This window comes from Streptomyces lancefieldiae (assembly GCF_031845825.1).
Lineage (GTDB): Bacteria > Actinomycetota > Actinomycetes > Streptomycetales > Streptomycetaceae > Streptomyces > Streptomyces lancefieldiae.
Map to the genome: position 1 here is coordinate 109453 of NZ_JAVRFH010000006.1, position 57671 is coordinate 167123.

A 57671-nucleotide genomic window follows, 5' to 3' on the forward strand; every position below is an offset into this window, starting at 1 on the left:
ACGGCCCAGGAGAGCGGCGGCGAGTAGGCCTCGGGGTCGAAGATCCTCCCCCGCCCGCCGCGCCGCGCGGGGTCGACGAACACGGCGTCGTACCCGCCCGTGTCCACCTCCGTGACGTCCGCCTCGCGCACCTCGATCAGCTCACCGAGCCCCAGCGCGTCGGCGTTGGCACGGGCCGCCGCGGCGGTCGCCGGGTCCCGGTCCACGGCCAGCACCCGGATCCCGGCGCGCGCCAGCGCGATCGCGTCGCCGCCGATCCCGCAGCACAGGTCGGCGACGGAGGTCACGCCGAGGGCCGTCAGCCGCTCGGCCCGGTACGCGGCCACGCTCGCCCGCGTCGACTGCTCGACCCCGTTGGGCGTGAAGAACATCCGCCCGGCGTCCCGCGCCCCGAACTTCACCGCCGCCCGCTGCCGCAGCCGCGCCTGCCCGAGCGCCGCCGACACCAGCTCGGCGGGATGGGTGCGGCGCAGCCGGGTGGCGACGGCCAGCTCCCGCGCGGGATCGGTTTCGCGCACCTCGTCGAGGAGGGCGCGGCCTTCGGCGGTGAGCAGGGCGAGGAGGGCGTCGAGGTCGTTCACGCGGTCATTGTGGGCCAGTCGGTGGATGGTGCGCCTCCGGCGGGTGTCGCACGGGATCCGGCGGCCGGGGACTGCGAGGATCCGGCACCATGCGAGTAGTACTACAAAATGACAAAAGTCGGTCGTTCCGTCACGGAAATCGATCAATCAGGTCGTTTCGGGTGACCTCCCGCCCCCTGGCGCGCGGCGTCCTCGCCGTCCTCGCCGCCGCCGCCCTCGCCTCCGGCTGTGCACCGGACGCCTCCGGCGCGCGGGGCGCCCCCGGCCCGCAGCCCCTGGAGGCACCACCGGCCCGCGCGCTCGACTCCTACGCGTCCGAGCTGCGCGCGGCACACGCCGCCCGGGCCGCCGCCGCCAGGCGCTGGCGGCTGAAGGAGGTCCCCCTGGCGGCACCGCCGCCCCCCGCGACGAAGCCGGAGATCACCGCGCGCGAGGGCTTCGAGGTGGAAGGCCAGGAGGACCTCCCGCCGGTCTTCACCACCGTCCCGACCGAGAAGAGGATCGTCTTCCTCACCATCGACGACGGCGCCGAGAAGGACCCGGCGTTCCTGCGCATGATGAGCGAGCTGAGGATCCCGTACACGGTCTTCCTCACCGACCAGGAGATCAAGGACGACTACGGCTACTTCACGAACATGCAGGCGCGCGGGATCACCCTCAACAACCACACGCTGAGCCACCCCTACCTCCCCGGCCTCTCCTACGAGGAGCAGGAGCGGGAGATCTGCGGCATGCAGGACGTGATCGAGGAGCACTACGGCACGCGCCCCACCCTCTTCCGCCCGCCCTTCGGCAACTACAACCGGGACACCCTGCGCGCCGCGAAGGCCTGCGGCATCGAGTACGCGCCGATCTGGAGCGAGGAGGTCTACGTCGACCACTGGGAGTACCGCGAGTGGGACCAGGAGCTGCACCCGGGGGACATCGTCCTCACCCACTTCCGGGGGCGCGACGAGTGGGGAGGCGCGATGACCGACATGGTCCGCCGGTTCCTGGACAGGGTCACCGCCGAGGGGTACGCGGTGGCCCGGCTGGAGGACTACCTGTGAGGCGGGGGCGGTTCCGGCCGGCCGGGGCCGCCCTGGCCGCCGTACCGCTCGCCGTACTGCTCGCCGGGTGCGCCCAGCTCGCCGGCCCCGCCCACCACCCCGCGGCCCAGGAACCCGTCCAGGGCAGCGGCCAGGGGCAGGGCCTGCCGCCCGTCGTGGACCACGTCCGCACCACCGACCGGGTCGTCTTCCTCACCTACGACGACGGCGCCGAGCGCGACCCCCGCTTCACCGGCCTCGTCCGCGAACGGCGGATCCCGGTCACCCTGTTCCTCACCGACACCGTCGCCGGGCCGGCGTACGGCCACTTCGCCCGGCTGCGCTCGGTCGGCGCGAGCCTGCAGAACCACACCCTCGACCACCGCTCCCTGCGCGGTCTGCCCTACGCCGGTCAGCGCGCCGAGATCTGCGGCCAGCAGGGCAAGCTCACGTCCCGTTTCGGCGTCCGCCCCCACCTCTTCCGCCCGCCCCACGGCACGTACGACACCACGACGTTGCGCGCCGCCGCCGACTGCGGCAGCGCGGCGCTCGTCCTGTGGCGGGCGACCCTCGACGCCGACGGTGAACTCACCTACACCCGCGGCGACCACCGCCTGCACCCCGGCGACATCGTGGCCGTCGACCCCGACCGGCCGACGGGCATCGGTCTGAGCACGCGCACGGCACGTCTGCTGGAGGAGATCGAGGAGCAGGGGCTGAGGGTGGGACGCCTGGAGGACTACCTCTGAGCCCTTGATGCCGGCGGCGTCCATCAGCCCGTCCGGCGCTCGCGGACGCGGCCGTTCAGGCCGAAGGCGGGGGCCCGGGGGCGGCGGCCCCCAGCGCCGCCCACACCCACGCCGGGTGCACCACGGAACGCGCGGCCACCCGAAAACTCCGCCGACGCGCCGCCGGGATTGGCACTCCGCTTGACCGAGTGCTAATCGCGGTCATAGTCTCGGCTCTGGCACTCCCCACTGGAGAGTGCCAACACAGCGACGGGCAGGTCCGGCACCCGCGACGACGGATCGACCTGGTCGCCACCTCAGACAGTTAACCCCGTGAGATCTCCGAAGGGGGAGGTCGGATCGTGACGACCGCCAGCTCCAAGGTTGCCATCAAGCCGCTCGAGGACCGCATTGTGGTCCAGCCGCTCGACGCCGAGCAGACCACGGCTTCGGGCCTGGTCATTCCGGACACCGCCAAGGAGAAGCCCCAGGAGGGCGTCGTCCTGGCCGTGGGCCCGGGCCGCTTCGAGGACGGCAACCGTCTTCCGCTCGACGTCTCCGTCGGTGACGTCGTGCTCTACAGCAAGTACGGCGGCACCGAGGTGAAGTACAACGGCGAGGAGTACCTCGTCCTCTCGGCCCGCGACGTGCTCGCGATCATCGAGAAGTAAGTCGGGCAGTAGTCGACTCACCTCGACGCACACAGCTCAGCAACTGCGCCCCTGGCCCCCGCGACCTAAGAAGCCGGGCGCGAGGGGCGCAGTCAGTTTTCCCCTAGATTTCCGAGAGGGCTCACGCTCCCATGGCGAAGATCCTGAAGTTCGACGAGGACGCCCGTCGCGCCCTCGAGCGCGGCGTCAACAAGCTCGCCGACACGGTGAAGGTGACGATCGGCCCCAAGGGCCGCAACGTCGTCATCGACAAGAAGTTCGGCGCCCCGACCATCACCAACGACGGTGTCACGATCGCCCGCGAGGTCGAGATCGAGGACCCGTACGAGAACCTCGGCGCCCAGCTGGTGAAGGAGGTGGCGACCAAGACCAACGACATCGCTGGTGACGGCACCACCACCGCCACCGTCCTGGCCCAGGCGCTGGTCCGCGAGGGCCTGAAGAACGTCGCCGCCGGTGCCTCCCCGGCGCTGCTGAAGAAGGGCATCGACGCGGCCGTCGCCGCCGTGTCCGAGGACCTCCTCGCCACCGCGCGCCCGATCGACGAGAAGTCCGACATCGCCGCCGTGGCCGCGCTGTCCGCCCAGGACCAGCAGGTCGGCGAGCTGATCGCCGAGGCCATGGACAAGGTCGGCAAGGACGGTGTCATCACCGTCGAGGAGTCCAACACCTTCGGTCTGGAGCTGGACTTCACCGAGGGCATGGCCTTCGACAAGGGCTACCTGTCGCCGTACTTCGTGACGGACCAGGAGCGCATGGAAGCCGTCCTGGAGGACCCGTACATCCTCATCAACCAGGGCAAGATCTCCTCCATCGCGGACCTGCTGCCGCTGCTGGAGAAGGTCATCCAGGCGGGTGCCTCCAAGCCGCTGCTGATCATCGCCGAGGACCTCGAGGGCGAGGCCCTCTCCACCCTCGTCGTCAACAAGATCCGCGGCACCTTCAACGCCGTCGCGGTGAAGGCCCCGGGCTTCGGCGACCGCCGCAAGGCGATGCTGCAGGACATGGCCGTCCTCACCGGCGCCACGGTCATCTCCGAGGAGGTCGGCCTCAAGCTCGACCAGGTCGGCCTGGACGTGCTCGGCACCGCCCGCCGCATCACCGTCACCAAGGACGACACCACGATCGTCGACGGTGCCGGCAAGCGTGACGAGGTCGAGGGCCGCATCGCGCAGATCAAGGCCGAGATCGAGAACACGGACTCCGACTGGGACCGCGAGAAGCTCCAGGAGCGCCTCGCGAAGCTGGCCGGCGGCGTGTGCGTGATCAAGGTCGGCGCCGCCACCGAGGTGGAGCTGAAGGAGCGCAAGCACCGTCTGGAGGACGCCATCTCCGCGACCCGCGCCGCGGTCGAGGAGGGCATCGTCTCCGGTGGTGGCTCCGCCCTGGTCCACGCCGTCAAGGTCCTGGAGGGCAACCTCGGCAAGACCGGCGACGAGGCCACCGGTGTCGCGGTCGTCCGCAAGGCCGCCGTCGAGCCGCTGCGCTGGATCGCCGAGAACGCCGGCCTCGAGGGCTACGTCATCGTCTCCAAGGTGGCGGAGCTGGAGAAGGGCAACGGCTACAACGCCGCCACCGGCGAGTACGGCGACCTGGTCAAGGCCGGCGTCATCGACCCGGTGAAGGTCACCCGTTCCGCCCTGGAGAACGCCGCCTCCATCGCCTCCCTCCTCCTCACGACCGAGACCCTGGTCGTCGAGAAGAAGGAAGAGGAAGAGCCGGCCGCCGCGGGCCACGGCCACGGCCACGCCCACTGAGCGCAGCGCATCAGCTGAACGGTGCCCAGCCCCCGCAGGGGGCTGGGCACCGTTCGTTTTCCGGGGCACCGGCTTTGCGCCCGCCCCGTCGGTCAGGTGGTGCTCGGCAGGGCGTGCGCGAGGAGGGTCTCCGCCGCCGTCCGCGCGTGCCGGCCGTACTCGGCGTCGTCCAGCACCATGGCTCGACTGGCCGCCCCGTCCGCGAGGGTGACCAGCTGTTCGGCGAGCGCGGCGGGCTCGCGACAGCCGAGCTCCGTCACCAGCGCGGTGACCAGCCGTACCATCCGCAGTTTCTGTTCGCGGGCGTAGGCGTGGACCGCGCTCCCCGGGTCGGGGAACTCCGCCGCGGCATCGATGAACGGACACCCGCGCACCGGGGCCGCGTCCGGCACGGGCTGGACGAACAGCCCGAGGATGCGCTCCCGCGGGGGGATGTCCTCGCGGGTCAGCACGCTTTCCAGCGTGGCCCCCGACGAGGCGAGGTCCTGGAGGTGAGCGACCACCAGGTCGTCCTTGGTCCGGAAATGCGCGTAGAGCGTCCGCTTGGACACCGGTGCTTCCTCCGCGACCTGCTCCATCCCGGTCGCGTTGATCCCCTGGGTCGCGAACAGCCGGGCGGCGGCGGCCAGGATGCGCTCCCGTCCGCCACGTCCTCGCCCCTGGGATGCCGTAGTCGTCGTACTCACGCATTGAGTATACGTCCGCGTTTACTTCGAGGGTGAGGGCCTGCTAGTCTCCGACCGTCCGACTATGTAAACGGAACCGTTTACATTCGCTGTCGTCGAGGAGCCCTTCATGAGCCTGCTGGTCCCCACCGAGCTGAGTGGCTGTGCGGAGAAGCTGATACGTGGCCGTCACGCGACCCGCGCGTTCCGTCCGGAAGCGGTGCCCGAGGACACGCTGCGCGCGATCTTCTCGCTGGCCGGCGCCGCACCGTCCAACTCCAACGCGCAACCCTGGCGGGCCGAGGTGGTCAGCGGCGCCTCACGTGAGCGCCTGGCGGACGCCCTGCAGGCGGCCCACGCCGAGAAGCGCGTCTCCGTCGACTTTCCGTACTCCGAGGACATGTACGCGCAGGAGCACCAGGCGCGCCGGGCAGCGTTCGGAGCCCAGCTCTACGGAACGCTCGGCATCGGTCCTGACGATCACGCGGCGCGGGCGGCCTACGACGCGGAGAGCCTGCGCTTCTACGGCGCGCCGCACGCCGCGTTCCTGTTCGTCACCGGTGACGGCGGGGCCCGGCTGGCCGCTGACGTCGGTGCCTACCTGCAGACACTGCTCCTGGCGATGACCGCGTACGGCGTGGCGAGTTGTCCGCAGGGGCTGCTGAGCTTCTACGCCGACACGGTCCGCGCCGAACTCGGCGTCGCCGGGGGACGGCTGCTCGTGGGCGTCTCCTTCGGTTACGCCGACGAGGCGGCGCCGGTGAACCACGTCACGACCGAACGGGCCGCGCTCGAAGCGGTCACGGCCTTCCACGGTTAGTCGCGCCACAGACGCGCGCCACTGTGCCGCGCCGCCTAGGGCGGGCTGACCGCCCGAACCGTGATCAAGGAAGTGGTGTCTCTGCCCGTCCCACCGTGAATACTGTCCCGAACCGTCGACACGCTGGGATGAACATGACCACCACCAGACTTCTGGGCCCCGCCCTCGTCACCGCGCTCCTGGCCTCGGTCACCGCCTGCGGGGCGTCGTCCGCGCCGGACGACGCCCCGGCGGACGCCGCACCCGCCTCGGCGAGCGCCGGGACACCTCGTGCGGCGAACCACCGGCCGGTCACCGCCGGCATGCCCGACGTCATCGGCGGCAACGCGGGGCGCGCGCAGGAGCAGATGGGCTCCGAGACCGACATCACCTTCGAGGACGCGAGCGGACAGGGCCGTCCCGTGGACGACCCGGCCGAGTGGAAGATCTGCGCGTCCCGGCCGGGGCCGAACCAGCAGATCACCGACTACCCGGTGGTCTTCGGCGTGGTGAAGGTCGCGGAGAACTGCGAGGACGCGCCGCCGGAGTGAGGCGTCCGGCACTCCGGCGGGCCCCCTACTGCGGCCCGTACTTCCGCCCCGTCCGCGAGGAGATCCCGCCCAGCATCCCCCGCGGCACCAGCTTCGCCGCGCCCATCAGGGCCTTGTAGCGGGGGTCGGGGACCGACAGGGACTTGCCGCGGGACAGGTCGGCGAGGGCCGCCGCGACCAGTTTGTCCGCGTCGAGCCACATCCAGTTCGGGATGTTGTCCGTGCCCATCCCGGCCCGCTGGTGGAACTCCGTACGCACGAAGCCGGGGCACAGGGCCATCAGGCGTACGCCGCTGCCGGCCAGGTCCTTCGCCACGCCCTGCGTGAACTGCACGACCCACGCCTTGGAGGCGCCGTACGTGCCGCGCGGGACGAACGCCGCGACCGAGGCCACGTTGACCACGCCGCCGCGCCCCCGCGCCCGCATCGCCTCCGCCGCCGCCGCGGTCAGCCGCAGTACCGCCTCGCAGTGCACCTTGAGCATCGTCAGCTCGTCGGCCATCGAGACCTCGAGGAAACGGCCCTTGTTGCCGAAGCCGGCGTTGTTGATCAGCAGGTCGACGGGGTTCCTGCGGTCGTCGAGCCGGGCGGCCACCGCCTCGATGCCCGCGTCCGTCGCCAGGTCGGCCGTCAGTACCTCGGCCTCGATGCCGTGCCGGTCGTGCAGCTCGGTCGCCTGCTCGCGCAGCCGCTTGGTGTCGCGGGCCACCAGCACCAGGTCGTGCCCTTCCGCCGCCAGCCGCCGTGCGAACGCGGCGCCGATGCCCGCCGTCGATCCCGTAATCAATGCCGTTGTCATGGCGCAAGGTTATGGGTCCGGACTGGCTGCGTCCGCTTTACTCACCAGGACGACGGCGCGCAAAGGCGAGGGCAGGAAGGGTGACTGATGGTGAGTCAGCTGCCGTACTGCTCCACGTACTTACGTGCCGCGGCCAGCGACTCCGGGTGCAGCGCCTCGCCCGCCGCGAGCAGCCGGGGGAGCAGCTCCCGCTGGGTCGTCGCCGCCCGGAACTGCAACGCCACCGTCACCTCGTGGTCGGGCCGGTGCACGATCCGTACCGGGTCACCCGCCCGCACCTCACCGGGCTCGACCACCCGCAGATAGGCCCCCGGCGCGCCCTTCTCCGTGAAGCGCTTCACCCACTGCTTCTCACCCAGATGGCCCTGGAAGGTGCGGCAGGGAATCCGGCCGGCCGTCACCTCCAGCACCAGCTCCCCGCCGACCCGCCAGCGCTCGCCGATCCGGGCGCCCGAGACGTCCAGGCCCGTGGTGGTGAGGTTCTCGCCGAAGGAGCCGTTCGGCAGCGGGCGGCCCAGGACGCGCTCCCAGTCGTCGAGGTCCTCGCGCGCCACCGCGTACACCGCCTGGTCGTCGCCGCCGTGGTGGCGCGTGTCGCACACCGTGTCCCCGGCCAGCCCGCTCGCCCCGACCCCCTTCGGCCCCGGCGCCGCGACCCGTACGGGTCCGTCGGCCGGCTGCTTGTCGATACCGGTGATGCCTTCGGGGTGGTCCGTGTACGGGACGGCACGCGCGCGGCCCAGATTGACTGACAAGAGCTTCATGGCGGCACGGTAGGACAGGCATCATCAAAGGGGCGACGCATTATTCGGCGTCCGGTCAAAGAGTCGCTTATCCTCGGGGATGTGATCGAGGCTCGTCATCTCCGGGTGCTGCGCGCCGTGGCATCGACCGGTTCCTTCTCCGCCGCGGGGCGCGAGCTGGGCTGCACCCAGCCCGCCGTCAGCCAGCAGATGAAGGCGCTGGAGGCCTCCGTCGGCACGCCCCTGCTCGTGCGCACCGGGCGCGAGATGCGGCTGACCCAGGCCGGTGAGTCGCTGGTGCGGCACGCCGCCGGGATCCTCGCCGGGCTCACCGCGGCCGAGGAGGAGGTCGCGGCCATCGCCGGGCTGCGCGCCGGGCGCGTGCGGCTGGTCTCCTTTCCCAGCGGGAGCTCCACCCTCGTGCCGACGGCCCTGGCCGCGCTGCGCGCCGCGCATCCCGGCACCCGGGTCTTCCTGGAGGAGGCCGAGCCGCCGAAGTCCGTGGAGCTGCTGCGGGAGGGCGAGTGCGACGTGGCGCTCGCCTTCCGTTACGAAGGCGCGGCCGGCGCGGAGGAGTGGGACGACCTGGTCGTACGGCCACTGCTGACCGACCGCCTCGTGGCCCTGGTGCCCGAACGGCACCGGCTCGCGCGCACGGCGCCCCACGGGTCCCTGGCCATCGGGGAGCTCGCGCAGGAGCCCTGGATCGCGGGTTGCCCGCGCTGTCGCGGTCAGCTCGTCGAGGTGTGCGAGGGAGCGGGCTTCACGCCCCGCATCGACTTCGCGACCGACGATTATCCGGCGGTCGTCGGCCTGGTCGGAGCAGGCCTGGGCGTGGCCGTCCTGCCCCAGCTCGCCGTCGAGTCGGTACGGCCTCGGGGTGTTCGCACGGTGGCACTGGAACCGGCGGTGCGGCGGGAGATCGTCGCCCTCACTCTGCCCGATCTGGCCCAGGTGCCGGCGGTGTCGGCGACGCTGGACGAGTTGGCCCGGGCGGGGGCGCGTCAGTCGGCCACGCGCTGAGCGGCAGCCCGGGGGGCCGCGCCGTGGTCCGCGCCGTGGCCCGTGTCGGCGCCTGGTGAGCCTGGTAAGAGAGAAACGTTCCTTCAGTCCTTCAATCCTTCAGCCCGTCAGTGGTGGGCCGCCGCCTCCCCGCCGGCTGACGCCGATGCCGCCACCAGGCGGTGGCGTGCCCGTCCCATGAGCTCTTCGCGCTCGTCCTCGGTCAGCCCGCCCCACACGCCGTACGGCTCACGCACCGCCAGCGCGTGCGCCGCGCACTCGGCGCGGACCGGGCACCTCATGCAGACCTCCTTGGCCGAGTTCTCGCGGGCGCTCCGTGCCGCACCACGCTCGCCCTCCGGATGGAAGAAGAGCGAGCTGTCCACCCCACGGCACGCAGCCAGGAGCTGCCAGTCCCACAGGTCCGCGTTCGGTCCGGGAAGGCGGGAGAAATCTGCCATAGCGTGACCCCTTGTAGCCGATCTGGGTGGATATGGTGTGCGACCGTACAACTACGATCTAAGGAGATGAAAATATGACCCATTGCGAATCTAGTCGCAGACACCAGCGAAGTGGAAGAAAAGCGGCTAAATGGGGCACGGCTTGTGAGGAATCGGGGCGGGTCCGACGCGCGCGTCTGCTGCGTGGTCGACCCCTCACGTAGAGTGCCGAAGACGACACACAGCCCCGTAACTCTTTCGAGTGACCGTCGTTGAGAGTGCGGAGGCGGTTGAAGGAACAAGTGCTCGGGCGGGCGTCCGGGACGGTCGACCGCACAGGTGACGATTTCGTACCAGCCTGGAGGCTCAACGTGACGCGCATCAGCTGCGGAGGACGGTCATGACTTCCGTCCTCGTCTGCGACGACTCCCCGCTTGCCCGAGAGGCGCTCCGCCGCGCGGTCGCGACCGTGCCCGGCGTCGAGCGCGTGACGACGGCCGCCAACGGCGAGGAAGTCCTCCGCCGCTGGGGTGCCGACCGCTCGGACCTGATCCTGATGGACGTGCGCATGCCCGGCCTGGGCGGCGTCGAGACCGTCCGGCGGCTGCTGTCCGCCGACCCCGGCGCGCGCATCATCATGCTCACCGTCGCCGAGGACCTGGACGGTGTGGCCCTCGCCGTCGCCGCCGGTGCCCGTGGTTATCTGCACAAGGACGCCTCGCGCGCCGAACTGCGCGCCACGGTGACGCAGGCCCTCGCCGACCCGACCTGGCGGCTCGCCCCGCGCCGGCTGCGCTCCGCCGAGATGGGCGCCGCGCCCACGCTCACCGCGCGTGAGATCCAGGTCCTGGAGGGCATGAGCCACGGCCGTTCCAACGCGGAGATCGGCCGCGAGCTGTTCCTCTCCGAGGACACCGTCAAGACCCACGCCCGGCGGCTCTTCAAGAAGCTCGGCGCCTCGGACCGGGCGCACGCGGTGGCGCTCGGCTTCCGGTGGGGCCTGGTCCGCTAGGGGGTGCCGTTCGGATCAGGCCGGCTCCGGGTGGCGGCGCCTCGCAGGCAGGCCGAGCGGGGTCTGGTGCGTGCAGCCGCACGGCGGAGGAGGGCGCCAGGGCTCGGCCCTGGCAACCGACGACAACGCGGCAGACGGGCGTGCCGGACCCCGCGGCCCCGGCAGGATCCAAACGACACCCCCTGCGGGGACACCCCGTGCGATGCAGGCCCACAGGGCCCGTCGGGGATGCGGCGATCCCCGCTTATCGCGAGGTGAGCGGGGGTGACAAGGCGACCCGCCGGGCGCCCGCTGCTCGTTTCGCCGCGGATGACGCATCCTTGAGGTGTGGAGTTCCTCGGGGACGAGTCGGTCGAGCGGAAGGGGAGGGCGCAGGGGATGAGTGCCGGCGCACCTGCTCATAACGCTTCGGTGCACAACAACGGGCGCGGAGCCACGGATCGGACGGCCGCAAGGCACCATGGACCGATGCGTGACGACGAGGCGGCCCCTGAACAAGGGACGGTCGGTGGGCTCGTCCACCGCGCCGTCGACGGGGACGAGCAGGCCACGCACGACCTGCTCGCCCATGTTCATCCCTTGGCGCTGCGCTACTGCCGCACGCGTCTGTCCCGCCTGCCCGGCGACGCCCGGCACTTCGTCGAGGACCTCGCCCAGGAGGTCTGCGTGGCGGTGCTGCTCGCGCTGCCCCGCTACAAGGACACCGGCCGCCCCTTCGAGGCGTTCGTCTTCGCCATCGCCGCCCACAAGGTCGCCGACCTCCAGCGCGCGGCGATGCGGCACCCGGGCTCGACGGCCGTCCCGTCCGACGAGATGCCCGAGCGGCCGGACGACTCGCTGGGTCCCGAGGAGCGGGCGCTGCTGAGCAGCGACGCCGCCTGGGCCAAGAAACTGCTGGCCAACCTGCCGGAGAACCAGCGGGAGCTGCTCCTGCTGCGGATCGCGGTGGGGCTCACGGCCGAGGAGACGGGGCAGATGTTGGGAATGTCACCCGGGGCCGTGCGGGTCGCGCAGCACCGGGCACTGAGCCGGTTGCGGGCCCTGGCGGAGCAGTAGCGCCCGAGGGTGAACGGCCGGTGACCGGTGCCCGTACGAAGCTACGAAGGCCGTGGGCGCCCATGATCGTGGAATGAGACACGTCCACTTCCCGTTAGCATGGACATCCGCACCGATCAAGGCCATTTGGGGAAGGTGTCATGACTGCCAACGTCGACGGAGTGCCCGAGAAGTTCGCGACGCTCGGGCTGACCTACGACGACGTGCTGCTGCTGCCGGGCGCATCCGAGGTGCTCCCCAACGCGGTCGACACTTCGTCCCGCATCTCGCGCAACGTCCGGGTGAACATCCCGCTGCTCTCGGCGGCGATGGACAAGGTGACCGAGTCCCGCATGGCGATCGCGATGGCCCGCCAGGGCGGTGTCGGCGTGCTGCACCGCAATCTCTCCATCGAGGACCAGGTCAACCAGGTCGACCTCGTCAAGCGGTCCGAGTCCGGCATGGTCACCGACCCCATCACCGTGCACCCCGAGGCCACGCTGGCCGAGGCGGACGCCCTGTGCGCCAAGTTCCGCATCAGCGGCGTCCCGGTCACCGACCCGGCCGGCAAGCTGCTCGGCATCGTCACCAACCGGGACATGGCCTTCGAGTCCGACCGCACGCGCCAGGTGCGCGAGGTCATGACCCCGATGCCGCTGGTCACCGGCAAGGTCGGCATCTCCGGCGTGGACGCCATGGAGCTGCTGCGCCGCCACAAGATCGAGAAGCTTCCGCTGGTCGACGACGCGGGCGTCCTCAAGGGCCTCATCACCGTCAAGGACTTCGTCAAGGCCGAGCAGTACCCCCACGCCGCCAAGGACTCCGAGGGCCGGCTGCTGGTCGGCGCCGCCGTCGGCGCCAGCCCCGAGGCGCTGGAGCGCGCCCAGGCCCTGGCCGCGGCGGGCGTGGACTTCCTGGTCGTCGACACCTCGCACGGCCACAACAGCAACGCCCTGAGCTGGATGGCGAAGATCAAGTCCAGCCTCGGCGCCGGCGTGGACGTGATCGGCGGCAACATCGCCACCCGGGACGGCGCCCAGGCCCTGATCGACGCCGGCGTCGACGGCATCAAGGTCGGCATCGGCCCCGGCTCGATCTGTACGACCCGCGTCGTCGCCGGCATCGGAGTCCCGCAGGTCACGGCCATCTACGAGGCGTCCCTCGCGGCCCGCGCGGCCGGCGTCCCGCTGATCGGTGACGGTGGCCTGCAGTACTCGGGCGACATCGGCAAGGCGCTGGCCGCCGGTGCCGACACGGTGATGCTGGGCAGCCTGCTCGCGGGCTGCGAGGAGTCGCCGGGCGAGCTGCAGTTCATCAACGGCAAGCAGTTCAAGTCGTACCGCGGCATGGGCTCGCTCGGTGCCATGCAGTCCCGCGGCCAGGGCAGGTCGTACTCGAAGGACCGCTACTTCCAGGCCGAGGTGGCGTCCGACGACAAGCTCGTGCCCGAGGGCATCGAGGGCCAGGTGCCCTACCGCGGCCCGCTGGCCAACGTGCTGCACCAGCTCGTCGGCGGCCTGCGCCAGACCATGGGGTACGTGGGAGCCGCCACCATCCAGGAGATGGAGTCGAAGGGCCGGTTCGTGCGGATCACCTCCGCCGGCCTCAAGGAGAGCCACCCGCACGACATCCAGATGACGGTCGAGGCACCGAACTACAGCCGCAGCAAGTAGGCAGCAAGCCTTCCAGGGCGGCCCCGCGAGCATCCGGGGCCGCCCTCGGTGTGCCCGTCGGGGATACTGGAAGGCGCTGCAACGCATCAGGGAAAGGCCACAGACGTGACTGAGATCGAGATCGGGCGCGGCAAGCGCGGCCGCCGGGCGTACGCCTTCGACGACATCGCCGTCGTCCCCAGCCGCCGTACGCGGGACCCGAAGGAGGTCTCGATCGCCTGGCAGATCGACGCCTACCGCTTCGAGCTGCCGTTCCTGGCAGCTCCCATGGACTCGGTCGTCTCCCCGGCCACCGCCATCCGCATCGGCGAGCTGGGCGGCCTGGGCGTGCTGAACCTCGAGGGCCTGTGGACCCGGTACGAGGACCCGCAGCCGCTGCTCGACGAGATCGCCGAGCTGGACCCGGACACCGCGACCCGCCGCCTCCAGGAGATCTACGCGGCTCCCGTCAAGGAGGAGCTGATCGGGCAGCGCATCAAGGAGGTGCGCGACTCGGGCGTGGTCACCGCCGCCGCTCTCTCCCCGCAGCGCACCGCCCAGTTCTCCAAGGCGGTCGTGGACGCGGGCGTGGACATCTTCGTCATCCGCGGTACGACGGTCTCGGCGGAGCACGTCTCCGGCGCGCACGAGCCGCTGAACCTGAAGCAGTTCATCTACGAGCTCGACGTCCCGGTGATCGTCGGCGGCTGCGCCACGTACACCGCCGCCCTGCACCTGATGCGCACGGGCGCGGCGGGCGTCCTCGTCGGCTTCGGCGGCGGCGCGGCCCACACCACGCGCAACGTGCTGGGCATCCAGGTGCCCATGGCGACGGCGGTCGCGGACGTGGCGGCGGCCCGCCGTGACTACATGGACGAGTCCGGCGGCCGGTACGTGCACGTCATCGCCGACGGCGGCGTCGGCTGGTCCGGCGACCTGCCCAAGGCGATCGCCTGCGGCGCCGACTCCGTGATGATGGGCTCCCCGCTGGCCCGCGCGACGGACGCGCCGGGCAAGGGCAACCACTGGGGCATGGAGGCCGTCAACGAGGAGCTGCCGCGCGGCAAGAAGGTCGACCTCGGCACGGTCGGCACCATCGAGGAGATCCTCACCGGCCCGTCCCACACCCCCGACGGCTCGATGAACTTCTTCGGCGCGCTGCGTCGGGCGATGGCGACCACCGGGTACAGCGAGCTCAAGGAGTTCCAGCGCGTCGAGGTGACGGTGGCGGACTCGCAGCACCGGCGGTAGTCACCCGTACGGAGTACCGAGAAGTGCCGAGGGGCCCGGAGCGACTGCTCCGGGCCCCTCGGCGTGTCCGGGCCCCGTTCAGAGCCGGTGCGCCGCTCCCGTGGGCGTGGCTCCCCGGGTGTCCAGCAGGAGCTGGGCCTTCACCGACAGGCCCTGGAGGTCGTACGTGCGGTGCTGCTGGAGCAGGATCGTCAGGTCGGCGTCGGCGGCGGCCTCGTAGAGGGAGTCGGCGCGGGGGACGGGGTGGCCCAGGACGTTCCAGGACGGGACGTGCGGGTCGTGGTAGCTGATGGCGGCGCCCATCGACATCAGGCGGGACGCGATCTCCTCGGCCGGTGCCGCCTGCTGGTCGGCGAGGTCCGCCTTGTAGGTGACGCCGAGGAGCAGGACGCGGGCGCCGCGCGCGGACTTGCCGTGCTCGTTGAGGAGGGCGGCGGCGCGTTGGACGACGTAGCGGGGCATCTGGGAGTTGACCCGCTGGGCCAGTTCCACCATGCGCAGGCTGTGGGGGGCCTGGCCGGTCAGGTCCTGGGGGACGGAGTGGCCGCCGACGCCGGGGCCGGGGCGGAAGGCGTGGAAGCCGAACGGCTTGGTCTCCGCGCAGCGCAGGACGTCCCACAGGTCGACGCCCAGGTCGTTGCAGAGGACGGCCATCTCGTTGACGAGGGCGATGTTGACGTGCCGGAAGTTGGTCTCCAGGAGCTGGACCGTCTCCGCCTCACGGGGGCCTCGTGCGCGTACCACCTTGTCGGTGAGGCGGCCGTAGAAGGTGGCTGCCGACTCGGTGCAGGCGGGGGTGAGGCCGCCGATGACCTTCGGGGTGTTGGCCGGGGTGAAGTCGCGGTTGCCGGGGTCGGCGCGGCTGGGGGAGTAGGCGAGGTGGAAGTCGCGGCCGGCGCGCAGCCCGGAGCCCCGCTCCAGCAGCGGGCGCAGGAGCTCCTCCGTGGTCCCGGGCCGCACGGGCGACTCCAGGATGACCGTGGTGTGCGGGCGCATGTGGGCGGCCAGGGTGCGTGCGGCGGCCTCCACCTGGGTGAGGTCCAGGCCGCCGTCCGGGCCCGGCGGGGTCGGGGCGCAGATGACCGCGGTGCGTACCCGGCCCAGTTCGGCCGGTCCCGCGGGCGTGCGGAAGCCGGCCGACAGCATGCGGCGCAGCTCGGCGGGGGTGAGCGGGTCGGCCTCGGGGCCGGTGCGGTAGCCGAGGGTGGAGACGCCGGCGGCGACGGCGGCCTGGGCCAGGGGCAGGCCGTACGGGCCGAGTCCGATGACGGCGAGATCTGCGGGCATGGAGTGGGCCGTCCTTCCCAATAACCGAAGCGGGACAGGCGCGCAAGCCCGGTGGACAGGATGGGCGAGCACAACGTCAGACTAGGAGTAAATATGACCGATTTGTGGGATTGATCGGGCGAGTTTCGGTGAGTGTCGACCGGGCCCCGCGGGAGTTGTCCACAGGTTGGGGGCGGGCGGCGGCCGATGTCGGGCGATCCGGTCAGAATCTGGGCATGGTGGGTACCAGGAACCGGGCTTCGCCCCGACGGGTGCGGCCGACGCGACCCACAGCGGGAGGCAGCAGTGAGGACAGCGACACTGGGGCCGGCGCAGCGCGCCGAGTCGCTCGCGGCCATGGCCGAGCGCGAGCTGGACGTACTGGTGGTGGGCGCGGGCGTGGTGGGCGCGGGCACCGCCCTGGACGCCGTGACCCGGGGCCTGTCCACCGGCCTGGTCGAGGCGCGGGACTGGGCGTCGGGCACCTCCAGCAGGTCCAGCAAGCTGATCCACGGCGGCCTGCGCTACCTGGAGATGCTCGACTTCGCACTCGTACGGGAGGCGCTGAAGGAGCGCGGCCTGCTGCTGGAGCGGCTCGCGCCGCACCTGGTGAAGCCGGTGCCGTTCCTGTACCCGTTGCAGCACAAGGGGTGGGAGCGGCTCTACGCCGGGTCGGGCGTCGCGCTCTACGACGCCATGTCCATGGCCCGCGGACACGGCCGGGGCCTGCCGATGCACCGGCACCTGAGCCGCCGTCACGCCCTTCGGGTGGCGCCCGCCTTGAAGAAGGACGCGCTGGTCGGCGCGCTCCAGTACTACGACGCCCAGATGGACGACGCCCGGTTCGTGACGACGCTGGTGCGCACGGCGGCGGCGTACGGCGCCCAGGTCGCCAACCGCGCGCGCGTGACCGCGTTCCTGCGCGAGGGCGAGCGCGTGGTCGGCGCGCGGGTGCAGGACGTCGAGGCGGGCGGCGAGTACGAGGTCCGCGCCAAGCAGATCGTGAACGCGACCGGGGTGTGGACCGACGACACCCAGTCCCTGGTGGGCGAGCGCGGCCAGTTCCACGTCCGGGCGTCCAAGGGCATCCACCTGGTCGTGCCCAAGGACCGCATCCACTCCACCACCGGGCTGATCCTGCGCACCGAGAAGTCCGTGCTGTTCGTCATCCCCTGGGGCCGGCACTGGATCATCGGCACCACGGACACCGACTGGGACCTGGACAAGGCCCACCCGGCCGCGTCCAGCGCGGACATCGACTACCTGCTGGAGCACGTCAACTCGGTGCTGTCCGTGCCGCTCACGCGCGACGACGTCGAGGGCGTGTACGCCGGTCTGCGCCCGCTGCTGGCCGGCGAGTCGGACGCCACCAGCAAGCTGTCGCGGGAGCACACCGTCGCGCACCCGGTGCCCGGCCTGGTCGTCGTGGCGGGCGGCAAGTACACGACGTACCGGGTGATGGCCAAGGACGCCGTGGACGAGGCGGTGCACGGACTCGACCTGCGGGTCGCCGACTGCGTCACCGAGGAGACGCCGCTGCTCGGCGCCGAGGGGTACCGGGCGCTGTGGAACGCGCGGGCGCGGGTCGCCGCACGCACCGGCCTGCACGTCGTCCGCGTGGAGCACCTGCTGAACCGGTACGGCGCGATGGCCGAGGAGGTGCTGGAGCTCATCGCCGCCGACCCCTCCCTCGGCGAACCGCTGCACGCCGCCGACGACTACCTGCGCGCCGAGGTCGTCTACGCCGCCTCGCACGAGGGCGCGCGGCACCTGGACGACGTACTGACCCGGCGCACCCGCATCTCCATCGAGACCTTCGACCGGGGCACGCGCAGCGCCCGCGAGGCCGCCGGGCTGATGGCACCGGTGCTGGGCTGGGACACGGACCAGGTCGAACGGGAGATCCAGCACTACGAGAAGAGGGTGGAGGCCGAACGGGAGTCGCAGCGCCAGCCGGACGACCTGACGGCGGACGCGGCCCGGCTGGGAGCACCGGACATCGTGCCACGGTAGGGGCTGCCGGGGCGGGGGTGACGTGAGGTCATCCTCCGCCACCGCCCGCCCCCGCCTCCGATGGGCCCGAGAGGCACCCTGGGCGTCGAGCACTTGTCGGGTGAGGGACAATGAAGGCTCTGTCAGGGCGGGTTGCATGAGGGGACGCATGTCGGAGGCGGAGCGGGCGGGGACATCCCGTACGGACAAGAGCGCACGTCTCCTCGCCGGGCGCTACCGGCTGGGAGACGTGCTCGGCCGCGGCGGCATGGGGACGGTGTGGCGGGCCGAGGACGAGACCCTGGGACGCACGGTCGCCGTCAAGGAGCTGCGGTTCCCGGGGAACATCGACGAGGAGGAGAAGCGGCGCCTGATCACGCGGACGCTGCGCGAGGCCAAGGCGATCGCGCGGATCCGCAACAACAGCGCCGTCACGGTCTACGACGTCGTCGAGGAGGACGACCGCCCGTGGATCGTGATGGAACTCGTCGAGGGCAAGTCGCTCGCCGAGGCCATCCGGGAGGACGGCCTGCTGGAGCCGAGGCGCGCGGCCGAGGTCGGTCTCGCCGTCCTGGACGTCCTGCGCTCCGCGCACCGCGAGGGCATCCTGCACCGTGACGTGAAGCCGTCCAACGTACTGATCGCCGAGGACGGCCGGGTCGTGCTCACCGACTTCGGCATCGCCCAGGTCGAGGGCGACCCCTCCATCACCTCCACCGGCATGCTCGTCGGCGCCCCCTCCTACATCTCCCCGGAGCGCGCCCGCGGCCACAAGCCCGGCCCGGCGGCCGACCTGTGGTCGCTCGGCGGACTGCTCTACGCGGCCGTGGAGGGCACCCCGCCGTACGACAAGGGCTCCGCGATCGCGACGCTCACCGCGGTGATGACGGAGAACCTGGAGGAGCCGAAGAACGCCGGCCCGCTGCGGGACGTCATCTACGGGCTGCTCACCAAGGACCCCGCCCAGCGGCTCGACGACGCGGGCGCCCGCGCGATGCTGAACAAGGTCATCCACGCCCCCGAGGCCGAGCCGGTCGAGGCCACCAAGGTCGTGCCGCTGCCCGCGCAGCCGGACGAGCGGTCGCGCCGGGGCGGCGGTTCGGCGGGCGCCGGCGGCAAGCGGGCCGCCGAGGAGGCCGGGGACCGGCTGCGCGGGGCGCTGCGGTCCGTGCGCAAGGCCGCCGTCGGGGCCGGCGCCGCCGGTGCCGCGGCCGCCTCCCGGGCCAAGCCGGGCGGTGCCGACCGGACCGCGTCGGGGTCCGCGGGGCCGACCGCCGCCTCGGGCTCCGCCGGGACGGCCGCCGCGTCGCGGGGGCCGGGGGCTGCCGGCTCGGGCACGCCAGGGGCCGCCGGGCCGGGGTCCGCGGCGGCCGCCGGGACAGGAGCGGGCTCGGGTCCGGGTGCGTCGAACGCGCCTGCGGGCGCGCGGAGTTCCGGGTGGCCCGTCGTGCCGCCGCCGGACCTGCCGCCCCGCCAGGTGCCCAGGGCGCCGCTCACCGACGTGGTGCCGCGCCGGACGCTGGTGATCATCGCCGTGATCGCGGCGCTCGCCGTGCTCGGTACGGTGCTGGCCCTCACACTCGGCGGCGACGACGAGAACGGGGCCAAGGGCGGAAACGGTGACAAGGTCACCGCCTCGGCCACCGCGAGCGGCGACACCGAGCAGAACGGGGAGAGCGGAACCGGTACCGACGGCTCCGCCTCGGGCCCGGCGACGGACGGGGCCTCGACCGGCGCCGCCCCGGGCGCCGGAGCGAGCGCGTCCGGCGACGCCGGGAAGCCCGACGACGAGGAGGAGGTGGCCGGCACCCACAAGGGGAGCCAGGGCTACCGCATCGGACTGCCCGAGGGTTGGAAGTTCCGGTCCTCGGGCTCCACGGGAGACCGGTTCACCGGCCCCCAGGGGCAGAAGCTCCTCGTCGCCTGGACGTCCACGCCCAAGGACGACCCCGTCGCGGACTGGAAGAACCAGGAGCGGTCCATGATCCGCTCTCAGTACAAGAAGATCCGCATCGAGAAGGTGGGCTACCGCGGCTGGAACGCGGCCGACTGGGAGTTCACCTACACGGACGGCGGTACCAAGTACCGCACCGTGGACCGGGGCTTCGTGGTCAACGACCACCAGGGCTACGCCCTCATGTACACCGCGAAGGCCGCCGACTGGGACAGCGACCTGCGCCGGGACACCTGGCGGACCCTGGCGAAGACCTTCGAACCCAAGTCCTGAACGGGCGGGGCCCGGGTTTGAGCGGTCCGATATCTGGCATCCCCTCTTTGCGGGTTGCCCGCGGCACGTATCGTGAGTGCTTGCGGACCGTACGCAGCCGGAACGGCCCGCCGGGCGAACGGACTTGACCGACGGGCTGCCGGGGGTGCGACGTGGACGACTATGCGGGACGGGTACTCGCCGACCGCTACCGCCTGCCCCTGCCGCCGTCCGACGAGTACGAACTCACCGAGACCCGGGCCTTCGACACCTACAGCGGTCAGGAAGTCCTGGTCAGGCAGGTTCCGTTGCCGGAGGTCGTCGAGGCGGAGGTGCTCGACGCGGACGGTCTGCCCGACGGCTTCACGGCCCGGGACGGCGACGACCGGTACCCCGGCCGGCGGTCGTCGGCCGAGCGCGGCGGCATGCGGCGGCCCGCCGACCCCGTGGTGCGCCGTGCCGTCGAGGCCGCGCAGGCCGCGGCCGCCGTCCCCGACCATCCGCGCCTGGACCAGGTCTTCGACGTGTTCGCCGAGGGCGGTTCGCTGTGGGTCGTGAGCGAACTGGTGGCCGCCAGGCCGCTGGCCGCCCTGCTCGCCGAGGAACCGCTGACGCCGTACCGGGCGGCCGAGGTGGCCTCCGACATCCTTCTGGCGCTGCGGGTGCTGCACACCTATGGCTGGGTGCACCGGAACATCACCGCGCGCACGGTGCTCGTCTGCGACGACGGGCGTGTGATGCTGACCGGCCTGGCGGTCGGGGCGGCGGAGGAGGCGCTGTGCGGGTACGACCCGGTCCCCGCCCCTGAGGGCGAGGTCGACGGGGGCGCGGCGGGCCATGGCGGGCCGGGTGTGCAGAGCGGTGGGTTCGGCCCCGGTGGGCTCGGCCCCGGTGGTGCCGGGCCGGAGGGTGCCGGGACCGGGTCCGGGGCCGGGGGCGTGGGCCCAGGGGGGGCGGGCGGCGGCCCAGGGGGCCGTGGTGGCGGCGGTGGTGGCCGGGGTGGCCCTGGTGGCGCAGGGCCCGGTACGAGGGCGCCCCTTCCCGGAGGTTCCGACCTCGAGGCCGGTGCCATGGGCTCCGCCGGTGCGCTGGGTCCTGGTGGTGCCATGGGCTCCGCCGGTGCGGTGGGTCCTGGTGGTGCAGCGGGTCCTGGTGATGCGGCGGGTTCTGGTGGTGTGGCGGGTTCTGGTGGTGCGTCGGGTTCAGGGGGTGCCTCGGTTCCCGATGGTGCGATGGGCTCAGGGGGTGCGCCGGGTTCTGGTGGTGCGGTGGGCTTCGGTGGCGTCATGGGTTCCGGTGGTGCCGCGGGTTCCGTTGGTGCGATGGGTTCTGACGGTGCGGCGGGTTCCGACGGTGCGGCGGGTTCCGGTGGTGCGCCGGGCTCCGACGGTGCGGCGGGTTCCGGTGGTGCGGCGGGTTCCGGTGGCGTCATGGGCCCCCACGGTGCCCCCGGATCCAGTGGGCGGCGCGATCCCGAGGCCGACAGGCGGGCTGCCATCGAGGCGCGGGGCGTCGGCGGGCTGCCGGTGCCCGGGGCCCCGGGACCGGGCGGGACTCCCGCCGGGCGCGCCCCCGCGTCGCTCGACGCGGACGGCGACGTCCGCGCGGCGCGTGCCGGGGCGATCGCCGCGTACCGCGCGGGTGCCCGGGCGGCGGCCCGCGTCCAGGAGGCGCAGAACGGCCGCGCGGCCCTGCCCGGCGCACGCCCCGCGCCCGACAACGCCCCGGCGCAGGCCCCCCGCCCCGGCGGTCACGCCACCGAGCCGGGCGCCGCACAGACCTTCCCCACCGCCGGCCAGAGCCGGCCTCCCGCCCCCCTGCCCTCCGACGCGACCGGCCGTGGCACGGCACCTGGCGCCGCCCCGCCCGGGCAGATCGCCGACCCCTACGGCGTACGCGCCGCCTCCTGGCACGGCGCCACCCCCCGCACCCCCGACCCGGCCCCCGCTCCGCCGACCGGACGCGCCCTGCCCGCCGCCCCGCAGCAGGAGGCCGCCGCTCCGTCCGGGCACTGGGACGACGCGCTCGCCCGCACCCCCGCCCGGCACGGTCCGGCCACCGCACTCGCCGCCGAGCGGGCGCGGCAGGCCAGGATGGCCGTGGTCGGTCCCGTGACCGAACGCTGGGCGCCGGAACAGGCCGGTCCGGTGCACGAGAACTGGCAGCTGGCCGCGCCCATCGGCCCCGCGACCGACCTGTGGGCGCTGGGCGCGCTGCTCTTCCGCGCCGTACAGGGCCACGCGCCCTACCCGGAGGAGTCGACCGCCGAGCTGGTGCAGATCGTGTGCGCGGAGCCGCCGGCGTTCGCCGAGGAGTGCGGGCCGCTGCGGCCCGTCGTGGAGTCGCTGCTGCGCCAGGACCCCCTCGAACGCCTCGACTTCGAGGAACTGCGGGGCTGGCTGCGCTCGCTGGTGCGCTCGGCGCCCGAACCGGACGCCGGTCTGCACGTCGTCGCGGCCCCGCCCGCCGACACCAGCCGACTGCCGATCGTGCGCCGCCGGGGCGAACTGGTGCGCAGGCGGCGCGCCGGGCTGCCCGCGCACCACGGGCGGCACAAGCGGGACACCACTCGCTCCCCGCGCAGCCTGGGCCGGACGCTGCTCCTGCTGATACTGCTCGCCCTGGCCGGAGCGGTCGCGTACGCCATGTTCTTCATGCCCAAGAGCGACACGAGCGGCTCCGGCACCCCTGACCGTACGGGTGCCGTCGGCGAGGCGAGCCAGGCGCCGCCCGCGGGGTCCCCGGACGTCAGCAGCGAGCCCCGGCCGGAGCAGACGTCCCCGAAGGGCGACCCCAGTGCTTCCGGGACGGAGGCCGGTGCCGCCGGGACGCAGACCACCGGCGCCGACGGGTTCACCTTGCGCAAGGACCCGGAGGGCTTCAGCGTCGCCGTCGCCGAAGGCTGGAACCGCACGCCCCGCAACGGCAGCGGCCAGGTCGTCTACAGCAAGGGCGACTTCGAGCTCATCGTCGTACCAGGCCGGGACCGCACCGGTGAGTTCGGTGACGACCCGATGGTCTACCAGCGCGACAGCGAACCCGAGTTGCGTCCCTACCGCGCCTCCAGCTGGGCCACCTCCAGCGGGCTGAAGACCATCGAGGTCGGCGGACGGACCATGGCCGAGGGGCAGTTCACCTGGACCGGCGCCGACGGCGACGAGTTGTACGTGCGCAACATCGCGATGCTGATCGACGGTCGCTACCACGTGGTGCAGGTCCGCGGCCCGGAGGCGGAGCGGGACCAGGTGTCCCGGCTGTACGAACAGGCGTCGGCGACCTACAAGTACACGGGCTGACCCGCGTCCTGAGGGCAGGTCAGCGCGATGGTTGACTCCTGTCGCAGAAAGCGACAACCGTCACAGAGCGGTTTCCGTGCGACCCCAGCCGTTCCCCGGACGGGGGCCGGTCCCTAGTCTGACCCTGACAAGACCATTGCGGGGCAACGTGAATCAGATGCAGGGCCGGCTCCTCGCGGGCCGTTACCGGCTCGGGGAAGCCATCGGCAGCGGCGGTATGGGCCGGGTGTGGCGAGCTCACGACGAGGTGCTGAACAGGGCCGTCGCCATCAAGGAGTTGACCGCCGCGCTCTACGTCTCCGAGAGCGACCAGGCCATACTGCTGGCGCGCACCCGGAGCGAGGCGCGCGCGGCCGCGCGGATCAACCACTCGGCCGTCGTCACCGTGCACGACGTACTCGAACACGACGGCCGGCCATGGATCGTGATGGAGCTGGTCGAGGGCCGCTCACTGGCCGACGCGGTCAAGGAGGAGGAGCGCGTCGAGCCCCGGGAGGCGGCCCGGGTCGGCCTGTGGGTGCTGCGCGCCCTGTGCGCCGCGCACGCCGCCGGTGTCCTGCACCGCGACGTCAAGCCCGGCAACGTCCTGCTCGGCGACGACGGGCGCGTGCTGCTCACCGACTTCGGCATCGCGCAGATCGAGGGCGACAGCACCATCACGCGCACCGGTGAGGTCGTCGGCTCCGTCGACTACCTGGCACCCGAGCGCGTCCGCGGCCACGACCCCGGGCCCGCCTCCGACCTGTGGGCGCTCGGCGCGACGCTGTACACGGCGGTGGAGGGCAGGTCGCCGTTCCGCCGTACCTCGCCGCTGACCACCATGCAGGCGGTCGTCGAGGAGGAGGCCACCAAGCCCCGGTACGCCGGCCCGCTCGCACCCGTCATCACCGCCCTGCTGCGCAAGGATCCGGCCACCCGGCCCGACGCCACCGAGACCGAGCACATGCTCGCCCAGGCGGCGGAGGGGCGGCGGCCGAACGCGGCCCAGGCGTATGTGCCGACGCAGTACGCGGGGGCGCGGGGACACGGCGACACGGCCCACCCGGGGAGACCCGGGGCGGCGGAGCGGGCGGGCGGGCACGCCCCGACGCACTACCCGTCGGCGACCGGGCCCACGGCCGTCGGCTCTACGGCCGTAGGCCCTCCGCCCGTGGGGCACCACTCGGCCCCAGGGCCGATGGCCACCGGTCCGACGGCCGTGGGGCACCACCCGGCCGCAGGGCCGATGACGACCGGTCCGACGGCCGTGGGGCACCACCCGGCCGCAGGGCCGATGACGACCGGTCCGACGGCCACGGGGTACGCGGCGGCGGGCCCCGTGCCGACCGGTCCGACGGCCACGGGGCACGCGCCGAACGGTCCGACGGGCACCGCCCCCGTACGGTCCCGGCGCCGCCGGCTGCGCACCCTCGCCCTGGTCGTCGTGGTCGCCGCCGTCGTCGGCGCGGGCACCGCCGTGATGATGCACCAGCGGGACGACGGCGGCTCGGCCGCCGGTCCGGGCGCCACCGACCCACCGTCACCTTCCGCCTCCCTCTCCGCCTCCGCCTCCGCATCCCCCTCGCCCTCCGCCTCCGCCACGACCGGCGAGGGCCCCTCCGGGTCCGTCCCGGCCGGCTGGGTCCGGCAGGACGACCCGGTGGGTTTCAGCCTCTCCCTGCCCGAGGGCTGGCAGCGGAAGGTGTACAGCGACACCGGCGAGCTCCGGCAGGTCGACTACACCCCGGACGGCGGCGAGCACTTCATCCGCATCGCCGTCGACACCGCCCCCGACTACAACGACCCCTACACCCACCAGCTCGACCTGGAGGAACAACTCCAGCGGCTGGTCGGCTACCAGCGCGTCACCCTGGAGCGGACCACGTACCGGGACCGCGACAGCGCCCGCTGGGAGTACACCTGGACGGCCCTGGCGAAGGACGGCCCCTTCCCCGGCCCGCGCCGCGCCGTCGAGGAGATGTACATGTCCCGGGACGGCGTCGAGTACGCCATCTACATGTCGGGACCCGCGAACGACTGGCCGACCACGCAGCGGCAGTTCGAAGCCGTGCTGCGGAGCTGGGAGGAGAAGCCCGCCTGACCCGCGGCGCGCGGCGGCCGGGAGCCGACGCGGGGACCCTCCCGTCCCCGTCGGTTGTCGGCCACCCGTGTCCCGATGGCCCGGAGCCGGTCCGTCCGGTGGGGCATGATGGGACGCATGGTGACCGAGCGGGCGGGCGGGCGTGTCATCGCAGGCCGTTACCGGCTCCATGAGCGGCTCGGCCGCGGCGGCATGGGCATCGTGTGGCGGGCGACCGACCAACTCCTCGGCCGGCAGGTGGCCGTGAAGGCGCTCCCCGTCGACGAGACCCTCTCCGCGGCCGAGGCCGGGCGGCGCCGGGAGCGGACCCTGCGCGAGGCCCGCGCGGTCGCGCAGCTGAGTCACCCGCACGTCATCGTCGTGCACGACGTCGTCGAGGACGACGAACGCGCGTACATGGTCATGGAACTGGTCGACGGCGGCTCGCTCGCCGACCGCGTCCTCAGCCACGGCCCGGTCGACGCAGCCGAGGCCGCCCGCATCGGCATCGCCCTGCTCGACGCCCTGCGCACCGCCCACGCGGCCGGGATGCTGCACCGGGACGTGAAGCCTTCGAACGTGCTGGTCGCCGGGGACGGCCGGGTCGTCCTCACCGACTTCGGCGTCGCCCAGGTCGCGGGCGCCACCACGCTCACCGAGACCGGCTCCTTCGTCGGCTCCCCCGAGTACACCGCCCCGGAGCGGATGTCCGGTGCCGGGACCGGGCCGGAGTCCGACCTGTGGTCGTTGGGCGTGCTGCTGTGCGCGATCCTGAGCGGCACCTCCCCCTTCCACCGCGACTCGCTGGGCGGCATCCTGCACGCCGTGGTCACCGAGGAGATCCACCCGCCCGCACAGGCCGGGCCGATCCTGCCCGTCGTACGGGGCCTGCTCGAACGCGACCCGCAGCGACGGCTGGACGCCGGCGAGGCGGAGCAGATGCTGCGCGCCTTCCTGGCCACCGGCCGGACACCCGCGCCGGCCCGCACCGGAGAGCCCCGGCACGTGACGAAGGGCGTGCTCATGGCGGTGCTGCTCGTGGTCGCGGCGGCGGGCGCGGGTATCTCGGCGGCGGCGCTGCTCGCGGAGGAGGGCGGTGACGGGGGCGGTACGCCGCCGAGTTCGGCGCCCGTGACCTCGACGGAGCCGACGACACCGCCCGCCTCCGTCACCGCGTCCGTCACCGCGTCCCCCTCCGTGGCTCCGCGTCGCTTTCCGCATCCCCCTCCGTGGCTCCGCCCGACTCCGCGTCCCCCGCAACGCACGTGAACAGGAGATGAGCGGCACCCCGCGTCACGGGTCTGTGACCACCGGGCACCGGCGGTGGAAGGCGGACGGCCGACGCGCGTCCACGACGTGGCCGTGGAGGGCCCGACGGACCGCCCTGGATCGTCACGGAGTGGATCCCCGGCGAGTCCCTGCGCGAGCGCTCCGGCGCGGTCCGTCGGCGGCGTCCGAGGCCGCCCGCACAGGCCTCGCCGTGTTTGGCGCCCCGCGGGCCGCGCACGCCGCCGGCATCGTGCACCGCGCGGTCCGGCCCGCCCACGTCCGCCTCGGCCCACTCCCGGCCGAAAAGCAGCGATCAGGTCCAGCCCTTCCGCGTAACGCCCTGATCAGCGGGTTTGTTGCCAGCGATCACTGGCGTTGTGTGAGCACTCGGTGAATCACGGTGAATCCCCATTACCGCCGGGTACACAAAGACCTCGCGGCGTCATACCCTGCGGCTCATGACGGACGCGCAGGCCCCGGAAATCACCGGCACGAACCCCCTTGCCCCCGCCCCCCAGGGCGCCCGCACCGCTGCCGACGTGGTCACACCCGAGCTGGTCGCCCAGCTCACCAAGGGCGTGGCCGGCTCCGGGCGTACCGCCAACCACACGCCGTTCACCGGCGAGAAGCTGGCGGACCTGCCCGAGTCGACGCCCGAGGACGTGGCCGGCGCCTTCGAGCGGGCCCGCGCCGCCCAGGACGTGTGGGCCCGCACGCCGGTACGGCAGCGCGCCGCCGTCCTGCTGCGCTTCCACGACCTGGTCCTGGAGCGGCAGGCCGAGGTCCTCGACCTCATCCAGCTGGAGACCGGCAAGGCCCGCCTGCACGCCCACGAGGAGGTCCAGGCCGTCGCCGTCGCCGCCCGGCACTACGGCCGCCGCGCCGCCGCGTACCTGAGGCCGAAGCGGCACTCCGGCGCCATCCCGACCCTGACGAAGGTCACCGAACTGCGCCACCCGCGCGGCGTCGTCGGCCAGATCGCCCCCTGGAACTACCCGCTGGAGCTGTCCGTCGGCGACGCGCTCCCCGCGTTCGTCGCGGGCAACGCGGTCGTGATGAAGCCCGACACCGAGACCTGCCTGACCGCCCTGTGGGCGCGCGACCTCCTCATCGAGGCCGGCCTGCCCGCGGAGGTCTTCCAGGTCGTCCTCGGCGAGGGACCCGTCGTCGGCCCCGAGGTGGTCAAGCACGCCGACTACGTCTCCTTCACCGGCTCCACCCGCACCGGCCGCGAGGTCGCCCAGGGCGCCGCCGCCCGCCTGGTCGGCGTCTCCCTCGAACTCGGCGGCAAGAACGCCATGCTGGTGCTGGCGGACGCCGACGTCGAGAAGGCCGCGGCGGGCGCCGTCCGCGCCTGCTTCTCCTCGGCCGGGCAGCTCTGCATCTCCATCGAGCGGCTCTACGTCCACGAGTCGGTCGCCGACGCCTTCCTGGAGCGCTTCGCCGCCCGCACCAAGGCGATGCGGCTCGGTACCTCCCTCTCCTACGGCGCCGACATGGGCTCCCTGGTGGGGGAGCGGCAACTGGAGACCGTCCAGCGGCACGTGGAGGACGCGGTCGCGCACGGCGCGAAGCTCGTCGCCGGCGGCGTCGCCCGCCCGGACATCGGCCCGTACTTCTACGAGCCGACCATCCTCGACGGAGTCGCCGCCCCCATGACCGTGTGCACCGAGGAGACCTTCGGCCCGGTCGTGTCCGTCCACCGCTTCCAGACCGAGGACGAGGCGGTCGAGCGCGCCAACTCCACGCCGTACGGCCTGAACTCCTCCGTCTGGACGAAGGACGCCCGGCGCGGGCGCGACGTCGCCGCCCGGCTGCGCACCGGCACCGTCAACATCAACGAGGGGTACGCGCCCGCCTATGGCAGCGTCCAGTCGCCGATGGGCGGCATGAAGGACTCCGGCCTCGGCCGCCGGCACGGCTCCGAGGGCATCCTCAAGTACACCGAGGCCCAGACCGTCGCCCACCAGCGGCTGCTGCCGATGGCGCCGTCGCTGGGGATGGACGACGAGAAGTACGCGGAGTTCATGAGCCGGAGCCTGCGGCTCATGAAGGCATTCCGGTTCCGCTGACCCGCTGACCCGCTGACCCGCTGACCCGCTGACCCCCTGATCCCCCGACCCACCGCCCTCTGGCCAACGCCCGTTCTCAACGAGGAGAGCACGTGTCGCAGGAGAAGTCCGTCCAGACCCGGGACGAGAACGGGTACGACTACGACTACGACGTCCTTGTCGTGGGCTCCGGCTTCGGCGGCTCCGTGTCCGCCCTCCGCCTGACGGAGAAGGGCTACCGGGTCGGCGTCCTGGAGGCCGGCCGTCGCTTCACCCGGGAGTCGCTGCCGAAGAACTCCTGGGACCTGAAGAACTACCTCTGGGCCCCGAAGCTCGGCATGTACGGCATCCAGCGCATCCACCTGCTCGGGAATGTCATGGTCCTGGCAGGAGCGGGCGTCGGCGGCGGCTCCCTCAACTACGCCAACACCCTCTACATACCGCCGAAGCCCTTCTTCGACGACCCCCAGTGGCGGGACATCACCGACTGGCAGGAGGAGCTGACGCCGTACTACGACCAGGCCCGGCGCATGCTCGGCGTCCGTCTCAACCCGACGATGACCCCCTCCGACGTGCACCTGAAGGCCGCCGCCGAGCGGATGGGCGTCGGCGACACCTTCCACATGGCGCCGGTCGGCGTCTTCTTCGGCGACGGCGAGGACGCCGACGGCACGGTGAAGGCGAAACCCGGGGAGCGGGTGCCGGACCCCTACTTCGGCGGCGCGGGACCGGACCGCAAGGCCTGCAACGAGTGCGGCGAGTGCATGACCGGCTGCCGGCACGGTGCGAAGAACACGCTCAACGAGAACTACCTGTACCTCGCCGAGAAGGCGGGCGCGGTCGTGCACCCGATGACGACGGTCGTCTCGGTCACGGACGACTCGCGCGGCGGGTTCGCGATCGCCACGCTCCCCACCGACCGGCGGAAGAAGGACGCGGGCCGTACCTTCACGGCCCGCCGGGTCGTCATCGCCGCCGGCACCTACGGCACCCAGACCCTGCTGCACCGCATGAAGTCGGGCGGCCAACTCCCGCACCTGTCCGACAAGCTCGGTGAGCTGACCCGCACCAACTCCGAGGCGCTGGTCGGCGCCCAGACCGACGACCGGCGCTACCGCAGGGCCACCGGCCGGCCACGCGCCGACTTCACGCGCGGCGTCGCCATCACGTCCTCGATCCACCCGGACGCCAACACCCACATCGAGCCGGTCCGTTACGGCAAGGGTTCCAACTCGATGGGCGGCCTGTCGATCCTGCAGGTCCCGTACGCGGGCGAGACCGGCTCGGGCACCCACCGCGTCCTGGGCTTCCTCGCGCACGCGGCCAGGCACCCCGCGCAGGCCCTCCGTTCCCTGTCCAACCGCCACTGGTCGGAGCGGACCATCATCGGCCTGGTGATGCAGTCGCTGGACAACTCCCTGACGACGCATCTGAAGCCGTCGGGCGTCGGCAAGGGCGTGCTCACCGCCCGCCAGGGCCACGGATCGCCCAACCCCAAGCAGATCAAGGCCGCCACGGAGGGGGCCTCCGCACTCGCCGCCGAGATCAACGGCTTCGCCGGCTCCAACGTCGGTGAGCTGATGGGCACCCCGCTCACCGCCCACTTCCTCGGCGGCTGCCCGATCGGCGCCTCCCGCGAGACCGGCGTCATCGACCCTTACCACCGGCTCTACGGCCACCCCGGCATATCGGTCGTCGACGGCGCCGCGGTCTCGGCGAACCTCGGCGTCAACCCGTCCCTGACCATCACCGCGCAGGCTGAGCGGGCCATGTCGTACTGGCCGAACAAGGGCGAGCCCGACCCGCGCCCGGCGCAGGGCACGGCCTACGAACGCCTGGTCCCCGTCGAGCCCAAGCACCCGGCGGTCCCGGCGGAGGCCTTCGGCGCGCTCCGGCTGCCGTTCCTGGGGATGCCGACGGTGCCGCCGAAGAAGTAGCGGCACAGAAGCAGAAGCAGCGGCACAGAAGCAGTGACACAGAAGCAGTCGCACAGCGGAAAGGACCTGCGCCCCCCTCCGAGCGCAGGTCCTTCCCGCCGGCTCGCCATGGGAAAGCCCGGTCGGTCTCTGCGCCTGTTTGATCGGCGAAGGCCGTGAATGGTTGTCCCGGATCCACGGAATAGCGTGTGACCTGCGTCACGGATGTGCGCGCACGCGAAGGGCCCCGCGGCACGTGAGCCGCGGGGCCCTTCCTCGGTCAGCACCGGCGTCAGGGCAGCGCCGGTGCCCGGGGAGCGGCGCCGGGGGGCGCGCCGCTGGCCTTGGACGGCAGTGGGGTGGTGAGGGTGGTCGCGCCGGGGACCAGGGCTCCGCCCCGCCTGTACCGCGTCGTGCCGGACGGGGAGGGCCTTCGCAACCGTCCGGTCCGGGAGGGGACGCTTTCCGTCGGCCGGCCCCGGGCGTCCCCGGAGCCGGCCGCTCTCTTGCGTGACCGGGCTGCTGTCCCCTGCCGTCCGGTCACTTACCCGGAGCGAGGTCCCACGACGTACGGCACGATCCGCACGTCTCATCGCTCCAGTGAGCCACGCGTGGTTTCCTTCGGGCCCGCCCCTGGCTGGCACGGACACCGGGACCAACGAAGCCGCTCACGTGCCGGTCACGCGCCGTACGGGTGAGAAAGCGCCCGAACTCAGATACGACCTCGGCCCCGGCGGTCCTCAGACGCGCCCTCGGCACAGCTCCAGCATGGTCATCGCCAGCGCCGTGCCCGGCTTGCCCAGCGCCTGCCGGTAGTGGTCGAGGACCTCCATCTCGCGGGAGAGGTTCACGCGCCGGCCACCGGAGGTGATCCGCGCCTCCTGGATGACGGCGGAGACGGCCATCCGTTCCTGGATCAGCCCGATGATCCGGTCGTCGAGCGCGTCGATGCGCTCACGGGCGCCGGTGATCACGTCGGCGGCCTCGGTGGTGCGGGCGCCGGTCTTGTCTGTCGCGGTGGCGGTCACGGGGGGCTCCTCCGGAGGTTGGGGGAGGCGGCCCGGAGCGACAGGACCCGGAAACGACAGGCGCCCCGGACCTTGTCGGCCCGGGGCGCCTGGGAAGTCGCTTGTCAGTTGCTCAAGAAGCACGACCATGGCAGCCGGTGGGCCGGTTGCCATAGGTAAACAGGAAGGTCGGGTGCGTGAGCATGAGGCCAGTATGCCCCGGGGACGGACGGTGTCCAAGCCGGTTCGTATGGTGAGACGTCGAGGCGGGACCGCCGAGGCGCCGTGGGCGGGACGTGTCACCCGACCACCTCGGTAGAATCGGGAGCACAAGACCCCCGCCCGACCGCCGGAAGGCACCCCGTGTCATCAGCGACTCCCGCTGCCGCCGCCCCCGACACCGTCCTGGTCGTCGACTTCGGCGCGCAGTACGCCCAGCTCATCGCCCGCCGTGTCCGCGAGGCGCGGGTCTACAGCGAGATCGTGCCGAGCTCCATGCCGGTCGCGGAGATGCTCGCCAAGAACCCGGCGGCCATCATCCTCTCCGGTGGCCCCTCCTCGGTGTACGAGCCGGGCGCTCCCACCCTCGACCGCACCCTGTTCGAGGCGGGCGTCCCCGTCTTCGGCATGTGCTACGGCTTCCAGCTGATGGCGCAGACCCTCGGCGGCACGGTCGACAACTCCGGCGCCCGGGAGTACGGACGCACGGACCTGAGCGTCTCCAAGCCGTCCTCCACCCTCTTCGAGGGCACCCCGGCCGAGCAGGCCGTGTGGATGTCGCACGGCGACGCCTGCTCCGCCGCCCCCGAGGGCTTCACCGTCACCGGCTCCACGGACGTCGTCCCGGTCGCCGCGTTCGAGAACGACGAGAAGAAGCTCTACGGCGTCCAGTACCACCCCGAGGTGATGCACTCCACGCACGGCCAGCAGGTGCTGGAGCACTTCCTGTACCGGGGCGCGGGCCTCAGCCCGGACTGGACCACCGGCAGCGTCATCGAGGAGCAGGTCGAGGCCATCCGCGAGCAGGTCGGCGACAAGCGGGCCATCTGCGGCCTGTCCGGCGGCGTGGACTCCGCCGTGGCCGCCGCCCTCGTCCAGAAGGCCATCGGCTCCCAGCTGACCTGCGTCTACGTCGACCACGGCCTGATGCGCAAGGGCGAGACGGAGCAGGTCGAGAAGGACTTCGTCGCCTCGACCGGGGTCAACCTGAAGGTCGTCGACGCCAGCGAGCGGTTCCTGAACGCGCTCAAGGGGGTCTCCGACCCCGAGGAGAAGCGGAAGATCATCGGCCGCGAGTTCATCCGCGTCTTCGAGCAGGCCCAGGCCGAGATCATCGCCGACGAGGGCCCGGCCGTGGAGTTCCTCGTCCAGGGCACCCTCTACCCCGACGTGGTCGAGTCCGGCGGCGGCACCGGCACCGCCAACATCAAGTCCCACCACAATGTGGGCGGCCTCCCCGAGGACCTCGAGTTCCAGCTCATCGAACCGCTGCGCAAGCTGTTCAAGGACGAGGTCCGCATGGTCGGCCAGGAGCTCGGCCTGCCGGAGGAGATCGTCCAGCGCCAGCCGTTCCCGGGTCCGGGCCTCGGCATCCGTATCGTCGGCGAGGTCACCAAGGAGCGCCTGGACCTGCTCCGCGAGGCCGACGCCATCGCCCGCGAGGAGCTGACCGCGGCCGGCCTCGACCGCGACATCTGGCAGTGCCCCGTGGTGCTGCTCGCCGACGTCCGCTCCGTCGGCGTCCAGGGCGACGGCCGCACCTACGGCCACCCGATCGTGCTGCGGCCCGTCTCGTCCGAGGACGCGATGACCGCCGACTGGTCGCGGCTGCCGTACGACGTACTCGGCAAGATCTCCACCCGCATCACCAACGAGGTCAAGGACGTCAACCGGGTCGTCCTCGACGTCACCTCGAAGCCGCCGGGCACCATCGAGTGGGAGTAGTCCCGACGGTCACGTCCGCTTGAGAGTGCGCACCGGCTCTCCGGGCTTCCAGACCTGGGCGACGAGATACGCGTCATCCTCGACGTAGGTCCGTACGACCTCCGTCAACTCGGTGCGGAAGAGGTGGAACGGCTGCGGCGGTTCCACCTCTTTCACGTACCCGTCCTTCGTCTCCGCGTCCTCGACCTCGATCGCCCGTCCGCAGATCCGCACGTCGCCACCGTCCGGGGCGGTGCCCTCCCCGGGGTTCGCCTGGAGCGCGAAACGCGGGTCGCGGCGCAGGTCGAGCGCCTTCAGCGAACCCGGCATCATCCCCAGCCACAGCTCGCCGTCCAGGAAACGGACCTCCAGGCCGGAGGTGCGCGGAGAGCCGTCCTTGCGCAGGGTGGCGAGGACGTGGTGGGTGTAGGAGCCGAAGCGCGCCTCGACGGTGGCGGAGAGTCCGGGTTCGGCGGTGGTGAACGCGGCCCAGTTCGCGGCGGTGTTCCCCGCGGTGCTCGATGTCATACGCCGAGTGTGGACCCGAAATCCGACACCCCATGTCCGGTATTACCGCCACGGTCAGCTGCCGGTACTGCTGTAACGGGCGATACCGCGTCGCCACAGCAAGACCGCGGGGATCAGGAGCAGGGGGCCGGCCAGGGGGAATGCCCAGACGAAGGGCGAGTCCGTCTTGCCGAGGATGTAGAGGCACGGGTAGTAGCCGACGAAGGCGAACGGGACGACCGTGGAGAAGACGGCAACGACCCACTTCGGGTAGAAGCTCATCGGCAGCTGCGCGAAACTGTCGAACCGCCAGACGAGCATGGACAGCATGGCGTCGTACCGCAGCCAGAACGACAGCGACGTGACGGCGAGGTGCATCGCGGCGAAGACGAGCGCCGAGCCGACGAGGGCGACGGGGATGAAGAGCAGGACCGCTGCGCCGACTTCGGCACCACTGGCCTGCAGTGCCACCCCCATCATGCCGAGACCGATCACGATCTCTACCCACACGTCCGTGTCGACCTTGGAGAAGAGGATGAGCATCAGCGGGTTGGCGGGACGGACGAGGTAATGGTCGAGTTCGCCGCTGCGGACCATGTCGGGGATGTCCAGGGTCCCGAAGAAGACGGTGTTCCACAGGGCGCGGGCCACGGTCGTGAAGCCGGTGAGCACGGCCCACTGGGCGAGGGTCCAGCCGTGGACCACCCCGGTGGTGGACAGCGCCAACATGAACACGGCGGCACCGGACACCGCCTGGACGAGGGCCCCCAGATTGGCAAGCACCACCTCGCCGGGGTGCACCAGGTGACTGCGGAAGTTCATCCGGGTCGCGAAAAGGGCGACGTCCAACGACTGCTTCCAGTCCGCGAGGCGCTCAGCCACCGGCGATCACCAGCTTTCGCAGGCCCCGCCAGGTGTACAGGGCGCTCGCGACGGTCAGCAGTGTGGCCCAGACCAGTCCGATGGTGATGACGCGTGCATCCACGAACGGGTCCTTCACCAGGGTGCCGAGAGGGGTGTAGAAGCCGTGCGCGAACGGGGTCCACACCACAGCGTCACGCAGAGGTGCCGGATAGAGGGAGATCGGCATCATCGAGCCTCCCAGAAGGAGCAGCAGCGCTTCACGCACCTCGTTGAGGCCCTCGACACGGCGGATGAAGAACGCGGACAGTCCGATCATGTAGCTGAGGTTGAAGAGGACCACGAAGGCGATGCCGCTCGTCAGGGCAAGCCGGAGGGCGTAGCCGACGCCGAGGTCGACGGGCAGCAGGAGCGCGCAGCCGACGAGCGCCGCAGGCAGACCGACGAGTGCGGAGATGCCCATGGAGCGGCCGAGCGCGGCGGCGAACCACTGACTGAAGAAGCCCATGGGCAGGAGGAGTTCGTTGGTGATCCTGCCGTCTCTGATCTTGTCCTCGAGCTGGCGGGCGAGGCCCAGGTTGGGCAGGCACAGCACCCAGATGGTTCCCGCCGCGGCGTAGACCATGGTCTGGCGCAGGGTCAGCCAGTCGGCCGGGGTGTCCTCCCCTGTCCCCGCGTACACGGCCGTCCACAGCGCGCCCTGGAGGCCGATCAGCAGCAGGGCGCCGATCCCTTGTGAGAAGGCCCTGGTCCGGTAGTGGAAGGAGAGCCTGACCTGCATGCGGGCCACGGCCAGGTGGGCGCGGAGGGTGTGGCGCGTCCGCTCCATCAGTCGGCCTTGCGGTAGAGGGACTTGATGATCTGTTCGAGGCCGGGCGCCTCCAACTGGACGTCGTCGACCAGCGGGTCGGAGAAGAGGGCGGAGAGGACCTCCGGGGGGAGGTTGCCCTGGGCGTACTCGAAGGTGGTGACGGTCCTTGCCGCCGCACCGATCGGGACCAGCCCCGGCGCGGACGGTGGCGTGTGTCCCTCGGCATGGTGGATGACCAAGCGGCGGGTGCCGCCGCCGAGCCCGCGCAGTTCGGAGATCTTGCCGTCGTGGACGAGGCGACCCGCGTCGATCATGACGATGCGGTCGCAGACGGCCTCCACGTCGCGCAGGTCATGGCTGGCCATCATGATGGTGGGCCCGTCGGTCTCGCGGATGTCCTTGAGAAGGCCGCAGATCGCCTCCCGCGCGAAGATGTCGAGGCCGATGGTGGGCTCGTCCAGCAGCAGCAGCTTCGGGGCGTGGAGCAGGGTGCCGACGAGCTCCGCGCGGGTCCTGTTGCCGAGGGACAGTTCGCGCACGGGGGTGTTCAGATGCTTGCCGATATCGAGCCGGCCCACCAACTCCTCGCTGCGGCGGCGGAACAGGGCCGGTTCGATTCCGTAGACGCGGCGGATGAGTTCGTACGAGTCCTTGACGGGCAGGTCCCACCAGAGGCTGGCACGCTGGGCCGCCAGATAGCCGAGTTCGGCGGAGAGTCTGCGGCGCTCCCGGTGCGGGTCCCGTCCGTCCACGGTTACGCGGCCGGCCGTCGGGGTCAGGATGCCGGAGATCAGTTTCATCGTGGTGGACTTGCCCGCGCCGTTGAGTCCGATGTAGCCGACGGACTCACCCGCTTCGATCCGCAGGTCGATGCCGCGCAGGGCCTCGACCTCACTGCGTTCGCGGCGGACGAGCCGGGCCAGCCTCGATCCCGTCTCCGGGCGGCGCCGTACGTGATAGGAGCGCCGTACGGCGTCCATCTGGACTCTCATGCTGGTTGTCCGCGGGTGGGGTTGATGCCCAGACGGTCGATGGCCGCCACGTCTTCGGGCTCGAGCGGGTGGCCGGCTGCGTCCAGGTTCTCGGTCAGGTGGGTAGGGGAGACGGACTTGACGACGACCGGAACGCCGTGCGCCCGGTGCCAGCGCAGCAGGACCTGCCGCACCGTGCACCCGTGCCGGTCGGCGATGCCCCGCAGCACGGGGTGGGCCAGGTCGTTCTCGCTGAACGGGCTGTGGGCTTGGAGGGCGATGCCGTGCGCCGCGTGGTGCGGGGCGACGTCCGCGTCGTAGTAGCGGGGGCCGAAGGCGATCTGGTTCACTGCGGGCACCACTCCTGAGGCCTTGATCAGCTCGTCCACCTGCTCAGGGAGGAAGTTGCTGACGCCGATGGCACGGACCAGCCCCTCGTCCCGGGCCTTGATGAACTGCTCCCAGATCCGCAGCGATCCCGCCGCGTCCAGCGGTGCGTGGACCAGCCACAGGTCGATCTTGTCGACGCCGAGAAGGCCCAGGCTGGTGCGGAGGACCTCTCGTTCGCGGCCCGCGTCCTCCTCGGGGAACTTGGTGACGACCAGGAGCTCGCCGGGGTCGGTCCCACTGCCGCGGATGCCCGCGCCGACCGCCTCCTCGTTGTGGTAGGCGGCGGCCGTGTCGATCAGCCGGTAGCCGAGCTCGATCGCGTCGCGGACGCCCCGCTCGGCGGTTTCGCCCCGCATCTGCCAGGTGCCGAGGCCCACGGCGGGAAGCTCGAACGGCTGATCGTGCCCGCTCAACGCCCACCACCTTCCTCGTGCCGGGCGAAGGCCGCGCCGACGGCGACGAGCACGTCGTAGGCGTCGGTGTCGCCGGTCAGGCCGAAGTACCGGAGGGCGAAGTCCATGTTGGATCGGTTGATGAAGTTGCTGGTGACGGCGATCGAGCCGGTGACGTTGTGCACCTCGTGGGCCCATCCGCTGGGTGTGACCACGATGTCACCGGGCTCCTGCACGAACTCGCGGGGACGTGGGTCGTGGGTGTCCGTCGCGCACCCGGGCGGGAGCAGCCGCCATTCCTCGGCCCGCTCCGGCGGGTGGAACGTCCACCGCTTGGCGCCGGTACAGAGCAGGTTCCACGCGGCGCTCGCCATCACGTCGACGTGCAGGGGCGAGCTCGTGGCCGCGGCGCCGATCATCAGCCAGCTCCAGTCCGGGCGCGCGTCGGGTTCCAGGGCCAGCAGCCAGTTGAGGCGCCGTACCTCCCCCGGTACGAGCGCCGGTAGTGCGGGGTCGAACCGCGAGAGCACCTGGTGGCGCAGGTACAGCCCTTGCGGGCGGGCGGCCCGCATGTCGTCGAGGACCTCGTCGAGGGAAACCGTCACCGGGCGGTGGTCCCGGTCCTCGGCCTCCACCAGGCGGTCGCCGTGGGCCCGCAGGTTCTCCTCGCTCAGCGCGGCGAAGACCGGCCAATGGCGGCCGGCTCCCCGCAGCAGGGCCGGTTCGGCGCCGCACAGGAGGTCCAGGAGGTCGGTGGCGCCGACGTCCGCGGGCGCATCAGGCGTAGAAGGGATCGACACGGGCCACCTCCATCCGCTGGCGGCTCCAGTCCGCACGGTGTCCGTCCAGGGCCTCGTCCCCGTACTCCTGCTCGATGTCGACACGGGCGCGCAGCGCCTGCTGGAGGTTCTCCCGTTCCGACATGCACCTCGCCCGCTTGGCCGTCACCTTCTCGCGCACCGTGTCCGCGGAGTCCGACCGCCGGAAGGGAGCCTCCGGCACCGTGACAGTGCACAGGGGTGCCGCCCAGCATGTGGTGCAGGACCCGGCCTGGACGGAGTCGCGGAACATGGCGAGCTGCTCGACTCCGGCGACCGGGTCGACCCCCCGGTCGGTGTGGCCGACGGCGAATTCCGGGGACTGGTACTCGTAGGAGGAGTAGAGCGTGCCGTCGGCCCCCAGGACCAGGTATTCGTTCCCGGGAATCAGTTGCGTGCCGAGCAGATGCCCGAGGCGTGCACCGCCCTCGCGCTCCGGCTGGTTCAGCACCCGGTGGAACGAGCGGTGCAGGAAGCCGTGGCTGAAGGCGAAGTGGTAGCGCCCCGACTGCTCGCGCTCCGCGTGCGACTGGTGGTGGGAGCGTACGAAGAGGTCCCATACCCGGCGCTGTTCGGCGAAGACCCGCTCGAAGTCGGCGTAGGACTGCTCGCCGCCCGGCAGGATCAGGTCGAAGTCCCACGCCAGGGCGCGGTGGGCGGTGGGCCACGCGGAGAAGTAGCGGTAGAGGGCGGCCGCGTCGAGCGGCGCCGACAGCACACAGATGAGCGCGACCCGCGAGGAGAAGTACTCGGGCCAGTTCTCGGCGAGCCAGTCGGTGCGCTCGCGCACCCGGTCGTGCGTGCCCTTGCCCCGCCGGTCGACGCGGTAGCGGTCGTGGTTGGGTCCGTCGATCGAGATGTTGAGGTAGATGTCGTACTCGACGAGGAAGTCGACGATCTCCGGGGTCAGCAGCATGCCGTTGGTGTTCACCTGGAGGACGAGGTTCTCCAAGCGGGCCCCCACCTCGCGCTTGCGTTCCTCCAAGGCAAGCACGGCCTTCTTCAGCTCGTCGAACGCGAGGAGCGGTTCCCCGCCGAAGAAGTACACGGCCCGCGGGGCGTCATCCAGTTTCTCCTCGCCGGTCACGAACAGGTCGATGGCGGCCTTCACCATGTCCGCCCGCGGCGACGCGGTCCGGTGGGGGCGGGTGTCGGTGTACGCGCCGCCGTAGTAGCAGTACGTGCAGCGGATGTTGCATTGCTCGGTGGGGTTGAGCATCAGGACACGGACGCGCGGCGTGTCCACCCGCGCGTCGGCGGGCAGTTCCGGTAACCGCCAGCCCGGCTCCTCGAACGGCATGACCAGGGCGGTCAGCCGGCTGATCGCCGTGGCCGGGGCCGCCGACCAGTCCGCTGCCTGCAGGAGCTCCGCCTCGTCCCGGCCGATGGCGTGGATGCGGCCGGTGACGGGGGTATAGAGGTGGTGGGTGGCGCGGCCACGGTCGCCCTGCCACACCTTGTAGATCCAGGTGCGGCCCTCGTGGACGCGGATGGTGACATCGCGCTCACCGGCGTTGACGCCGGTGACGGTCGTCCCGTGCGTGCGCAGGGCGGGCCGGTCGTGCTCCGCTATCAGTTTCCGCTGCCAGCCGTGCAGGGAGCGGATACCCGTGGCGTCCGACGCCTCTCCGCCGGAGCCGGCCGTCTCCGGCGGCGGGTCTGCCGTGGTGCTCGTGCTCATCGGGTCGTCTCCCGTTCCCGAGGGTGTTCGAGCAGTGCCCGTAGGCATGTCATGACGAGGGCCGAGACCGTCGCGCTGGTGGCCCGGTTCTCCCGGTCGTCCTGGAGTGCTTCCACGATGTCCACCGCCACCACTCGCCGCGTGCGGCAGACGTGCTCGACGGCGGCCAGCAGTTCCCGCAGCTGGTAACCCCCGGCCTCCGGGTGCCCGGTGGCCGGGAAGGCGGCCGGCTCGATGACGTCCAGGTCGACCGACAGGTAGGTGGGCCGGTTGTCCGCCGCCTCCTCTCCCGGGCTGTACGAGTAGGCGCAGCGCAGGGCGTCGGGCAGCGGGCCGCAGTCGGCGGGCAGGTACGTCCGTACGCCGTACAGCTCCGCGTCCGAGATCGTGCCGGCCTGTAGCAGGTGGCCGAGGAAGTCCGCGTGGGTGATGTCGGTGGCGTCCGGCATCGGCCGGGCGCTGAAGTCGCAGTGCGCGTCGAAGCACATGAACCGCAGGGGGCCGTACACGGCCGCCGCCCCGGTGGCCGCCGGCGCCGACAGGCTGTGGTCGCCGCCGATGAGGATGGGCAGGGTGCCCGTCGCGGCGAGCTGTTCCGAGAGGCGGGTGAGGGTCTTGTAGTAGCTGCCGCGACCGACCCGTGGATCGATCGGCACCGAACCCAGGTCGCCCACGTCGAACACCCTGCGGCCGGACAGCACGGGGCCGCGGGTAACGGGGTCGAGCACCGCACCCAGGGCGCCGTTCTCGTCGACCGACCAGGGGTGGGTGGGGCTGAGCTTGCGGAAGATCTCCGGGCCGTGACGCTGGCCGGGAACGCCCGGCACCCCGGCGTCGAAGGGCAGCCCCAGGACGACGGCGTCGGCGGTTAGGTCCCCGGCGAGCACGGCGTCCAGGTCAGCGGCGGGAAGGCCGAGTGCGCCCAGGCCCGGTCGGAACGGGGCCGTCACCGGTCGTGCTCGCTGTCACGGTGGGCGGCGTCCGGGCCGGAGACGGTGACCAGCCGGCATCGCAGCAGGGCCGCCACCAGTGCCGACACGGACGCCATGGGTGCATCGGCCCGCGCGGCCAGCTCGGCGACGGTGAGCCTGCGCGCCCGGACGAGCGCCTCGATCGCCGGGTGGTGTGCGACGGGCAGGGCGAAGTCCTGGTCGGCGGCCGTGACGACGACCCGGTCCCCCTCCACGCGGACCGGTGGTGGCAGGACGGGCACCAGCTCCACCACGTCCTGCCCGGACGGGCGGGCCTTGCTGACGTCCCACGGCAGGCTCGCCAGGCCGCGCCCGCCGGAGGCACGGCGCTCCGCGGTGAAGAAGTCGCTCAGGGACAGACTCTTCACCTCGGCCAGGAACGCCTCGACGATCCGTTCCGCCTGGGCCTGTTGCGCCTCCGGCGGCGCGGCGCGGTCGAGACTCTCGCGGATCTCCACCCGGGACAGAGCCTGGCGGGTGGCCCAGCGCAGCCAGTCGTACCCGGTGCGCCGAGTGAAAGTGAAGGTGAGGTGCAGGCTGGTCTCACCGCCCCCGCGGACGGTGTGCCACCAGCCCCGGGGCACGTGAATCACGTCGCCGGGCACCAGGGTCTTCTCGAACAGGACGGTGTCGGGACAGTTCACCGGATCGCTGTCGCCGTATTCGGGCAGCGGGAACTCCTCGGACGGCCCGTGCACCTTCCAGTGCTTGGTGCCGAGAAGCTGCACGCAGAAGGTGTCGACCTCGTCGAAATGGCTGTCGAAGGCCTGCGCGTCGTCGAAGGTGACGAAGAGATTGCAGGCCGCGGTCTCACCGGTGATCCGCATCACGTCGTCGGTCGCGGCCCGGACTCCGGGATGGATGCGGTCCAGGGAATCGATGATCAGTGTGGCGCCGGCCCGCATGAGCGCGAACACCTGCGGCAGGTCGAAGACCCGGTGTCCGTCCAGGGTCGCCGTGTACCGGTGCTCGGGCAGTCGCTTTCCGTCCGCACACAGAAAGAAGTCGGCCGGTACGGCAGAGCCCCGCGAAAGGATCTCGTTCAGTCCGGCCCAGGAGAAGCAGTCTTCCAGGAGCGAGGGATCCAGGTGCCGGAATGCCACGCCATTGCTGACCTGGTGGGTCGAGAAATGCGGGCCGAGTGCCCTCGACAGGGCGCGGCCGAACCTCGAGGAAAGTGTCGTCATACTCCCTGAATCACCCTCACGCCGCTGTGGAATGCTGGAGAGTGGACTCCGTGCACACCGGGCCGCGAGGCGTGATGTGCACGGAATCCCGTGACCGGACGCTCAGCTAATTGACCGGCCTGTCTACTTCTCGGAGTCGGCGAACAGCTTCGCGAAGTCCGGAACGCCCGGACGGGCGTGAGTCTTGGCGAAGGTCGCGCGGGCCCGGTCGGTCACCGGAGAAACCCGGACCTCGACCTCGGGGAATTCGGTGTCGACGGCAGTGCGGTCGTCTGAAGAACTTGCCATGGTTTACCTCCGTAGGTAGATGCCGCTGGCACTTCCGCTCGAGGCTATGACACGGAAAGGGTGCAATCAAGAGCGCGGAATCCGTCGGATGGAATATGAAATTCCGTTTACTGGGGCCAGTGAGGAGATACGGGAACGATGAGTCCGCCGTGGCTTATTGTGTATCAAGTTTGGCCGACCGACGGCTTGGCGTCGAGGGCTCCCTCGGTCGCCAGGGGGCGCGCGGCCACTCTCTTCACGACTCAGGCCGCCCAGTGACGTTTTCTCAGAGGTGATCACTTTCGGATTCGTTTGAGGACGAGTACAAAAACATCTGTGTCAGGCCGTGTGTCAAGCGTTCTCCGGCGTGATCGGCGCTTTGACCTGGGGGTGATTACTCGCCGGAGTGTTCGGCCGCGGTTGTCGGTCTCCAGGAATGGGAGCCGCCGCAGCGAGCCGCGTCTGCTGGACTGGACGGTCAGAGGTGAGACGTTCAGGGCGAGACGTTCAGGTGAGACGTTCAGGGTGAGACGTTCGGACGTTCAGACGTGCCCGTCGTCGTGGCCGACGCGGAATCCCCGGAGCACGGCCGCTTTCGTCATCGCGAACTCCTCGTCCGTGAGGACGCCGCCGCGGTGCAGCTCGCCCAGTTCGCGCAACCGGCGCAGAAGGACGTCGTGATGGCCGGCCGGGGGCGTGGGCGGTACGGCATCCGTGAGCCGGCGCCGGGCACCGGCCCGGACGCTCGGGTCCTTCGCGCCGTGACCGGCGTACGCGTCACCCCCGCGGGTGGACGGATGCGGCAGCCGGGCCGTGACGGCGGTGGCGATCAGGGCGGTGAGCAGGTCGCGGCGGGCGTTGCCCCACAGGTCCAGGGTGTGCGGGTCCTTCTCCGGCGGCAGTTTGGAGAACGCCGTCTCGCGGGTCACGAACCTGAGGAACCCGTCCGCGGCCCCGGAGTTCGGCAGCCACTCGACCCGGGACAGGTCGCCGACGGCGATGATCCGCGGGCCGGTGGCACGCTTGACCCGGTCGGACGTGTCGGCCCAGTCGATCCGAACCCGCGTGCCGTCGAAGGAGACCGTGCCGTCGGAGGAACGCACCGAGACCGGCACCGGCGGTCCGGGCAGCAGGTAGGCCGTCGTCGGCCCGTCGGGGACCTGGTCGAGCAGCAGCGCGCGACGAACCTCCTCGGCGACGTACTCGGCGACCCCGCAGCGGTCGAGCGTCACCGTCAGCCGGTACGGGTCCGCCGCCTCCGGCAATCGGCCGCCGGTCGCCTGGAGGAGCGGGTCGGCGCCCTCGCGCAGCCGCAGCCGCAGCCGCCCGCGTTTGCGATCCGGCTCGAAGACGATGCCCGCGACGGCCTCCAGTGGCACCGAGACCTCTCCGTACGTCTGCCGGAACAGCGGCACCGAGCGGTGCAGACCCGGGGTGATCCGGACCGTGCTGCCGTCGAACGCCCAGGTCCCGTCGCGCTGGATGATCTCGGCCATAACGGAATTCTCGCAGCCGGGTCAACACGGCGGTCCGCGCGTCACCCGTGCTGAGCAGAGGGGACCGGGGGTGACGGGCGCGCGGGGGCTGGTGTACGGCACAATTCGCTGTCGTCGCAAGGGACTTGCGGGGCTGTCGGGGCCCGGTCACGGTTTCTGCCGTGCGAGGTGTCGTGGTCGGCGCCGTAGGCGGGTCGTGGCCGATGCCGTAGGCGGGCCGTACGCGGTGCCGTGGACGGTTGCGCGGATGTTGGTGCTGGATTTCGGCAGGGGTTCGGGAAGGCGGGCGTCGGACGTGGCGGTGCAGGAGGCGAGACGCGGGAGCGGCTCGGACAAGGGCGCGTACGGGGTGGCGCACGGGGGCGGTTGCACCTGCGGGGACTGCCCGCACGGCGCCCGTGAGGGGCACCGCCGGGCGGTCGCCGCGTTCCTGCTGCGGCGGGACGAGTTCGCCGCCGGGCAGGGCTTGCCGGCCGCGGTGGCCCACTCGCCCTCCGCCTCCCGGCAGTGGGTCTCGGAGGAGCTGTCCCAGTCCGCGGAACTCGTCGCCGAGCGTGGCCGTGCCGAGGGCGAGGCGTGGCTCGCGGGCCTCGGGCGCCGCACGGCGGCCGTCGTGTGGGCGGCGGTCGTACTGCTCCTGCTCGGGCAGTCGCTCACCGCGATCGGTGCCGGCTGGACGGCGGCGCGCACCGCCGGGCTCGCGGCGGCGCTGGTCGTGGCCGGTGCGCTGACGGCCGCGTCGTGGTTCCACCGGGCGCGGGGCGGGGCGCTGGCCCCGGTCATCGGTGAGGACAACCGCCTGTCCACCTCCCGGGCGGTGGCGGCGACCTGGGTGCTCTTCGTCGCCTACGCGGTGCTGGTACTGGCCGGTCAGCTGGCGGTGGCCTCGGGACACGGCCGACGGGACTCGCTGATCTCCGGACTCGAACTCGCCCGGGGCGCCGGGGTGGTGACCGTGCTCGCGGTGGTGTGCGGGATCGCCGTCCTGGTGCGGCGCGTCGGACTGCGGGTGCTGGGGCAGCGGCTGCAGAAGGTACGGGCGGACCGGCCGCGCGCCGCCGACCTGCTGGCGGACGACGCGGGGCGCGGGACCTTCGCAGACATCCAGTACGTCGTGATCAGCACCGTCGCCCTGGTGTTCGCGGCGGTACGGCTGGCCCGGAGGCCGGAACAACTTCCCGACCTGCCCTGGGGGCTGGCGGTCGTGGTGCTGGTGTCGGCGGCGACCTACGTGGCCGGGAAGTACGCGGAGGGCGGACGTCCCGTGATCCTCTCCGTGGTCCGGGCGCGGGAGGCCGGTGACCTGGACGCACCGGTCCGCACCGGTGACGACATCGAGATCCGGGGCGCCGGCTTCGTCCCACCCGGTGCCCAGCGCGCGGACCGTCTCTCCCGCATGGTCGTCCGCATCGGCGCGGTCAACGTGCACGTGCCCCTGGTCCCGGTGACGGGCGGATTCAGCAACCCCACGGACGACCTGCTGACGGTCCCGGTGCCGGCGGACGTGGAACCGGGCCGGGTGGACGTCCAGGTGATCACGAGTGCGGGAGTGGAGACGAACCGGTACGCGATCGACGTGACGGACTGACGCCCCTCGGAGCTTCTCCGCGGCATGCGCCGTCTCGACCCGACATGATGCAGCCGGTTGGCGCAAGGATTGAGCGGAGTCTCCGCGTCGTACGTATGGTCTGTTGAGGGGGTCTCGGCACGCGCGGGCGAGAGGCGACTGGCAGTGATGACTCACGGCATTGATACGCAAACGCACATCTCCCATCTCGACGGTGGCCGGAGCCGGCGGGACAACGCCACCCGGTACGCCCTCCTGCCCCTACGGTTCTTCCTGGGCATCACCTTCATCTATGCGGGCCTGGACAAACTCACCGACAGTGCCTTCATGAAGGACGCAGGCGCCGGCTCCGTCGGCGACATGATGCGTACCGTCCGCGACTCCTCGGCCATCCCCTCCTTGGTCGACCTGGCCCTGAAGAATCCGCCTGGCTTCGGCTACGCCATCGCCCTGGGCGAGCTGGCCGTCGGCATCGGCACCCTGCTGGGCTTGCTGACCCGTGTGGCGGCGCTCGGCGGTGTGCTGATCTCCCTCAGCCTCTGGCTGACCGTCAGCTGGGCCGCCGACCCGTACTACTACGGCAACGACCTCCCGTACATGTTCTGCTGGGTACCTCTCGTGCTGGCCGGCGCACCCCTCTGGTCACTGGATGCCCTGATCAGGAACCGACACCGCAGAGGCCTCTACTACTAGGCCCTGAGGGCCGCCCGGCAGTGGGGCGGTTCGCTGTGGTGCGGCGGGTCAGTGGGGCGGTTCGCTGTGGTGCGACCGGGCCACGGGACGTTCGCTGTGGGGCCGCCCCCGGGGACGGTTGGCTGAAGCCGGCTCAGCCGGGGAGGTCCGCCCGGGGCTCGTCCTCGTTCGTGCGGAGCGCTCCGCGGCGTCGGCGAATGTCCCGGGTCAGGACTCCGACCGCTCCCGCGAGGCAGAGACCGCCCATGACGACGGGGATCATGACGAACCACGGGGTGTCCCAGAGTCCGTCCGCGTCACCGGCGTAGATGACGCCCGCGAGGATCAGGAAGACGCCGGCGACCAGCCGTCCGGGCTGGAACCTATGACGCAGCACGGGTCACCTCCGCCTGTCCGACGCCGACCTCCAGGTCGAGGTCGAGCGTGCCGGCGTCCTTGCCGCCCGTGGTGGGGGACAGAGTGATCTCCTTGTGCTTGCCGGGGGCCACGTCCACGTCCTTCGCGTCGTCGCCGGGCAACTGGATGTCGCCCACGCCCACCTCGACGCTCAGCCGCACGGTCACGTCCTGTGGCACGACGACCCGTATTCGGCCCATGCCCACCTCGGCCCGGGTGGTCACCGACTGTCCCCCGGCCAGGTCGAGCCGGGACAGGTCGAGGGTGCCGGTGCCGGCGCCGACCTCGTACTGCTCGCGTACCTCGGCCACCGTCGTGGGCCGCCAGGTGGTCCTGACCCAGTCGGTGCCGACGTCCTTGGGCAAGGCGGCCGACCCGGCGAGCAGGCCGGCCGTGATGATCGCCAGGAAGATCGAACCGGCTCCCGTGCGCCCCAGGAAGGCGCTGACCGCGATACCGAGGCCGAAGACGGCGAGCGCGCAGGCCAGGCCGGTCTGCAGGCTGGTGCCGAGCGGGTGCTCGTCCCAGGTCAGCCGGGTGCCGAGGAAGCCCGCGAGCAGGGCCAGGAGGAAGACCCAGCCGCCGATTCCGCGGGGGCCGCGCGGCTGCAGGGGCCGGGAGCGCCGGTCGCTCGGGGTGGTGCGGGCGCCACCGTGGAGCCCGCGACCGATGTTGACGGCCGCATCGATGTCACGATCGAGGGGATCCTTGGGGCCCCACAGATATCCCGTACCGCCGACGTGGGTGCCGTCCTTGACTATGGGGTCGCGCCACCAGGAGGGCCGAGTGACCGCGACCGGGGGCGCCTGGGCCTCCGGTGGAGCGTCGGCGGCGGCGTGGGCGGAGAGGGGGTCGGGGCCCGGGGCCCCCCGCTGCCGCGACCAGTATCCGGCGCCCGCGAGAAGGAGGGAGAGGACGACGCCGAAGGTCAGCACGCCGCCGTTGTTCAGCATGGTCAGGAAGACCCCGCAGCCGACCAGCGCGAACAGCACGGCCGCCAGCGCCTGGCCGTCGACCCGGCCGGTCAGCAGCTTGCGCACCTCGTTCTCGTCCTCGCCGTCGTACGGGACGAAGAGCCAGGCGAAGCCGTAGAAGATGAGGCCGATGCCGCCGGTCGCGGAGAGTACCGCCAGCGTGATCCGGAAGATCACCGGATCCATGTCGCACTGCCGCCCGAGGCCGGAGCACACCCCGGCGAGCGTCTTGTGCCCCCGGTCCCGCCGGAACTTGTGGGGCGGACCCGGGGCGTCGGTGCCGACGGGGGTGCCCGCGTCGGCCGTGGCACCCCCGGCACTCGCGGCATCCGCGGCGGGCACGGCATCCTGCGCCCCGGCACCCAGCGGTGGGCGGGAGCCGGTGCCGGGTCCCGGGCCCGTCGCGGCGTGCTCGTGATCTGTCATGAGTCCATGGTGACGGCCGCGACGCCGTGACGGCAGCCGGTACGACCCTGGTCGGACCCTGATATCGGCCCTGACGCGACGCCCGGGGAGCGTTCGAGGGACCCGCGGTCCGAAGATCAGGGGAGTCTCGGGGACCGACCCTGATGCTCCGCCTCCCGCAGCCGTGTGACCATCGATGTCATGCCGGAAGCCGCAGCAGCGCCACTCGTCGAACCGCGGCCGCCGCGCAAGCTCTACCGCAGCAGCGACGGACGCTGGCTCGGTGGCGTGGCGCGGGGGCTCGCCGGGCACCTCGGGCTGCCCGTCATCTGGGTACGGCTCGTCTTCGTCGGCCTGTTCATGGCCGACGGCCTGGGCGCACTGCTGTACGCGGCCTTCTGGTTCTTCGTGCCGCTGGGCGTCGGCGGCGTCGACGCCCAGAAGCCGCCGTCCCTCGTCACCTCCGAGACCTCGCCGGACGGCCGCCGCAGACTCGTCGCCCGCAAACCGGACAAGGGGCAGATCGTCGCGCTGCTCCTCATGGTCGTCGTGGCCCTGGTCTTCGTGGGCAACGTCGATCTCGGCGGGGGAGTGAAGGCCTACCTCTGGCCGACCGTGCTCGTCGGCGCCGGCGTGGCCCTCGTCTGGCGCCAGGCGGACAACGCCCAGCGGGCCCGCTGGGCCGAGGTCGGGCGCCACCGGCGCACCGTCACCCTGCTGCGCTCAGTGGCCGGTGTCCTGCTGGTGACGGCCGGTGTCACCGGCATCTTCGTCCTCCAGGGCTCCGCCGCCCACCTCGGCTCCGTCCTCCAGGCGGCCCTCGCCGTCCTCGTCGGGATAACGCTCCTCGCCGGCCCCTACCTGGTGCGCATGACGCAGGACCTCTCCGAGGAGCGGCTGATGCGCATCCGGGCCCAGGAGCGCGCCGAGGTCGCCGCCCACGTGCACGACTCGGTGCTGCACACCCTGACCCTGATACAGCGCAACGCGGAGAACGTGAGCGAGGTCCGCCGCCTGGCCCGTGCCCAGGAGCGCGACCTGCGCGCCTGGCTCTACAAGCCGGAGGGCAACGGCAAGGACGAGGACGACGAACCCACCACCCTCGCCGAGGCCGTGAAACGCAATGCCGCCGAGGTGGAGGACAAGCACGGCGTCCCCATCGAGGTCGTGGTCGTCGGTGACTGTCCCCTCGACGAGAGGATCGGCGCACAGATGCAGGCCGGACGCGAGGCTATGGTGAATGCCGCCAAGTACGGTGGCGAGGGCGGCGCGGTTCAGGTCTACGCCGAGGTCGAGGGCAGGACGGTCTTCGTGTCCGTCCGGGACCGCGGCCCCGGCTTCGACCTCGACTCGATACCCGCCGACCGCATGGGCGTCAGAGAATCGATCATCGGCCGCATGGAGCGCAACGGCGGCACGGCGCGGCTGCGCGCGGTGCCGGACGGCGGCACGGAGGTCGAGCTGGAGATGGAAAGGGCGGAGAAGACGTCATGAGCGACTCGACCGAGGCGAACGGCACGGCGGGGGCGGGCGACCCCGCACAGCCGGCGAACGGCGGCACGGGGGAGCGTCACGTGCGGGTGGTGCTCGTCGACGACCACCGGATGTTCCGCACCGGCGTCCAGGCCGAGATCGGCGAGACCGCGCAGACCGGCGTCGAGGTCGTCGGCGAGGCCGCCGACGTCGACCAGGCCGTCACGGTGATCACCGCGACCCGGCCCGAGGTGGTGCTCCTCGACGTTCACCTCCCCGGCGGCGGCGGCGTCGAAGTACTGCGCCGCTGCGCTCCCTTGATGGGCGACGCCGAGCAGCCCGTCCGCTTCCTCGCCCTGTCCGTCTCGGACGCGGCGGAGGACGTGATCGGCGTGATCCGCGGCGGCGCCCGCGGCTACGTGACCAAGACGATCACCGGTACGGACCTGATCAATTCCATCTTCCGGGTCCAGGAGGGCGACGCCGTCTTCTCCCCCCGCCTGGCCGGCTTCGTCCTCGACGCGTTCGCCTCCACCGACGCCCCGCCGGTCGACGAGGACCTCGACCGCCTTACCCAGCGCGAACGCGAGGTGCTGCGCCTGATCGCCCGTGGCTACGCGTACAAGGAGATCGCCAAGCAGTTGTACATCTCGGTGAAGACGGTCGAGTCCCACGTCTCGGCGGTCCTGCGCAAGCTCCAACTGTCCAACCGCCACGAACTGACCCGGTGGGCCACGGCCCGCCGACTGGTGTGACGGACCGACCGCGCAGGGGGGTGCCCGAGGCGGCCCTCGTGTCACACCTCGAACCACACCTCCTTGCCGATGCCGCATTCCCTTCTGTGCGCGCCCCAGTCCGCCGCCAGCGCTGCCACCAGGGCGAGGCCTCGCCCTGACACGTCGTCCGGGCAAGCCGTGGCGGGTGTCGAAAGCGTGGCGTCGGCGTCCGACACCGTGATGCGGAGGCGGCCGTCCGTGAGCACGCAGCGGGCCCGGATCTCCCGGCCGGCCTCCACGGGCCCGGAGCCGACTCCAGAGGCCCCTGAACCCCGCCTCGTCGGCCGTCTCATGCCGGAGTGCACCGAGTGCGGCGTGCCGGGGCGTCCCACCGCCTTCGACGGTGGGCTGTGCCGGGGCTGCCGTACCGTCGCGCCGCCCGGCGAAGGCCGGGGCGGGGTGCCGAGCGCTTCCGCGGCCGTTCCCTCCCGGTCCGTCGCCCTCGCCCGAGAGGCCGCCCTGCTCGCCCGCGGCCTGGTCCGGGCTAACCGGCGTAGGTCTCGAACTCGGCGAGCTTCGGGGTGCTCGACGCGCTGGTGATCGTGAAGGTGATCTTCTTGAGCGAGGTGGCGGGGAAGGTGATGACGCCCGCACCGTTGCCCGAGGTCAGGGTGGCGCCGGTGTCGCCGTTGACGACCTTCCAGGAGCCGATGGCGCCGGAGCTGCCCGCCGCCTCCCTGATGTTGATCTTCGACACCGTGGTCGCCGAACCCCACTTGACGGAGACGGAGCCCGTCGAGCCGGCCGGTGACCAGTAGGTGCTCAGGTCACCGTCGCGCACGTTGCCGTAGCTCGTCCCGCTCGCCTTGGAGGAGCCGTCGGCGCCGGCTCCGAGGCTGAGGTTGGTTCCGCCGGGCTGCGTCGGGTCGGTGGGGTCCGGCGTCGGGTCGGTCGGGTCCGGCGTGGGGTCGGTGGGGTCCGGCGTCGGGTCGGGGGTCTCGGCCGAGCAGTTGCCGTCCGACACCCGCAGACCCTTGTTGGCGCCCGCCGTCGCCCTCACGACCTCCGGCACGCAGCCCGCGTCGTCGAGGCTGTAGGAGTAGGGGATGCTCACGGTGGTGTTCGACTGCGGGTTCGGGCCGGCGGGGTTGTTCTCGCTGCCGCGCTCGGACCAGGTCACGTTGTCGAAGATGTTGCCGCCGACCTGCCAGTAGCCGGCCTCGGAGGTGTAGAAGGTGCCCAGGACGTCCTTGGAGTCCTCGAAGTAGTTGTTGTCCACCTTGGCCTTCGCGCCCGCCCGGGAGTTGATGCCGGACTCGTTGAGGCTCACGTAGTGGTTGTTGTACATGTGGGCCGTGCCGCCGCGCAGCAGGGGCGCGCGGGAGTCGATGTTCTCGTACAGGTTGTGGTGGAAGGTGATGTAGCTGTTGGAGCGGTCGCTCTCGCTGGACCCGATGAGGCCGCCGCGGCCCGAGTTGCGCAGCGTGCTGTAGGACAGGGTCACGTACTGGGTGTTGTCCTTCATGTCGAAGAGGCCGTCGTAGCCCTCCGACTCCCCGCCCGACGCCTCCAGGGTGGCGTGGTCGACCCACACGTTGCGGACGGTGCTCTCCATGCCGATGGCGTCACCGCCGTTGGAGAGGGGCGAGCCCGACTTCTTGACGTTCCGGACGGTCACGTTCTGGATGATGATGTTGCTGGAGTCGCGGATGTGGATGCCCAGTTGGTCGAAGACCGCACCGTTGCCGACGCCGACGATCGTGACGTTGCTGATCTGCTTGAGCTCGATCTTGTCGGCCGCGGTGTTGCAACTGTCGCCCGACACCTTGGTGGTGTTGCCGTGATTGATGGTGCCCTCGACCTCGATGACGATCGGGGTGCTGCTGGCGGCCCGGTTGCACAGGGCCTGGTGGATCGCGGTGCCCGTGGTGGCGCGGACGGTCTGCCCGCCCGCGCCGCCGGTGGTCCCGCCGTTCTGGGTCGCGTAGCCGGTGGCCCCGTTGGCCGCGGCCGACGCCGTGGGTGCCGTCAGAACCGCACCGGTGGCGGCCGCCAGGGCCAGCGTGCCCAGTGCGGCTGAGAGCCGTATGGCGACTGGTCGTCTCATGTTCGCCTCGCCTTTCGTCTTCGCGTGGCGGCGGGTGCCGCGTGCTGTTGTCGTTCGGCGGGCCGGTCGGGGTTGCCGCCCTGGGGTGGGCGAGTCGCCGGTCGGCCCTTGCGCGTGCTGGCTTCGAGTCGGTGCGAGGCCGCTCTTCCCTGGGGCGGGGAGAGGCGGTGCTGGTGCGGCTCGTTCACTACCTCGACTGGAGCGATCTGCGGTTTGACTCGAAATGAACTAGGCATGACAAGCGAGTAAGCGCTTTCTGTCCTGGGGAGAATAGGGCGGGACCCTTGAGGTGGCAAGGGTCCGCGCAAGTGTTGTGTACGTGAGTGTGAACGCTGAACGCGAGCGTGAACCCGCCGGATCGGCCGATCACTTGGCGGAAAGACGGCCTCACACCACCCGCGTGGCCCCCGCGAACGGCATCTCGTCGATCGGGGCGAGGCGGACCGGAGCCGAGGGATTGGGGGCGTGGATCATCCGCCCGTCACCGACGTAGATGCCGACGTGGCTGATGCCGGAGTAGAAGAAGACCAGGTCACCGGGGGCGAGCTCCGAGCGTGCGACGCGGCGGCCCGCGTCGATCTGGGCGTAGGACGTGCGGGGGAGGGAGACGCCGGCGGCGCGATAGGCGGCCTGGACGAGCCCCGAGCAGTCGAAGGCGTTCGGGCCGGTCGCCCCCCACACGTAGGGGCTGCCCAGCTTCTGGTAGGCGTACGCGACGGCCGCCGCGGCGCGGGAGTCGGGCGCCTGTGCCGAGGCGGACGGCGCCTCCCGCGAACCGGCCGAGGCGCCGGAGGCGTGCTCACCCGTACCGCCGCCGAGGCGTGCGCGTTCCCCGGCCGTCAGCCGGGACAGCAGGCGGCGTGCCGTCTCCAGTTTGCCGGTGACGGTCTCCCGGTGGCGTTGCGCCTCGGCCCGCCGCGACTTCAACGCGGCCAGCTCGACGCGCGCGGCGCCCCGCAGCTGCTCGACCTCCCGGAGCTCCGCCCGCACCCGGCGCACGGTGGCCGTCTGCCGGCTGCCCGCCCGCTCGACGAACGCGGCGCCGTCGAGATACCGCTCCGGCTCGGAGGAGAGCATGAGCTGCAGGGCCGGATCGAGGCCGCCGTCGCGGTACTGCGCCGCCGCGACCGACCCCAGGGCCTCCCGCGCCGAGTTCAGGCGGTCCTCCTTGCGGGCCGCCTCGTCCCTCAGTCTCTCCAGGCGCTGCTCGGCGGTGTCCGCCTTCTCCTTGGCGCCGTTGTACCTCTCCGTGGCGACCTCCGCCTCCTGGTAGAGCTTGGCCACCCTGGCCCTCACCTGAGCCGGCGTCGGCTCGGGGTCGGCGTGTCCGGTCCCGCCGCCCAGCCCGGTCGCGGTGGCCGCGCCCGCGAGGGTGATCGCGGCGGCGGCACGGGCCGCCCCGCCGCCCGCCGGGCGCTTTCGTGGCCTGCGGTGTGCTGCCACCTGGGATCCACGTCCTTCCGTGCGACCCGCCGGTCGCTGTCCGTGCCGGTCGCTGTTCGTGCCGGTCGCTGTTCGTGCCGGTCACCTGCGGCAGGACGCTAGGCGCGCGGATCACGAGCCGGTGACGGATTGCGTGGAACTGGCGGTACCGGAGTGAATGCTGACCGTAAGCGACCGCGGGCCGGGCGCGAGACCGTCCTCTTCACACAGGGTGATGACCGATGTGCCGGATCGGGGACGCATGAGGGCAGCGGGGTGCTATGGGGCGCTTGTCCGCGTCCGGGCCCCTTCGTGCCGGGCGGGCCGGTGTCGGAGGGTGCCCGGACGCTGATTAGGCTCCGGCCTCATGGACGTACTCATCCACCTCTTCGTCGGTCTGCACATCATCGGCATCGCGGCGCTCCTCGGGGGCTTCCTGACCCAGATGAAGGCGATGGGCCGGGGCGCGGCCCGCTTCACCCCGGCGATGCTGCACGGCGCGCTGACGATGCTGGTCACCGGGGCGGTCCTGGTCGGCCTCAACCAGGCAGAGGACCACTCCGTCGACAACATCAAGATCGGCGTGAAGCTCGCCGTGCTGATCGTGATCCTCGGCCTCGTCTACGTGAAGCGCGACGACGAGAAGGTGGACAAGCCGCTGTTCGGCCTGGTGGGCCTGCTGACCGTGGCGAACATCTTCATCGCGGTGCTGTGGACCTGACCTACGCGGCGGACGTGACCTACGCGGCGGACCTGACCTACGGGCGGACCTGACCTACGCGGCGTCCGAGCCCACGGACCGCAGCTCTGCCCGGGCCGAGGCCACCGCCCCCACGGCGACCGCCAGCCACGCGGCCACCGCCATCCACAGCAGCGCCTGACCGGGAGCGTCCAGCCACGGGGCGTCGGCGACGGCGGCGACGGACAGCGTCGCCGCCGCCGTCATGCCGAGCGGGAAGACGGTCGACCAGCGGCGCACGTCGTAGTGGACCCGCGGCCACACGATCTCGGCGGCGAGCAGTACGACGTACCAGGCGAGGTCGAGGGCGAGCAGGAAGACGGTCACGTCGTGCAGGACGGCGTTGTCGTCGTCGTTCCACAGGTACATGCCCGTCCCGGCCGCCGCGAGCAGCTTGGCGCCGGCGAGCGCCGAGATCGCGAGTGCGCCGCCCGCCACCCAGTGATCCCCCCTGCCCCGGGCCACCTGCCGCAGATCGAAGCGGAACAGCGCGATCAGGTAGAGCACGATCCCGAGCCAGAACGGCACCAGGGACGCGTGTGCCAGCCAGGCCGTCGAGGTCGCCGCGGACAGCGTGGCGCCGAGCACCGCGAGCCCCTCGGTGGCCACACAGCCCAGGAACACCGCCCCGGGCATCCGGCGCCCCCAGTGCCGCACGACCAGCGGGAGCAGCCCCGGCCACAGCAGCGCGGCCAGCACCAGCAGCGCGACCGCCACGGGCGACCAGCCGAGCAGGGAGAAGCGGGTGCCGAGCACGGTCGTCGCGGCGACGGCGGTGAGCGCGCCCGGCGTCCCCGCCCGCGTCACCCACTGCACGCGCTCGACCAGCAGCAGATGGACGAAGTTCGCCGCCAGGGTCAGCCAGGCGGCGCAGGCCAGGACCAGGGCGATCCGGGAGAGGACCTCGTGGCCCGTCAGGTGCAGGCCGACCGACAGGATGCCGGTCGCCATCACCGCGGCCCCGGCCGCCGGCGGACGCTGCGCCCACCAGGCGCGCAGGGGGGAGGGGGAGGTGCCGGATGACATGGGCCCGATGCTAGAGAGCCGCGCGGGTCAGGCCGGGCGCACCACGCTGTGGATCGACGACTCCCCGTCGTAGTAGATCGACTCCTCACGGACGTACGCGCCCGGTTTCGGGGCGTGGATCATCATGCCGTCGCCGATGTAGAGGCCGACGTGGCTGAGGTCGTCGTAGAAGAAGACCAGGTCACCGGGTTGGGCCTGGGATACCGGGACCGTCGTGCCGGCGTCGACCTGGTCGTAGGTGGTGCGCGGCAGCGACACGTCCGCGGCCTTCCAGGCGGCCTGGGTGAGCCCGGAGCAGTCGTAGGAGCCGGGGCCCGTGGCGCCCCAGACGTACGGCTTGCCGATCTGCGCGCGGGCGAAGGCGAGCGCCTTCTGCGCCTTCGTGCCGTACGAGGCGTCCGGCGCGGAGGACCCCGGCGAACCGGTGCTGTCGGACGAACCGGTGCCACCGGCGGCAGCGTTTTCGTGACCTCCGGCATGGGTGTCACTCTTCGTGTGGCAACCTGCCGCAGGGCGTGTCCGACGGTGAGACAGCACCCATTTTCCGGGGTGGCACCGGGTTGTCGGTGGGGCGCCCTAGACTCGGAGAGCGATGAGCAGCCTCTTTGACGACAGCTTCCTGGCGAGCCTCCAGACCCCCCGGGGTCACGAGGAGGAACCCCCGCCGCCGCCCGAGGACGATCACGGACCGGAGCCGGTCCCGCACGATCTGTTCGGCGGGAAGTTCGACGTGCCGCCGGACCGGGACACCCACTACCGGGACGGCGCCCCGCGCCCCGCCCTGGACCCGGCCGCGCTGCTGGAGGGGCTGAACGACAACCAGCGCGCCGCCGTCGTGCACTCCGGCTCCCCGCTGCTCATCGTGGCCGGCGCCGGATCCGGCAAGACCCGCGTGCTCACCCATCGCATCGCCCACCTGCTGGCCGAGCGGGGCGTCCACCCGGGCCAGATCCTCGCGATCACCTTCACCAACAAGGCCGCGGGCGAGATGAAGGAGCGCGTCGAGCAGCTCGTCGGCCCGCGCGCGAACGCGATGTGGGTGATGACCTTCCACAGCGCCTGCGTCCGCATCCTGCGCCGGGAGTCGAAGAGGCTCGGCTTCACGTCGTCGTTCTCGATCTACGACGCCGCCGACTCCAAGCGTCTGATGGCGCTCGTCTGCCGCGACCTGGACCTGGACCCCAAGCGCTTCCCGCCCAAGTCCTTCAGCGCCAAGATCAGCAACCTCAAGAACGAGCTGATCGACGAGGAGGACTTCGCCGCGCAGGCCGCCGACGGCTTCGAGAAGACCCTCGCCCAGGCCTACGCCCTGTACCAGTCGCGGCTGCGCGAGGCCAACGCCCTCGACTTCGACGACCTGATCATGACGACGGTCAACCTGCTGCGCGCCTTCCCGGACGTGGCCGAGCACTACCGCCGCCGCTTCCGGCACGTCCTGGTCGACGAGTACCAGGACACCAACCACGCCCAGTACGCCCTGGTGCGCGAGCTGGTCGGCACCCCCTCGGAGCACCCGGTCGACGTGCCGCCCGAGGCCGAGGTCCCGCCCGCCGAGCTGTGCGTCGTGGGCGACGCCGACCAGTCGATCTACGCCTTCCGCGGCGCCACCATCCGCAACATCCTCCAGTTCGAGGAGGACTACCCGGACGCGACGACGATCCTCCTGGAGCAGAACTACCGCTCCACCCAGACGATCCTGAGCGCCGCCAACGCGGTCATCGAGCGCAACGAGTCCCGCCGTCCCAAGAACCTGTGGACCAACCAGGGCGCGGGTTCGCAGATCACCGGGTATGTCGCCGACACCGAGCACGACGAGGCCCAGTTCGTCGCCGACGAGATAGACCGCCTCACGGACGCCGGCCAGGCGAAGGCCGGTGACGTCGCCGTCTTCTACCGCACCAACGCGCAGTCCCGTGTCTTCGAGGAAGTCTTCATCCGCGTCGGCCTGCCCTACAAGGTCGTCGGCGGCGTCCGCTTCTACGAGCGCAAGGAGGTCCGGGACGTCCTGGCCTACCTGCGGGTCCTGGCCAACCCCGAGGACTCGGTGCCGCTGCGCCGCATCCTCAACGTCCCCAAGCGCGGCATCGGCGACCGCGCCGAGG

General features: G+C 71.8%; 49 protein-coding genes and 1 pseudogene (2 of these 50 only partly in view). 25 read left to right on the plus strand and 25 right to left on the minus strand.

The window, feature by feature from the left end; genetic code table 11:
* Positions 1-581: the start of a class I SAM-dependent methyltransferase gene (locus tag RM812_RS08175; RefSeq protein ID WP_311571718.1), read on the minus strand. It extends 595 nt beyond the left edge of the window; 581 of the gene's 1176 nt are visible here — the first part of the coding sequence; the start codon lies at positions 579-581; its stop codon lies beyond the left edge, outside the window.
* 89 nt (positions 582-670) lie between these two features.
* On the opposite strand from RM812_RS08175, the gene RM812_RS08180 reads away from it, so the two are divergent.
* The 4 genes from RM812_RS08180 to groL all read left to right on the plus strand — a co-directional run bounded on the left by RM812_RS08180 (position 671) and on the right by groL (position 4765).
* A complete protein-coding gene (locus tag RM812_RS08180; RefSeq protein WP_311571719.1) occupies positions 671-1630 on the plus strand; it encodes a polysaccharide deacetylase family protein in 960 nt (319 codons plus the stop codon).
* Positions 1627-2358: a polysaccharide deacetylase family protein gene (locus RM812_RS08185; protein WP_311571720.1), complete on the plus strand. Its 732-nt coding sequence runs from the start codon at positions 1627-1629 to the stop codon at positions 2356-2358. The genes RM812_RS08180 and RM812_RS08185 overlap by 4 nt, the downstream gene beginning before the upstream one ends.
* 341 nt (positions 2359-2699) lie before the next feature.
* Positions 2700-3008 carry a co-chaperone GroES gene (gene groES / locus RM812_RS08190; RefSeq protein ID WP_014178834.1) on the plus strand — a complete coding sequence of 103 codons (309 nt, stop codon included), beginning with the start codon at positions 2700-2702 and terminating at the stop codon, positions 3006-3008.
* Between the two features lie 131 nt (positions 3009-3139).
* Positions 3140-4765: a chaperonin GroEL gene (gene groL, locus RM812_RS08195; protein WP_311571721.1), complete on the plus strand. Its 1626-nt coding sequence runs from the start codon at positions 3140-3142 to the stop codon at positions 4763-4765.
* Positions 4766-4857: 92 nt separating this feature from the next.
* Here the strand turns inward: groL and RM812_RS08200 are convergent, their stop codons facing one another.
* Positions 4858-5451, minus strand: a complete 594-nt coding sequence (locus tag RM812_RS08200; protein WP_311571722.1) for a TetR/AcrR family transcriptional regulator — start codon at positions 5449-5451, stop codon at positions 4858-4860.
* Between the two features lie 109 nt (positions 5452-5560).
* On the opposite strand from RM812_RS08200, the gene RM812_RS08205 reads away from it, so the two are divergent.
* Together RM812_RS08205 and RM812_RS08210 are read left to right on the plus strand one after the other, a co-directional pair.
* Positions 5561-6250 (plus strand): nitroreductase, encoded by a 690-nt coding sequence (locus RM812_RS08205; RefSeq protein WP_311571723.1) that lies wholly within the window; start codon positions 5561-5563, stop codon positions 6248-6250.
* 134 nt (positions 6251-6384) lie between these two features.
* Positions 6385-6780: a hypothetical protein gene (locus RM812_RS08210; RefSeq protein WP_311571724.1), complete on the plus strand. Its 396-nt coding sequence runs from the start codon at positions 6385-6387 to the stop codon at positions 6778-6780.
* 25 nt (positions 6781-6805) lie between these two features.
* On the opposite strand, the gene RM812_RS08215 is transcribed toward RM812_RS08210, so the two are convergent.
* Both RM812_RS08215 and RM812_RS08220 read right to left on the minus strand, forming a co-directional pair.
* Complete coding sequence (locus RM812_RS08215; RefSeq protein ID WP_311571725.1) at positions 6806-7579, minus strand: SDR family NAD(P)-dependent oxidoreductase; 774 nt, start codon at positions 7577-7579, stop codon at positions 6806-6808.
* Between the two features lie 95 nt (positions 7580-7674).
* Positions 7675-8343 carry an MOSC domain-containing protein gene (locus tag RM812_RS08220; protein ID WP_311571726.1) on the minus strand — a complete coding sequence of 223 codons (669 nt, stop codon included), beginning with the start codon at positions 8341-8343 and terminating at the stop codon, positions 7675-7677.
* 81 nt (positions 8344-8424) lie between these two features.
* Here RM812_RS08220 and RM812_RS08225 point away from each other — a divergent pair, with 81 nt between their 5' ends.
* The gene (locus tag RM812_RS08225) at positions 8425-9345 is read left to right on the plus strand and encodes a LysR family transcriptional regulator (protein WP_311571727.1); all 921 of its coding nucleotides are present in this window, start codon (positions 8425-8427) and stop codon (positions 9343-9345) included.
* A 107-nt stretch (positions 9346-9452) separates the two neighbouring features.
* Here RM812_RS08225 and RM812_RS08230 read toward each other — a convergent pair whose 3' ends face one another.
* On the minus strand, positions 9453-9785 hold the full coding sequence (locus RM812_RS08230) for a WhiB family transcriptional regulator (protein ID WP_311571728.1): 333 nt from the start codon (positions 9783-9785) through the stop codon (positions 9453-9455).
* Positions 9786-10164: 379 nt separating this feature from the next.
* Here RM812_RS08230 and RM812_RS08235 point away from each other — a divergent pair, with 379 nt between their 5' ends.
* The 4 genes from RM812_RS08235 (at position 10165) to RM812_RS08250 (ending at position 14714) form a co-directional block, all read left to right on the plus strand.
* Complete coding sequence (locus RM812_RS08235; protein ID WP_003948568.1) at positions 10165-10776, plus strand: response regulator transcription factor; 612 nt, start codon at positions 10165-10167, stop codon at positions 10774-10776.
* A gap of 468 nt (positions 10777-11244) precedes the next feature.
* On the plus strand, positions 11245-11832 hold the full coding sequence (locus RM812_RS08240; protein ID WP_311571729.1) for a sigma-70 family RNA polymerase sigma factor: 588 nt from the start codon (positions 11245-11247) through the stop codon (positions 11830-11832).
* A gap of 140 nt (positions 11833-11972) precedes the next feature.
* Positions 11973-13484 (plus strand): IMP dehydrogenase, encoded by a 1512-nt coding sequence (gene guaB / locus RM812_RS08245; protein WP_311571730.1) that lies wholly within the window; start codon positions 11973-11975, stop codon positions 13482-13484.
* A gap of 105 nt (positions 13485-13589) precedes the next feature.
* Positions 13590-14714, plus strand: a complete 1125-nt coding sequence (locus RM812_RS08250) for a GuaB3 family IMP dehydrogenase-related protein (RefSeq protein ID WP_311571731.1) — start codon at positions 13590-13592, stop codon at positions 14712-14714.
* Positions 14715-14792: 78 nt separating this feature from the next.
* Here the strand turns inward: RM812_RS08250 and RM812_RS08255 are convergent, their stop codons facing one another.
* Positions 14793-16001, minus strand: coding sequence for a nucleotide sugar dehydrogenase (locus tag RM812_RS08255; RefSeq protein ID WP_311571732.1), 1209 nt, complete (start codon positions 15999-16001; stop codon positions 14793-14795).
* Positions 16002-16286: 285 nt separating this feature from the next.
* Between RM812_RS08255 and RM812_RS08260 the strand changes: the two genes are divergently transcribed.
* The 7 genes from RM812_RS08260 to RM812_RS08295 all read left to right on the plus strand — a co-directional run bounded on the left by RM812_RS08260 (position 16287) and on the right by RM812_RS08295 (position 30790).
* A complete protein-coding gene (locus RM812_RS08260) occupies positions 16287-17993 on the plus strand; it encodes a glycerol-3-phosphate dehydrogenase/oxidase (RefSeq protein ID WP_311571733.1) in 1707 nt (568 codons plus the stop codon).
* A gap of 148 nt (positions 17994-18141) precedes the next feature.
* Positions 18142-20199: a serine/threonine-protein kinase gene (locus RM812_RS08265; RefSeq protein ID WP_311571734.1), complete on the plus strand. Its 2058-nt coding sequence runs from the start codon at positions 18142-18144 to the stop codon at positions 20197-20199.
* A gap of 152 nt (positions 20200-20351) precedes the next feature.
* Positions 20352-23474 carry a protein kinase gene (locus RM812_RS08270; RefSeq protein WP_311571735.1) on the plus strand — a complete coding sequence of 1041 codons (3123 nt, stop codon included), beginning with the start codon at positions 20352-20354 and terminating at the stop codon, positions 23472-23474.
* 157 nt (positions 23475-23631) lie between these two features.
* Complete coding sequence (locus RM812_RS08275; RefSeq protein WP_311571736.1) at positions 23632-25554, plus strand: serine/threonine-protein kinase; 1923 nt, start codon at positions 23632-23634, stop codon at positions 25552-25554.
* Between the two features lie 108 nt (positions 25555-25662).
* Positions 25663-26802: a serine/threonine-protein kinase gene (locus tag RM812_RS08280; protein WP_311571864.1), complete on the plus strand. Its 1140-nt coding sequence runs from the start codon at positions 25663-25665 to the stop codon at positions 26800-26802.
* Between the two features lie 458 nt (positions 26803-27260).
* Entirely contained in the window at positions 27261-28874 is a 1614-nt protein-coding gene (locus tag RM812_RS08290; protein WP_311571737.1) for a succinic semialdehyde dehydrogenase, read from the plus strand.
* A gap of 92 nt (positions 28875-28966) precedes the next feature.
* A complete protein-coding gene (locus tag RM812_RS08295) occupies positions 28967-30790 on the plus strand; it encodes a GMC family oxidoreductase (protein WP_311571738.1) in 1824 nt (607 codons plus the stop codon).
* Positions 30791-31509: 719 nt separating this feature from the next.
* Here RM812_RS08295 and RM812_RS08300 read toward each other — a convergent pair.
* Entirely contained in the window at positions 31510-31950 is a 441-nt protein-coding gene (locus RM812_RS08300; protein ID WP_311571739.1) for a chorismate mutase, read from the minus strand.
* Positions 31951-32139: 189 nt separating this feature from the next.
* On the opposite strand from RM812_RS08300, the gene guaA reads away from it, so the two are divergent.
* Entirely contained in the window at positions 32140-33720 is a 1581-nt protein-coding gene (gene guaA, locus RM812_RS08305; protein ID WP_311571740.1) for a glutamine-hydrolyzing GMP synthase, read from the plus strand.
* Between the two features lie 9 nt (positions 33721-33729).
* Here the strand turns inward: guaA and RM812_RS08310 are convergent, their stop codons facing one another.
* From RM812_RS08310 to RM812_RS08360, 11 genes are all read right to left on the minus strand, one after another.
* Complete coding sequence (locus RM812_RS08310; protein ID WP_311571741.1) at positions 33730-34227, minus strand: pyridoxamine 5'-phosphate oxidase family protein; 498 nt, start codon at positions 34225-34227, stop codon at positions 33730-33732.
* 54 nt (positions 34228-34281) lie between these two features.
* On the minus strand, positions 34282-35088 hold the full coding sequence (locus tag RM812_RS08315; RefSeq protein WP_311571742.1) for an ABC transporter permease: 807 nt from the start codon (positions 35086-35088) through the stop codon (positions 34282-34284).
* Entirely contained in the window at positions 35081-35896 is an 816-nt protein-coding gene (locus RM812_RS08320) for an ABC transporter permease (RefSeq protein WP_311571743.1), read from the minus strand. The genes RM812_RS08315 and RM812_RS08320 overlap by 8 nt, the downstream gene beginning before the upstream one ends.
* Positions 35896-36870 carry an ATP-binding cassette domain-containing protein gene (locus tag RM812_RS08325; protein WP_311571744.1) on the minus strand — a complete coding sequence of 325 codons (975 nt, stop codon included), beginning with the start codon at positions 36868-36870 and terminating at the stop codon, positions 35896-35898. Before RM812_RS08325 ends, RM812_RS08320 begins: the two co-directional genes overlap by 1 nt.
* On the minus strand, positions 36867-37652 hold the full coding sequence (locus RM812_RS08330; RefSeq protein WP_311571745.1) for an aldo/keto reductase: 786 nt from the start codon (positions 37650-37652) through the stop codon (positions 36867-36869). The genes RM812_RS08325 and RM812_RS08330 overlap by 4 nt, the downstream gene beginning before the upstream one ends.
* A complete protein-coding gene (locus tag RM812_RS08335) occupies positions 37649-38431 on the minus strand; it encodes a cupin-like domain-containing protein (RefSeq protein ID WP_311571746.1) in 783 nt (260 codons plus the stop codon). The genes RM812_RS08330 and RM812_RS08335 overlap by 4 nt, the downstream gene beginning before the upstream one ends.
* Entirely contained in the window at positions 38409-40130 is a 1722-nt protein-coding gene (locus RM812_RS08340) for a radical SAM protein (protein WP_311571747.1), read from the minus strand. Before RM812_RS08340 ends, RM812_RS08335 begins: the two co-directional genes overlap by 23 nt.
* On the minus strand, positions 40127-41080 hold the full coding sequence (locus tag RM812_RS08345; protein WP_311571748.1) for an arginase family protein: 954 nt from the start codon (positions 41078-41080) through the stop codon (positions 40127-40129). The genes RM812_RS08340 and RM812_RS08345 overlap by 4 nt, the downstream gene beginning before the upstream one ends.
* Positions 41077-42288: a JmjC domain-containing protein gene (locus tag RM812_RS08350; RefSeq protein ID WP_311571749.1), complete on the minus strand. Its 1212-nt coding sequence runs from the start codon at positions 42286-42288 to the stop codon at positions 41077-41079. The genes RM812_RS08345 and RM812_RS08350 overlap by 4 nt, the downstream gene beginning before the upstream one ends.
* A 123-nt stretch (positions 42289-42411) precedes the next feature.
* On the minus strand, positions 42412-42576 hold the full coding sequence (locus RM812_RS08355; protein ID WP_311571750.1) for a hypothetical protein: 165 nt from the start codon (positions 42574-42576) through the stop codon (positions 42412-42414).
* A 521-nt stretch (positions 42577-43097) separates the two neighbouring features.
* Positions 43098-44051 (minus strand): DUF4429 domain-containing protein, encoded by a 954-nt coding sequence (locus RM812_RS08360; RefSeq protein ID WP_311571751.1) that lies wholly within the window; start codon positions 44049-44051, stop codon positions 43098-43100.
* A gap of 295 nt (positions 44052-44346) precedes the next feature.
* On the opposite strand from RM812_RS08360, the gene RM812_RS08365 reads away from it, so the two are divergent.
* Positions 44347-45639, plus strand: coding sequence for a hypothetical protein (locus tag RM812_RS08365; RefSeq protein ID WP_311571752.1), 1293 nt, complete (start codon positions 44347-44349; stop codon positions 45637-45639).
* Between the two features lie 147 nt (positions 45640-45786).
* Positions 45787-46311, plus strand: a complete 525-nt coding sequence (locus tag RM812_RS08370) for a DoxX family protein (protein WP_311571753.1) — start codon at positions 45787-45789, stop codon at positions 46309-46311.
* A 133-nt stretch (positions 46312-46444) separates the two neighbouring features.
* Here the strand turns inward: RM812_RS08370 and RM812_RS08375 are convergent, their stop codons facing one another.
* Both RM812_RS08375 and RM812_RS08380 read right to left on the minus strand, forming a co-directional pair.
* Positions 46445-46687 (minus strand): hypothetical protein, encoded by a 243-nt coding sequence (locus tag RM812_RS08375; protein ID WP_311571754.1) that lies wholly within the window; start codon positions 46685-46687, stop codon positions 46445-46447.
* Complete coding sequence (locus tag RM812_RS08380) at positions 46674-48107, minus strand: PspC domain-containing protein (RefSeq protein WP_311571755.1); 1434 nt, start codon at positions 48105-48107, stop codon at positions 46674-46676. Before RM812_RS08380 ends, RM812_RS08375 begins: the two co-directional genes overlap by 14 nt.
* A 180-nt stretch (positions 48108-48287) precedes the next feature.
* On the opposite strand from RM812_RS08380, the gene RM812_RS08385 reads away from it, so the two are divergent.
* A complete protein-coding gene (locus tag RM812_RS08385; RefSeq protein WP_311571756.1) occupies positions 48288-49580 on the plus strand; it encodes an ATP-binding protein in 1293 nt (430 codons plus the stop codon).
* Positions 49577-50314: a response regulator transcription factor gene (locus RM812_RS08390; protein WP_311571757.1), complete on the plus strand. Its 738-nt coding sequence runs from the start codon at positions 49577-49579 to the stop codon at positions 50312-50314. The genes RM812_RS08385 and RM812_RS08390 overlap by 4 nt, the downstream gene beginning before the upstream one ends.
* A gap of 41 nt (positions 50315-50355) precedes the next feature.
* Here the strand turns inward: RM812_RS08390 and RM812_RS08395 are convergent, their stop codons facing one another.
* The 3 genes from RM812_RS08395 to RM812_RS08405 all read right to left on the minus strand — a co-directional run bounded on the left by RM812_RS08395 (position 50356) and on the right by RM812_RS08405 (position 53825).
* Positions 50356-50574 (minus strand): ATP-binding protein, encoded by a 219-nt coding sequence (locus RM812_RS08395; RefSeq protein WP_311571758.1) that lies wholly within the window; start codon positions 50572-50574, stop codon positions 50356-50358.
* Positions 50575-50819: 245 nt separating this feature from the next.
* Positions 50820-52382 (minus strand): pectate lyase family protein, encoded by a 1563-nt coding sequence (locus tag RM812_RS08400; protein ID WP_311571759.1) that lies wholly within the window; start codon positions 52380-52382, stop codon positions 50820-50822.
* A gap of 387 nt (positions 52383-52769) precedes the next feature.
* Positions 52770-53825 (minus strand): C40 family peptidase, encoded by a 1056-nt coding sequence (locus RM812_RS08405; protein ID WP_311571760.1) that lies wholly within the window; start codon positions 53823-53825, stop codon positions 52770-52772.
* A 346-nt stretch (positions 53826-54171) separates the two neighbouring features.
* On the opposite strand from RM812_RS08405, the gene RM812_RS08410 reads away from it, so the two are divergent.
* On the plus strand, positions 54172-54525 hold the full coding sequence (locus RM812_RS08410; RefSeq protein ID WP_311571761.1) for a hypothetical protein: 354 nt from the start codon (positions 54172-54174) through the stop codon (positions 54523-54525).
* A 54-nt stretch (positions 54526-54579) separates the two neighbouring features.
* Here RM812_RS08410 and RM812_RS08415 read toward each other — a convergent pair whose 3' ends face one another.
* Positions 54580-55569 carry a tellurite resistance/C4-dicarboxylate transporter family protein gene (locus RM812_RS08415; protein ID WP_311571762.1) on the minus strand — a complete coding sequence of 330 codons (990 nt, stop codon included), beginning with the start codon at positions 55567-55569 and terminating at the stop codon, positions 54580-54582.
* Positions 55570-55596: 27 nt separating this feature from the next.
* Positions 55597-56022 (minus strand): annotated as a pseudogene (locus tag RM812_RS08420) (C40 family peptidase); the annotation flags it as partial.
* A 139-nt stretch (positions 56023-56161) separates the two neighbouring features.
* Between RM812_RS08420 and pcrA the strand changes: the two are divergent.
* A protein-coding gene (gene pcrA, locus RM812_RS08425; protein ID WP_311571763.1) for a DNA helicase PcrA crosses the window boundary here: on the plus strand, positions 56162-57671 show its 5' portion. The gene runs 974 nt beyond the window's last position; 1510 of the gene's 2484 nt are visible here — the first part of the coding sequence; the start codon lies at positions 56162-56164; its stop codon lies off the right edge, out of view.

What these genes read in the sequence shown, in the direction of transcription:
- RM812_RS08180 (WP_311571719.1), top strand. Translation starts at nt 671, where the DNA reads ATGCGAGTAGTACTACAAAATGACAAAAGTCGGTCGTTCCGTCACGGA.
- groL (WP_311571721.1), top strand. Translation starts at nt 3,140, where the DNA reads ATGGCGAAGATCCTGAAGTTCGACGAGGACGCCCGTCGCGCCCTCGAG.
- RM812_RS08205 (WP_311571723.1), top strand. Translation starts at nt 5,561, where the DNA reads ATGAGCCTGCTGGTCCCCACCGAGCTGAGTGGCTGTGCGGAGAAGCTG.
- RM812_RS08210 (WP_311571724.1), top strand. Translation starts at nt 6,385, where the DNA reads ATGACCACCACCAGACTTCTGGGCCCCGCCCTCGTCACCGCGCTCCTG.
- RM812_RS08215 (WP_311571725.1), bottom strand. Translation starts at nt 7,579, where the DNA reads ATGACAACGGCATTGATTACGGGATCGACGGCGGGCATCGGCGCCGCG.
- RM812_RS08220 (WP_311571726.1), bottom strand. Translation starts at nt 8,343, where the DNA reads ATGAAGCTCTTGTCAGTCAATCTGGGCCGCGCGCGTGCCGTCCCGTAC.
- RM812_RS08230 (WP_311571728.1), bottom strand. Translation starts at nt 9,785, where the DNA reads ATGGCAGATTTCTCCCGCCTTCCCGGACCGAACGCGGACCTGTGGGAC.
- RM812_RS08235 (WP_003948568.1), top strand. Translation starts at nt 10,165, where the DNA reads ATGACTTCCGTCCTCGTCTGCGACGACTCCCCGCTTGCCCGAGAGGCG.
- RM812_RS08240 (WP_311571729.1), top strand. Translation starts at nt 11,245, where the DNA reads ATGCGTGACGACGAGGCGGCCCCTGAACAAGGGACGGTCGGTGGGCTC.
- guaB (WP_311571730.1), top strand. Translation starts at nt 11,973, where the DNA reads ATGACTGCCAACGTCGACGGAGTGCCCGAGAAGTTCGCGACGCTCGGG.
- RM812_RS08255 (WP_311571732.1), bottom strand. Translation starts at nt 16,001, where the DNA reads ATGCCCGCAGATCTCGCCGTCATCGGACTCGGCCCGTACGGCCTGCCC.
- RM812_RS08265 (WP_311571734.1), top strand. Translation starts at nt 18,142, where the DNA reads ATGTCGGAGGCGGAGCGGGCGGGGACATCCCGTACGGACAAGAGCGCA.
- RM812_RS08275 (WP_311571736.1), top strand. Translation starts at nt 23,632, where the DNA reads ATGCAGGGCCGGCTCCTCGCGGGCCGTTACCGGCTCGGGGAAGCCATC.
- RM812_RS08280 (WP_311571864.1), top strand. Translation starts at nt 25,663, where the DNA reads ATGGGACGCATGGTGACCGAGCGGGCGGGCGGGCGTGTCATCGCAGGC.
- RM812_RS08290 (WP_311571737.1), top strand. Translation starts at nt 27,261, where the DNA reads ATGACGGACGCGCAGGCCCCGGAAATCACCGGCACGAACCCCCTTGCC.
- RM812_RS08300 (WP_311571739.1), bottom strand. Translation starts at nt 31,950, where the DNA reads ATGGCAACCGGCCCACCGGCTGCCATGGTCGTGCTTCTTGAGCAACTG.
- RM812_RS08310 (WP_311571741.1), bottom strand. Translation starts at nt 34,227, where the DNA reads ATGACATCGAGCACCGCGGGGAACACCGCCGCGAACTGGGCCGCGTTC.
- RM812_RS08320 (WP_311571743.1), bottom strand. Translation starts at nt 35,896, where the DNA reads ATGGAGCGGACGCGCCACACCCTCCGCGCCCACCTGGCCGTGGCCCGC.
- RM812_RS08325 (WP_311571744.1), bottom strand. Translation starts at nt 36,870, where the DNA reads ATGAGAGTCCAGATGGACGCCGTACGGCGCTCCTATCACGTACGGCGC.
- RM812_RS08340 (WP_311571747.1), bottom strand. Translation starts at nt 40,130, where the DNA reads ATGAGCACGAGCACCACGGCAGACCCGCCGCCGGAGACGGCCGGCTCC.
- RM812_RS08350 (WP_311571749.1), bottom strand. Translation starts at nt 42,288, where the DNA reads ATGACGACACTTTCCTCGAGGTTCGGCCGCGCCCTGTCGAGGGCACTC.
- RM812_RS08355 (WP_311571750.1), bottom strand. Translation starts at nt 42,576, where the DNA reads ATGGCAAGTTCTTCAGACGACCGCACTGCCGTCGACACCGAATTCCCC.
- RM812_RS08360 (WP_311571751.1), bottom strand. Translation starts at nt 44,051, where the DNA reads ATGGCCGAGATCATCCAGCGCGACGGGACCTGGGCGTTCGACGGCAGC.
- RM812_RS08370 (WP_311571753.1), top strand. Translation starts at nt 45,787, where the DNA reads ATGACTCACGGCATTGATACGCAAACGCACATCTCCCATCTCGACGGT.
- RM812_RS08380 (WP_311571755.1), bottom strand. Translation starts at nt 48,107, where the DNA reads ATGACAGATCACGAGCACGCCGCGACGGGCCCGGGACCCGGCACCGGC.
- RM812_RS08385 (WP_311571756.1), top strand. Translation starts at nt 48,288, where the DNA reads ATGCCGGAAGCCGCAGCAGCGCCACTCGTCGAACCGCGGCCGCCGCGC.
- RM812_RS08390 (WP_311571757.1), top strand. Translation starts at nt 49,577, where the DNA reads ATGAGCGACTCGACCGAGGCGAACGGCACGGCGGGGGCGGGCGACCCC.
- RM812_RS08400 (WP_311571759.1), bottom strand. Translation starts at nt 52,382, where the DNA reads ATGAGACGACCAGTCGCCATACGGCTCTCAGCCGCACTGGGCACGCTG.
- RM812_RS08410 (WP_311571761.1), top strand. Translation starts at nt 54,172, where the DNA reads ATGGACGTACTCATCCACCTCTTCGTCGGTCTGCACATCATCGGCATC.
- RM812_RS08415 (WP_311571762.1), bottom strand. Translation starts at nt 55,569, where the DNA reads ATGTCATCCGGCACCTCCCCCTCCCCCCTGCGCGCCTGGTGGGCGCAG.